The 57,671-nt window shown below is 39.3% G+C and carries 49 protein-coding genes (1 of these 49 running past the window's edge); 31 read left to right on the forward strand and 18 right to left on the reverse strand.

What is annotated here, in order from left to right; genetic code table 11:
- Nucleotides 1–204: 204 nt before the first annotated feature.
- The 4 genes from AABE15_RS08080 (at nt 205) to AABE15_RS08095 (ending at nt 3,309) form a co-directional block, all read left to right on the forward strand.
- On the forward strand, nt 205–1,017 hold the full coding sequence (locus AABE15_RS08080) for a MetQ/NlpA family ABC transporter substrate-binding protein (RefSeq protein ID WP_338330783.1): 813 nt from the start codon (nt 205–207) through the stop codon (nt 1,015–1,017).
- A gap of 37 nt (nt 1,018–1,054) precedes the next feature.
- A complete protein-coding gene (locus tag AABE15_RS08085; RefSeq protein ID WP_338330784.1) occupies nt 1,055–2,119 on the forward strand; it encodes an ATP-binding cassette domain-containing protein in 1,065 nt (354 codons plus the stop codon).
- A 40-nt stretch (nt 2,120–2,159) separates the two neighbouring features.
- Complete coding sequence (locus AABE15_RS08090) at nt 2,160–2,813, forward strand: methionine ABC transporter permease (RefSeq protein ID WP_338330838.1); 654 nt, start codon at nt 2,160–2,162, stop codon at nt 2,811–2,813.
- A gap of 88 nt (nt 2,814–2,901) precedes the next feature.
- Nucleotides 2,902–3,309 (forward strand): hypothetical protein, encoded by a 408-nt coding sequence (locus tag AABE15_RS08095; protein ID WP_338330785.1) that lies wholly within the window; start codon nt 2,902–2,904, stop codon nt 3,307–3,309.
- 7 nt (nt 3,310–3,316) lie between these two features.
- Here AABE15_RS08095 and gorA read toward each other — a convergent pair whose 3' ends face one another.
- The gene (gene gorA, locus AABE15_RS08100) at nt 3,317–4,708 is read right to left on the reverse strand and encodes a glutathione-disulfide reductase (RefSeq protein WP_338330839.1); all 1,392 of its coding nucleotides are present in this window, start codon (nt 4,706–4,708) and stop codon (nt 3,317–3,319) included.
- A gap of 5 nt (nt 4,709–4,713) precedes the next feature.
- Complete coding sequence (locus AABE15_RS08105) at nt 4,714–5,544, reverse strand: ferredoxin--NADP reductase (protein WP_338330786.1); 831 nt, start codon at nt 5,542–5,544, stop codon at nt 4,714–4,716.
- Nucleotides 5,545–5,813: 269 nt separating this feature from the next.
- Here AABE15_RS08105 and AABE15_RS08110 point away from each other — a divergent pair, with 269 nt between their 5' ends.
- The gene (locus AABE15_RS08110; protein WP_338330787.1) at nt 5,814–8,165 is read left to right on the forward strand and encodes a helicase-related protein; all 2,352 of its coding nucleotides are present in this window, start codon (nt 5,814–5,816) and stop codon (nt 8,163–8,165) included.
- A 66-nt stretch (nt 8,166–8,231) separates the two neighbouring features.
- On the opposite strand, the gene ubiM is transcribed toward AABE15_RS08110, so the two are convergent.
- The gene (gene ubiM / locus AABE15_RS08115; protein ID WP_338330788.1) at nt 8,232–9,428 is read right to left on the reverse strand and encodes a 5-demethoxyubiquinol-8 5-hydroxylase UbiM; all 1,197 of its coding nucleotides are present in this window, start codon (nt 9,426–9,428) and stop codon (nt 8,232–8,234) included.
- A gap of 751 nt (nt 9,429–10,179) precedes the next feature.
- Here ubiM and hisB point away from each other — a divergent pair.
- From hisB to nth, 9 genes are read left to right on the forward strand one after another with little or no spacing between them, the layout of a single operon-like run.
- On the forward strand, nt 10,180–10,773 hold the full coding sequence (gene hisB, locus AABE15_RS08120; protein WP_338330789.1) for an imidazoleglycerol-phosphate dehydratase HisB: 594 nt from the start codon (nt 10,180–10,182) through the stop codon (nt 10,771–10,773).
- Nucleotides 10,770–11,132, forward strand: coding sequence for a hypothetical protein (locus tag AABE15_RS08125; protein ID WP_338330790.1), 363 nt, complete (start codon nt 10,770–10,772; stop codon nt 11,130–11,132). The genes hisB and AABE15_RS08125 overlap by 4 nt, the downstream gene beginning before the upstream one ends.
- Entirely contained in the window at nt 11,129–11,785 is a 657-nt protein-coding gene (gene hisH, locus AABE15_RS08130; RefSeq protein ID WP_338330791.1) for an imidazole glycerol phosphate synthase subunit HisH, read from the forward strand. The genes AABE15_RS08125 and hisH overlap by 4 nt, the downstream gene beginning before the upstream one ends.
- 25 nt (nt 11,786–11,810) lie before the next feature.
- On the forward strand, nt 11,811–12,368 hold the full coding sequence (locus AABE15_RS08135; RefSeq protein ID WP_338330792.1) for a GNAT family N-acetyltransferase: 558 nt from the start codon (nt 11,811–11,813) through the stop codon (nt 12,366–12,368).
- A gap of 24 nt (nt 12,369–12,392) precedes the next feature.
- Complete coding sequence (gene hisA, locus AABE15_RS08140; RefSeq protein WP_338330793.1) at nt 12,393–13,154, forward strand: 1-(5-phosphoribosyl)-5-[(5-phosphoribosylamino)methylideneamino]imidazole-4-carboxamide isomerase; 762 nt, start codon at nt 12,393–12,395, stop codon at nt 13,152–13,154.
- Nucleotides 13,148–13,909 (forward strand): imidazole glycerol phosphate synthase subunit HisF, encoded by a 762-nt coding sequence (gene hisF / locus AABE15_RS08145; protein WP_338330794.1) that lies wholly within the window; start codon nt 13,148–13,150, stop codon nt 13,907–13,909. Before hisA ends, hisF begins: the two co-directional genes overlap by 7 nt.
- Nucleotides 13,910–13,944: 35 nt before the next feature.
- Nucleotides 13,945–14,271 (forward strand): phosphoribosyl-ATP diphosphatase, encoded by a 327-nt coding sequence (locus tag AABE15_RS08150; protein ID WP_338330795.1) that lies wholly within the window; start codon nt 13,945–13,947, stop codon nt 14,269–14,271.
- 33 nt (nt 14,272–14,304) lie between these two features.
- The gene (locus AABE15_RS08155) at nt 14,305–14,673 is read left to right on the forward strand and encodes a histidine triad nucleotide-binding protein (RefSeq protein WP_338330796.1); all 369 of its coding nucleotides are present in this window, start codon (nt 14,305–14,307) and stop codon (nt 14,671–14,673) included.
- A 59-nt stretch (nt 14,674–14,732) separates the two neighbouring features.
- Complete coding sequence (gene nth / locus AABE15_RS08160) at nt 14,733–15,371, forward strand: endonuclease III (RefSeq protein WP_338330797.1); 639 nt, start codon at nt 14,733–14,735, stop codon at nt 15,369–15,371.
- Here the strand turns inward: nth and AABE15_RS08165 are convergent.
- A complete protein-coding gene (locus AABE15_RS08165; RefSeq protein ID WP_338330798.1) occupies nt 15,361–17,481 on the reverse strand; it encodes a ComEC/Rec2 family competence protein in 2,121 nt (706 codons plus the stop codon). The genes nth and AABE15_RS08165 overlap by 11 nt on opposite strands.
- A 751-nt stretch (nt 17,482–18,232) precedes the next feature.
- Nucleotides 18,233–19,102 carry a sugar phosphate isomerase/epimerase gene (locus AABE15_RS08170; RefSeq protein ID WP_338330799.1) on the reverse strand — a complete coding sequence of 290 codons (870 nt, stop codon included), beginning with the start codon at nt 19,100–19,102 and terminating at the stop codon, nt 18,233–18,235.
- Between the two features lie 377 nt (nt 19,103–19,479).
- Between AABE15_RS08170 and gltX the strand changes: the two genes are divergently transcribed.
- The 8 genes from gltX to AABE15_RS08210 all read left to right on the forward strand — a co-directional run bounded on the left by gltX (nt 19,480) and on the right by AABE15_RS08210 (nt 30,739).
- Nucleotides 19,480–20,883, forward strand: a complete 1,404-nt coding sequence (gene gltX, locus AABE15_RS08175) for a glutamate--tRNA ligase (protein ID WP_338330800.1) — start codon at nt 19,480–19,482, stop codon at nt 20,881–20,883.
- Nucleotides 20,876–21,811: an aspartate carbamoyltransferase catalytic subunit gene (locus AABE15_RS08180; protein ID WP_338330801.1), complete on the forward strand. Its 936-nt coding sequence runs from the start codon at nt 20,876–20,878 to the stop codon at nt 21,809–21,811. Before gltX ends, AABE15_RS08180 begins: the two co-directional genes overlap by 8 nt.
- Nucleotides 21,808–23,100 (forward strand): dihydroorotase, encoded by a 1,293-nt coding sequence (locus AABE15_RS08185; RefSeq protein ID WP_338330802.1) that lies wholly within the window; start codon nt 21,808–21,810, stop codon nt 23,098–23,100. The genes AABE15_RS08180 and AABE15_RS08185 overlap by 4 nt, the downstream gene beginning before the upstream one ends.
- Nucleotides 23,100–23,765, forward strand: coding sequence for a glycerol-3-phosphate 1-O-acyltransferase PlsY (gene plsY, locus AABE15_RS08190; RefSeq protein ID WP_338330803.1), 666 nt, complete (start codon nt 23,100–23,102; stop codon nt 23,763–23,765). Before AABE15_RS08185 ends, plsY begins: the two co-directional genes overlap by 1 nt.
- Nucleotides 23,758–24,927 (forward strand): DNA-processing protein DprA, encoded by a 1,170-nt coding sequence (gene dprA, locus AABE15_RS08195; RefSeq protein ID WP_338330804.1) that lies wholly within the window; start codon nt 23,758–23,760, stop codon nt 24,925–24,927. Before plsY ends, dprA begins: the two co-directional genes overlap by 8 nt.
- 147 nt (nt 24,928–25,074) lie before the next feature.
- Nucleotides 25,075–27,657 carry a type I DNA topoisomerase gene (topA, locus tag AABE15_RS08200; RefSeq protein ID WP_338330805.1) on the forward strand — a complete coding sequence of 861 codons (2,583 nt, stop codon included), beginning with the start codon at nt 25,075–25,077 and terminating at the stop codon, nt 27,655–27,657.
- 255 nt (nt 27,658–27,912) lie between these two features.
- Nucleotides 27,913–29,439 carry a S41 family peptidase gene (locus tag AABE15_RS08205; RefSeq protein ID WP_338330806.1) on the forward strand — a complete coding sequence of 509 codons (1,527 nt, stop codon included), beginning with the start codon at nt 27,913–27,915 and terminating at the stop codon, nt 29,437–29,439.
- Between the two features lie 145 nt (nt 29,440–29,584).
- Nucleotides 29,585–30,739: an OmpA family protein gene (locus AABE15_RS08210; RefSeq protein ID WP_338330807.1), complete on the forward strand. Its 1,155-nt coding sequence runs from the start codon at nt 29,585–29,587 to the stop codon at nt 30,737–30,739.
- A gap of 41 nt (nt 30,740–30,780) precedes the next feature.
- On the opposite strand, the gene cysK is transcribed toward AABE15_RS08210, so the two are convergent.
- Nucleotides 30,781–31,788, reverse strand: a complete 1,008-nt coding sequence (gene cysK, locus AABE15_RS08215; RefSeq protein WP_338330808.1) for a cysteine synthase A — start codon at nt 31,786–31,788, stop codon at nt 30,781–30,783.
- A gap of 166 nt (nt 31,789–31,954) precedes the next feature.
- Here cysK and AABE15_RS08220 point away from each other — a divergent pair, with 166 nt between their 5' ends.
- Nucleotides 31,955–32,404 (forward strand): Rrf2 family transcriptional regulator, encoded by a 450-nt coding sequence (locus AABE15_RS08220; RefSeq protein WP_338330809.1) that lies wholly within the window; start codon nt 31,955–31,957, stop codon nt 32,402–32,404.
- Between the two features lie 37 nt (nt 32,405–32,441).
- Here AABE15_RS08220 and AABE15_RS08225 read toward each other — a convergent pair whose 3' ends face one another.
- The gene (locus AABE15_RS08225; RefSeq protein ID WP_338330810.1) at nt 32,442–33,002 is read right to left on the reverse strand and encodes a hypothetical protein; all 561 of its coding nucleotides are present in this window, start codon (nt 33,000–33,002) and stop codon (nt 32,442–32,444) included.
- Between the two features lie 431 nt (nt 33,003–33,433).
- Between AABE15_RS08225 and AABE15_RS08230 the strand changes: the two genes are divergently transcribed.
- Complete coding sequence (locus tag AABE15_RS08230; RefSeq protein WP_338330811.1) at nt 33,434–33,973, forward strand: hypothetical protein; 540 nt, start codon at nt 33,434–33,436, stop codon at nt 33,971–33,973.
- Between the two features lie 78 nt (nt 33,974–34,051).
- Complete coding sequence (gene parE, locus AABE15_RS08235; protein ID WP_338330812.1) at nt 34,052–36,079, forward strand: DNA topoisomerase IV subunit B; 2,028 nt, start codon at nt 34,052–34,054, stop codon at nt 36,077–36,079.
- A gap of 154 nt (nt 36,080–36,233) precedes the next feature.
- On the opposite strand, the gene fumC is transcribed toward parE, so the two are convergent.
- From fumC to AABE15_RS08285, 10 genes are all read right to left on the reverse strand, one after another.
- Nucleotides 36,234–37,685: a class II fumarate hydratase gene (fumC, locus tag AABE15_RS08240; RefSeq protein WP_338330813.1), complete on the reverse strand. Its 1,452-nt coding sequence runs from the start codon at nt 37,683–37,685 to the stop codon at nt 36,234–36,236.
- Nucleotides 37,686–37,805: 120 nt separating this feature from the next.
- Entirely contained in the window at nt 37,806–39,350 is a 1,545-nt protein-coding gene (locus AABE15_RS08245) for an NADH-quinone oxidoreductase subunit M (protein ID WP_338330814.1), read from the reverse strand.
- A gap of 119 nt (nt 39,351–39,469) precedes the next feature.
- Complete coding sequence (mutL, locus tag AABE15_RS08250; protein WP_338330815.1) at nt 39,470–41,317, reverse strand: DNA mismatch repair endonuclease MutL; 1,848 nt, start codon at nt 41,315–41,317, stop codon at nt 39,470–39,472.
- A 46-nt stretch (nt 41,318–41,363) separates the two neighbouring features.
- Nucleotides 41,364–41,888: a DUF3035 domain-containing protein gene (locus tag AABE15_RS08255; protein ID WP_338330816.1), complete on the reverse strand. Its 525-nt coding sequence runs from the start codon at nt 41,886–41,888 to the stop codon at nt 41,364–41,366.
- A gap of 43 nt (nt 41,889–41,931) precedes the next feature.
- Nucleotides 41,932–42,450: a signal peptidase II gene (gene lspA, locus AABE15_RS08260; protein WP_338330817.1), complete on the reverse strand. Its 519-nt coding sequence runs from the start codon at nt 42,448–42,450 to the stop codon at nt 41,932–41,934.
- Complete coding sequence (ileS, locus tag AABE15_RS08265; RefSeq protein ID WP_338330818.1) at nt 42,450–45,353, reverse strand: isoleucine--tRNA ligase; 2,904 nt, start codon at nt 45,351–45,353, stop codon at nt 42,450–42,452. The genes lspA and ileS overlap by 1 nt, the downstream gene beginning before the upstream one ends.
- Before the next feature lie 108 nt (nt 45,354–45,461).
- Entirely contained in the window at nt 45,462–46,403 is a 942-nt protein-coding gene (locus AABE15_RS08270) for a bifunctional riboflavin kinase/FAD synthetase (protein ID WP_338330819.1), read from the reverse strand.
- A 53-nt stretch (nt 46,404–46,456) separates the two neighbouring features.
- Nucleotides 46,457–46,732, reverse strand: a complete 276-nt coding sequence (locus AABE15_RS08275; RefSeq protein ID WP_338330820.1) for a twin-arginine translocase TatA/TatE family subunit — start codon at nt 46,730–46,732, stop codon at nt 46,457–46,459.
- Between the two features lie 155 nt (nt 46,733–46,887).
- Complete coding sequence (locus AABE15_RS08280) at nt 46,888–47,373, reverse strand: CHAP domain-containing protein (protein WP_338330821.1); 486 nt, start codon at nt 47,371–47,373, stop codon at nt 46,888–46,890.
- Complete coding sequence (locus AABE15_RS08285; protein WP_338330822.1) at nt 47,351–47,932, reverse strand: RecX family transcriptional regulator; 582 nt, start codon at nt 47,930–47,932, stop codon at nt 47,351–47,353. Before AABE15_RS08285 ends, AABE15_RS08280 begins: the two co-directional genes overlap by 23 nt.
- Before the next feature lie 156 nt (nt 47,933–48,088).
- Between AABE15_RS08285 and AABE15_RS08290 the strand changes: the two genes are divergently transcribed.
- From AABE15_RS08290 to AABE15_RS08305, 4 genes are all read left to right on the forward strand, one after another.
- Entirely contained in the window at nt 48,089–49,279 is a 1,191-nt protein-coding gene (locus AABE15_RS08290; protein WP_338330823.1) for an aspartate aminotransferase family protein, read from the forward strand.
- Nucleotides 49,276–50,274 (forward strand): ornithine carbamoyltransferase, encoded by a 999-nt coding sequence (argF, locus tag AABE15_RS08295; protein WP_338330824.1) that lies wholly within the window; start codon nt 49,276–49,278, stop codon nt 50,272–50,274. The genes AABE15_RS08290 and argF overlap by 4 nt, the downstream gene beginning before the upstream one ends.
- 62 nt (nt 50,275–50,336) lie before the next feature.
- On the forward strand, nt 50,337–51,257 hold the full coding sequence (locus tag AABE15_RS08300) for an Hsp33 family molecular chaperone HslO (RefSeq protein ID WP_338330825.1): 921 nt from the start codon (nt 50,337–50,339) through the stop codon (nt 51,255–51,257).
- A gap of 84 nt (nt 51,258–51,341) precedes the next feature.
- Entirely contained in the window at nt 51,342–52,205 is an 864-nt protein-coding gene (locus AABE15_RS08305; RefSeq protein ID WP_338330826.1) for a hypothetical protein, read from the forward strand.
- 341 nt (nt 52,206–52,546) lie between these two features.
- Here the strand turns inward: AABE15_RS08305 and AABE15_RS08310 are convergent, their stop codons facing one another.
- Nucleotides 52,547–54,694 carry a protein-disulfide reductase DsbD domain-containing protein gene (locus AABE15_RS08310; protein WP_338330827.1) on the reverse strand — a complete coding sequence of 716 codons (2,148 nt, stop codon included), beginning with the start codon at nt 54,692–54,694 and terminating at the stop codon, nt 52,547–52,549.
- A gap of 37 nt (nt 54,695–54,731) precedes the next feature.
- On the opposite strand from AABE15_RS08310, the gene hrpB reads away from it, so the two are divergent.
- Both hrpB and AABE15_RS08320 read left to right on the forward strand, forming a co-directional pair.
- Nucleotides 54,732–57,194 carry an ATP-dependent helicase HrpB gene (gene hrpB / locus AABE15_RS08315; protein WP_338330828.1) on the forward strand — a complete coding sequence of 821 codons (2,463 nt, stop codon included), beginning with the start codon at nt 54,732–54,734 and terminating at the stop codon, nt 57,192–57,194.
- Nucleotides 57,195–57,234: 40 nt separating this feature from the next.
- On the forward strand, nt 57,235–57,671 hold the 5' end (the start) of the coding sequence (locus AABE15_RS08320) for a trypsin-like peptidase domain-containing protein (protein ID WP_338330829.1). 775 nt of this gene lie beyond the right edge of the window; only the first 437 of its 1,212 coding nucleotides appear in the window; the start codon lies at nt 57,235–57,237; its stop codon lies beyond the right edge, outside the window.

Raw genomic sequence — 57,671 nt, forward strand, 5'->3', positions numbered from 1 at the left:
ATATAATCTTTTTTAAATAAAAATAAACAACTTTAACCAATTCTCTAGTAAAAGTTTATTCAAGCTTTGCTTATCATTCTTTGTGTTTTAATCGGTTAAAACTTAATTTGATTAAGAAACAAGCGTCTACGTTTTTCTCTATACAAAATACTAAAAAAATATAAACTACTAACAATTTTCATTTTCATATCAAGGATGAGTTCAATGGTTTCGAAATTTTCTCGTCGAGCACTATTCGTCAGCGCCTTTGTATTTTCATTTTGTTACTTTGGATCATCATTTTCTTATGCCGAAACGATGAAAACACTTAAGGTTGGTGTGGTATCTGGACCAGAAGAAGAACTTGCCATTATTGCCAAAAACATCGCAAAAACTAAAGGGATTGATGTTCAATTGGTTAATTTTGACGATTATAACTTACCCAACGAAGCCTTGGTAGGTAAAGATATTGACGCCAATGCTTTTCAAACCTTGCAATTTTTAAATGCACAAATCAAAGCGCGTGGATACAAGCTAGCGGTTCTAGGCAAAACATGGATTGAGCCGATGGGTTTTTATTCGAACAAAATTAAAAAAATACAGGATTTACCTAATAACGCTAAAATAGGTGTTCCTAATGATCCTTCTAATCAAGGACGCGCGCTAAACGTACTCGCTAAAAATCATTTAATCGCTTTGAATAAAAATGCACCGGCTCTACCCAGTCTGGGCGATATTATAGACAATCCTCATCATTTCCAGTTTGTAGAGCTCGATGGATCGCAATTAGCCAGAGCGTTGGATGATTTAACCATGACGGCTATTAACACTAATTATTTACTACCCGCAGGCATTGACCCTAGCAGCGTTCTTATCCAAGAAGGCAAAGAAAATAATCCTTATGCAAACATCCTCGTTGTTCGTCAAGAAGATGCCCATCTTCCCGAAATGAAATTGCTTGTAGAAAGTTTTCAATCCGATGCAGTAAAAAAAGCAATGACGGATAAATTCAAAGGTGCTATTTTGCCGGCCTGGTGATTAACCAAAGGTATTTCCAAGGAAAATTATTATCATTATGCGTCCATACACTTCTGCGGTCAAAGAACCTTCCGACCTACCTGTCGTTGAATTTGAAGAAGTTTATCGAAATTTTAGCGGTCATGTTGCGTTGTCAAACCTTTCTTTCCATGTAAAAAAAGGCGAGATCATGGGCATCATTGGCCACTCAGGCGCAGGAAAAACCACACTTTTGCGATGTTTGGCAGGTTTAGAAAAACCTGATTCTGGTAAAGTAAAAATCGAAGGGAACGATATTGCCAGTTTACCTCGCAACGAGCTTTTGCCTTTAAGACAACGGATTGGTTTAATTTTTCAGCACTTTAATTTAATCAGCTCGAAAACCATTATTGATAACATTGCCTTACCCTTGAAAATATCTGGTGTTTATAAAAGAAAAAGACTTGCAAGGGCCCAAGAACTTCTTGAACTGGTCGGGTTGCCAGACAAAGCATACGCTTATCCTGCACAACTTTCAGGGGGACAAAAGCAACGCGTAGGTATTGCACGTGCTTTGGCTGCAAATCCTGCGTTGTTGTTATGCGATGAAGCAACGTCTGCGCTTGATCCCGAAACCACACGTTCAATCGTAGATTTGCTTATTAAAATTAATAAGCAATTTAATTTGACTATTGTGCTTATTACCCATGAAATGAGTGTAATTCGACTTTTGGCGGATCGGGTGATTGTTCTTCAAAAAGGTAAAATTATTGAAGAGGGACCTGTAACGCAAATTTTTGCTAAACCCAAAAGCGAGGTTACTAAGCAACTCCTAAGCGAAGAACAGCCCACGTTGCCAGCCACTATTCTTAATCATATTCATCAAAAAGCCGAGCCAAATGATTACGCCATTATCCATGTCACCATGTTAGGGGACGTTATTCGTGAACCTCTTATTGCCAATATACAAAAAGAATTTTCCATTTCTGTTATTTTACTGGAAGGCAGAATTTCGCATATAAGGGAAACCCCCATTGGAACCATGTTCCTAGCGGTGTCGGCCCATCATCATACACAAGCTATGAAAGCTTTTATTGCCTTAGGTGTCGAAACCGTCGAAAGTTTAGGTTATGTTTCTCTCTAATATAAATCATCTCAATGCCACCCTCAGTCAAATCACGAACATCTCACCTTATCAACTGGATCAGCTTTATTGCTCTACGTGGCAAACGATTGAAATGACTGTGGCGTGTGGTATAGTCACACTACTAGGCGGATTACCCATTGCTTTATTTATTGTATTGACTTCGCCTGATGGATTATGTCCCGCACCGTTGATCAATCGATTTGTAAGTGTCATCATTAACATTTTTCGTTCTGTACCATTCATTATTCTCTTGGTGGCTTTAATCCCTGTAACACGATTTTTAGTTGGTTCTGCAATCGGAACCGAGGCAGCAATCGTTCCTTTGTCCATTGCAACTATACCGTATTTTACTCGTATTGCAGAAGTATCGCTGCGTGAAGTTGATCAAGGTTTAATTGAGGCTGTAAAAGCTATGGGGGGAGGACGTTTAACAATTATTAAAGAAGTATTACTGCCCGAGGCATTGCCTGGTCTCATTTCAGGATTTACGGTCACAATTATTCTTATCATAGGAATTTCTGCTATGGCAGGGACCATTGGTGCAGGGGGATTAGGGCATTATGCCATACAATATGGTTATCAACAGTTTCGATCTGATATTATGACGATTGTTATTGTCTTATTAGTCATTATGATTTCTGCCATTCAATGGTGTGGTGACACGTTGTCAAAACGTTTCAACCATCGTTAATAAAATGCGTCCCCTATAACCAAAAATTGCCTTCTTGATTAAATAAAAAATCATCTTCATACTATACCCTAGGGTAGAGGATAAAAAAATGAATCAATATAAACTAAGCTTATACAGCTTATGTGCACTGGCACCTTTTTTATTTGTGCACGTTTGTGCGCAAAATGTCGTAGACAATTCAAATAATTCTACAACGCTATCGTCCGGTTTTCAAAACCCATCAACACAGTTTCAACCCACACAACCCGCCCAGGGAAATGGCGAAAGCATTACCGTACGAGGTCACCGAACTCCCCCACCCGGGTATACGTATGCTCCCTCTATGAACCTAAACAAAGGGCCAGATCCAGATCACCAAAGAGGGTTATCCGAGAGCAAAGATCCTGTCAGTGGTGCTAATCTTTCGAGATACGGAACCGCTTATAGAGAGAGCGGCCCGCTAGGAAGTGGTCAAGTAGGGGATTCAACAGGTAACAGTTGGCTGACCCCTAGGTAATTTCCCCTTAAACTTTTTTAGCTACTCTGGTGATTTGTCTTAGACTAACCAATTCCTCTGCCGATGAGGGATGAATACCAATGGTTTGGTCAAAACCATATTTCGTTAAACCAGCCGCTATAGCAACCGCAAAACCTTGCATCATTTCTGGAGCGTCTATTCCCATTATATGCAAACCAATCACTTTTTGCGTTTTCTTATCTACAATCATTTTAATAAATGTTTTAAACTTAGATGAACTAAACGCGAAACGCATCGGTGTAAATTGAGTTTGATAAATTTCAATTTCGCCTTCTTTTACTGCCTCTTCTTCGGTAAGGCCCGTGCTGGATAAAGGAGGATAGAAAAACACCGCTTTTGGTGTCATGGCATACGCATTATGCCTTTGGGAACCCGCAAATAAACGTTCAGCCAACGCATGTCCTTGAGCAATAGCAACAGGAGTAAGATTAATTTTATCAATTACATCGCCAATTGCGTAAATATGAGGAACATTGGTTTCAAATTCGTTATTGACAAAAATTTGACCTTTTGAAGAAAGATTCACACCAACAGTTGAAAGGTTTAACCCCTTACTGTTAGGATGTCTGCCCGTGGCAAAAAAAACACAATCTGTTTCGATTTTTTTACCATTATCAAGGTGCACTATATATTTATCTGCTCGTTTTAACACGTTAAGGGGTTTACACTCGTTGTGTTGCGTAATGCCTCTTTGAGTGATGCCATCGTACAATGCTTGCCTTAAATCTTCGTCAAATCCACGCAGCGGTAATTTTTGTCGATAGACTAAATCGACGGTAGAACCTAACCCTTTAAAAATACCTGAAAATTCAATACCAATATAGCCAGCTCCGACAATAAGAACGCGTTTGGGACGCTCAGAAAGGTAAAAAGCTTGATCGGACGTAATGCCTAACGTGTTGCCTTCAATATCAGGTAAAGTGGGTAAGGAACCCGTTGCAATCACAATCCTTTCGGAAGAAACGCATTTTGTTTCAAAATACTCAGGAGAAAGTGAACTTTTACAAATTTGAAGCGTATGTGGATCTTTGAAAGAGGCGGAGCCTGTGTAAATATGTACGCCTGCTTTACGAAGCGTCGAAAGGTAAACTTGATTTAAACGCTCTACTTCATTATTTTTTGCTTCAATAAGCGCTTTCCAATGGTGTTCGCCTCTTTGATTAGACCAGCCAAACCCTTGACTAAGTTTTGCCTCATCGCCGAAACCACTTGCCATCATCATCAATTTTTTGGGAACACAGCCAATATTTACGCATGTTCCTCCCCAATGCTGTTTTTCAACAATAGCAACTTTGGCCCCCTGTTCAGCCGCTATTCGCGCACAACGGACGCCCCCTGAACCTGCACCAATCACTAGCAAATCATAATCATAAACCATGTTCATTATTGCTCCGCAAATGCTTTCTCAATGACAAATGATCCTGGACTGGAGCCACTGCCCTCGATAAAGCCTCGATGCTCTAAAATTGTTTTGGTATCTTTTAACATTTCAGGTGAGCCACAAATCATTGCCCTATCCAATTCTGGATCCATAACAGGCAAATGTATATCGTTAAATAATTTTTCATTTTCAATCAACGTCGTGATACGACCTTGAACGGAAAATTTCTCTCTGGTTACAGTAGGATAATAAATCAGCTTATTGGAAACGTCTTCACCTAACAATTCATTTTTGGGAAGTTCCTCAGAAATGTATCGATGATAGGCCAACTCAGGTTTGATGCGAACCGTATGGGTCAGAATTACTTTTTCATAATTTTCATAAACTTCAGGATCATGAATAAGACTCATAAAGGGGGCTAACCCTGTACCTGTTGAAAAGAAATATAAATTTCTTCCTGGTTTTAAATTGGATAGGACTAGGGTTCCTGTAGGTTTGCGACCAACCAAAACAATATCCCCTTCTCTCATATGACACAAACGAGAGGTTAAAGGCCCATCGGGTACTTTAATGGATAAAAATTCAAGATGCTCTTCATAATTGGCACTGGCAATACTGTAAGCTCGCAAAAGCGGTTTACCATCAACTTCAATGCCGATCATGCAGAATTGGCCATTTTCAAATCTTAAACTGGAAGTTCTTGTACAAGTAAATGAAAACAAACGATCCGTCCAATGATGAACCGTTAATACTTTTTCGGCATTAAGATGGCTATATTCTTTGGTTGGTGGTGTTAGACGATAAGAAGTATCAACGACTACAGGGGCTGACATTATGAATTAGTCTCCTAAAACTTTAAATTTATTCAACAATACTTGCTCAGTGATTAATTATGTAACCTATTTATTTAAAAAAACTCTATTATAAATTAAATATAATGATTATATAAGTAACATACCCAAAACCTATAACTATCCAACTATAGAATTGTCGATCGAACAAAATATATGGGTTGGTCATAGAATATAAACAAAATCAATGCATAGACGTATACAGCGTTTACATTCTATAGAATGCAGCTTTATACCACCTTTGCTTTTTAATGAAACGAATACTTTCACATCTTATGAATCTTTCTCTCGCTGAACACGCTTTGCAACAAGCCAAAATTGAGACCTCTGTTACCCTAACTGCACAAGAGGAAACTCGACTTATCACGTTACTATCCAGAAATTTATCCCCTGAATCCCCTACGATTCAATCTACACAGTTTATTCGTCTGCTTTGCACGGTGCGACGAAAACAATGGGCAAAAAGATTAAATGAAATTTCTAAAAAAACGCATAAGCCTTGGATACAATCCGAAGACATTTCGTGGGCAGTTTCTTTTATCCATCAGCCAGATCCAACGGACGAAATATTATTAAAAAACTTGCAAAAAGCTTTATCGCTCCGTTTTCACAAATTAGGTACCACCCCTCAAACATGTTACCAAAATTTATATTTTGATTTCATCGATAATAATCCAAATTCTTTATCATTAGAACAGATTAACATTTTATCTCAGGATATTGCTAGAGCCTTTGGGCTTAAAGAAACAGAGGCATCTCGTTTTATTAATGCAAATCTTTCAGAAGAAAAAAAGCAAAAAGAAAAAGATTATCGTATTCACCAAGCGGCAAAGGATCGCAAACACGCAGAAATTTTAAAGCAAAAAAAATGGGAAGCTTCTCTTATCACCTTTAAAGAGTTACCGGTTTTGTTGCGTTGTTCTCCCAAAGAAATTTTAAAGTGGATTGCCGAAAATAAAATACCTGTTGCGCAGCGTATACGAAAAAATGATAAAGATATTTGGAAATTTGATCCGCATCAAATTAAAACGCTACAACCTCAGATCAGTCAATGGCGCGAAACAACCTCCTCTAAAAAGAAAACAAACTCATATATTAATCTAGGTGATTTAAAAGTAAAAAATAAAGTGATTGCTAACGTTGCAGCAATGGATCGTTATGCCGCCCATTTTATCACAGCCCGAAGTTTAAAAAGACAAATCATACTGGTAACCGGCCCTACAAATAGTGGGAAATCTTATACAGCCCTTCAAGCCATGTCTGAAAGTGAAAGCGGTATTGCCTTAGCCCCCCTTCGCTTGCTTGCGCATGAATTTAAAGAAGCTTTAGGGGAAAGAGGTATTCAAGCAACCTTAAAGACAGGAGAAGAACGTATAATTGTTCCAAACAGCCAATTTCTAGCGGCTACTGTTGAGATGTGCCCGTTAACCTCCCCAGTGGATGTGGCGTTAATTGATGAAGCACAAATGCTTAACGATCCTGATCGTGGTGCAGCATGGACCGCTGCCATTATGGGCGTTCCTGCTAGAAAAGTTTTCGTTTTAGGGTCTCCCGACTGTGTACCGATGGTAAAAAATATTGCTAAACTTTGCGAAGATCCCTGCGAAGAAATAGTTTTAAATCGTAAAAGTAAATTACAAACCGCTAGCTCTCCCATTCCTTTATCAAAATTACACGCTGGGGATGCTCTTATTGCCTTTTCCAGAAGAGACGTCCTCGATTTACGTGCTCTTTTACACCAAAAAGGACGCAAAGTCGCGGTTATTTATGGTGCCTTAAGCCCAGAAGTCCGACGCGCCGAAGCAAAACGCTTTAACGATGGCGAGGCTGAAATTCTTGTGGCAACCGATGCCATTGGTATGGGGCTTAACCTGTCGATAAAAAAAGTAATTTTTAGTACTTTATTTAAATTTGATGGTACACAACAAAGAGCTTTGACTGCTCAAGAAATTAAACAAATTGGTGGACGAGCAGGTCGTTACGGCATACACGAAACAGGCACCGTAGGGTTACTGGCTGGTGCGGGCGATCCTAGTATTCTTCACAAACAACTTAACGCACCAGCTGAAAAACAAGACGACTTACGTCCTTTGGTACAACCCGATATTGATATTGTAGAAGCCATCGCCAGTGAAATAGACTCTGACAGCCTTTATGGTGTGTTGACCCGTTTAAAACGTGCTGTGCTAAGAAATGATGATCCAAATTATAGACTTGCCAAAATGAATGAAACGTTTGCCATAGCCTCTGCCTTAGAAGGGGTACAAGGATTAAGCTTAAGAGATCGCTGGACCTATTCCGTCTGTCCTGTTGATGACCGAGATAACGGCATACAACGTATCGTTCGTTGGGCGGCGGATCATGCGGCCGGTAAAACAATAAACGCTCTCAATCCTGGGAGGTTACCGCAACCCAGCAAAGCCTCAAGACAAGAGCTTGAACGTGCAGAAAAAAGACATAAACGTTTAATTGCTTGGAGATGGCTCTCGTTAAGATTTCCAGAGGTATATCCTGATCTTAAAGCAGCAGAAGAGGCAACTCGAAAACTTAACGAATGGATAGAGGCTGTATTAAAAGAACAACGCCGTAAAGTCGAATTGTAAAACGTATCTTAAATACTCTTAACCCGTTTAGTATTATAATCTTATAAATACGCGTTTGAACAAACACTACTTAACCGAGGAATCGGCATGCTTATCAAGCAACGCGTCAATTACTATACTTTTTAATGGCTTAATAAAATTGACTGCGTTTAACCCCGCACGTCGTAATTGCCATATTCCTTTTTCTTCTCTTGTATACAACGTTGCTATCGCATTCGTAAGCGTGAACAAGGGTAAAGTTTTTATCCTCAATTTTTTTTCAAATAAATTTAATTGTTTCGCTGCCCCTAAATTCTCACCACGTTCCAAGCCCACTTTTACTTCATCTGCCAAAATTTCTTGTGCAATCAAAGCAAAATTAAATCCATGTGCCGTGATGGGGTGCATTCCAACGGCTGTGTCACCAATCAATGCCGTATGTCGGGTTTCAAATCGATGGGCAAAAACCGTTTTTAAAGGGTATACATGCCTTGTAGAAATTAACTCTGTTTGACCCAAACGCCCCCCCAGACGCTTGGTCATCTCGCGATTGAACGACGCATTATCAAGGGCATTGACGATTGCCATTTCATCAGGAGGTAAAGACAAAACAATTGAAGAAACATTGCCATTCAGAGGTAAAATAGCAAGGGTTTGGTGTTTATCAAACCATTGCAATGCAATGTTATGATGAGGTTTTTCATGTCGCATACGGCAGACCATCATATGCCGGCGAAAATCGTGCAAATGATAGCCAATACCTAAACGTTCTCTCGTTTTAGAAAAACGACCATCACTTACAATAGCCAATCCTGCTTGCAGGGTATCCCCCTTATGTTCAACCCTAACAGAATCGATAAGACAATGTAATTTTTTACACTGATCTTGGGTCAGCACCTTAATATTTCCACGATGCTGGACTTCTTCAAAAAGAGCTTTACGGATTTGATAATTGGGGACGAAATACCCCAACATGCCTTTGCCGCGCGCATCAAACGTTAAAGGATGGCTTCCACTACCATTTTCCACTCTGGCTTCTTTTAAAATGGAAATTTCCCTAGGATCAATTCGATCCCAAACGCCCATTGCTTGCATCAATTTTACAGAATGATGCGTGAGGGCTATTTCTCTACCATCAAAGGGAGGATTTTCCAGAATTTTTTCTTGAGCAGGTTCAATAACGGTTACTTTTAATCCTAGATTTTCAAATGTTAGCGCCGCACTGAGACCTGCAGGTCCCCCACCAATAATTATTACATCGCGCATCGCAGACCACTTGAGCATTTTTTACCCATCTATACGAACTATTCTTAAGACCTATGAATTAAATACCATCACATGGTAAACCTCAATTGAATTAGCACTTTTTTACACAAAGTGACTGTTTTTTATTGAGGCTATGAGTATAAATTTGAACCTTCCAAGAAAATACCCTAAAATCCTATGAATTGGCAAAAAACTTGCAATCCAAACTTTTTTCAGTGTTATAAATTAATATTGAGTTTTTTTAATGAACGTTGTACTCAGCCTAAGCCTTACAATTTATTAGCAACAACAGCAAAAGCTAGTTACCGTAACCGGTTTTTTTATAGTTAACATTCAAACACTTTACCTTTTTTTCGCACAAAAAATAATAGTCAGCAATGTCTTAAATATTTTATTCACGACACCATCTATCATATTTTCTAGGATACAATACGGCCTAACCCGCTTGATGTATATAATTTACCATTTTGTTTTTCTTGAAGTACCGCCAACACCCCACACCTTTGTGATGTAATACACGTATTGCTCAAGATGAAAACCACATTGAACTAGTTTTCGTCAAAAAAATTCAGTAGTTTTTTAAGTTACTGCAAATATAATAAATTTGACAACAACTTTGGTTACAAAGAATCTTTACTACAATCAGACCTATTCTTTTTGCTACAGGCTATATGTGTTTAATAGATTGTTTTTTCTTTTTCTAGGCTTTATAGTTCCTCTTATAAGAATTAATGGAGTATAATACGCCTAAAATGAAGATATGTATTCTATGAATGAAAGAACTGCCTCTCTCCACAGGCAAACCTCTGAAACCGATATCCAATTAACATTAAATCTAGATGGCACTGGTCAATCTCAAATTAATACCGGTATAGGTTTCTTTGATCATATGCTCAACGCTTTTTCCAAGCACAGTCTTTTTGACATAGATTTGCACGTCAAAGGTGATTTGCACGTTGATGGACATCACAGCGTCGAAGACACGGGTATTGTTTTGGGACAAGCGTTTCATAAAGCAATTGCAAATAAACAAGGCATAACCCGGTTTGGTCAGGCAACTATACCGTTGGACGAAACACTTTGCGAAGTTGTGGTGGATATTTCTGGTCGAGCCTATTTACATTGGAATATTGCTTTCCCAGTCGCTCGGGTTGGCTCTATGGATACCCAATTGTTTGAAGAATTTTTTCGCGGGTTTGTTATGAGTGCTCAGCTAAATCTTCACGCGATTATGCATAGCGGTCGAAACGCCCATCATATCGCCGAGGCTACCTTCAAAGCAGCGGCACGAGCACTTAGAATAGCCAGTGCCTTGGATACTCGTAGGCTGCATCATATTCCCTCTACAAAAGGTGTGCTGTGAAATTTTATACCGTTTATACAAATGCCTTGTGCAGCAACTCTCTCAAACTTATTCCTAATGGGTTTTCTTGGCTTGTTTTTATTTTAGGACCTACTGGATTTTTTTTATACCGAAGCTGGATCTGCGGTTTGATTATGGTATCGCTAGAGTTACTAGCTTTTTCTTTGTTGCAACCGTCTTTTATGGTGTTTCTTTTTTTCCATTTTATTCTTGGTTGTTTTGCACACAGTTTGCAAGAATGGGAAGCAAAACTGTCTGGCTGGAACATGAGAACGCTTGTTGCCGCTGAAAATAAATCTGCGGCTATTTTGCGTCTTTTGGACCATCATCCTGAATGGAAACCAAAATTTAATCTATGAAACATCCTACTACAAAAATTGTAATTATTGATTATCATGGTGGGAACTTAGCTTCTGCTCAAATGGCTATAGCGTTTGCATGTCATCAAATAAACATAAAGGTTGATATTCTTATTAGCGACAACCCTCAAGATATTATGGAAGCAGACAAAATTATCTTACCAGGACAAGGCGCATTTAAAGATTGCATGCAAGGAATATCCCAAACGAAAAATATCCATCAGGCGTTAAATTATTCTGTTTCCAGAGGCACACCTTTTCTAGGTATCTGCGTCGGCATGCAAATTATGGCGGAAAAAGGTCTTGAACACGATGTTACTTTGGGATTGGGTTGGATAGAAGGGGAAGTCAGAAAAATGAAAACACATTTGCCCTTACCACAAATGGGCTGGAATGAACTTCATTTCAAAAAAGGATGTCATCCCATTTTAGAGGGGGTGGAACCCAATAGTCACGCCTATTTCGTACACTCATACGCATTAACCCATGAAAATAAAAAAGACGTCTTGGCAACCACCGATTACGAAATGGATATCCCCGCCATTGTTGCCAAAGACAACAAAATTGGCACCCAATTTCACGTTGAAAAAAGTCAAAGCGTCGGTCTGAAAATTATAAGTAATTTTTTATTGTGGCAACCCTCACTTTCTTAAAATCTATGTAAAGTGTAAATTTATTATGAACAAAAATGCTCGCAACATCTTACCGAAGATACAAATTGAACATATCGCTTCTTTTGATAACGAAGACGATTTGCATTCCATTTGCGAAGCGCTAGAAGCATCAATCCTTGCGGGATATCATTGCAAATGGTCCAAAGCGCCACCACGTCACCTTATTGAAAGTTATTTTACGGGACTTTTGCTCATTCCTGAAAAACGTTTATTTATTGGCCGTATGGATGGTACCATTGTTGGGCTTTGTGAAGTCACATTACCTCCCAAACAAGACGATTCGCCGTGTATTTCAGTTGAAATTAATTGTTTTGCGACGGCGCCCTATGCGACTGGATTGGGAATTGGTAGGAAGATGTTAACAAAAATGGAACAGACGGTTACGCAACTTGGTTTCCCAATTATTAACGCTTCAATTAATGAAACACAAACCAAGCTTTTACAATTCTATATCAAAAATGACTACCAGCACTGGGCGACCCATCCCTATTATCAAAAAATAAACGGTCAAATTCTTAAAGGTTATATGTTATATAAATCTTTTTTAACCCCTCCCTCGTAATTTCTCGAAAAGCTAGTAAGTATAATGATGCCCACGCCTACTCTACATCCTTTGACGCTTTATCCTGCAATTGATTTAAAAGGAGGGCAATGTGTACGATTGCAACAAGGTGTTATGGAACGTGCAACAGTCTATTCAGATGATCCTGGAACACAAGCAAAAACGTGGCAAAATTTAGGATTTAAATGGCTTCATGTCGTTGATTTAAATGGCGCTTTTGCTCAAAAACCCATCAACATTAACGCTGTGCAAAATATCGTCAATCACACCACCCTTCCTATACAGCTGGGTGGAGGAATACGGGATCTTGATACCATTGAATTCTGGTTAACGCGTGGTATAACCCGTATCATTCTTGGCAGCGTTGCTGTGTATAATCCCCAATTGGTTTATGAAGCCTGTAAAACTTTTCCAGGACAAGTGGTTATTGGCATCGATGCTAAATTAGGCTATGTGTCAACCGAAGGTTGGGCCAAAACTTCTGAAATGAAAGCACTCGACCTAGCAAAACGTTTGGAAGATAGCGGCGCTGCCGCCATTATATTTACTGAAATTAATCAAGACGGTATGTTATCTGGTCTTGATCTTGATCAAACCGCACAATTGGCACATCATCTCTCTATACCCATTATTGCGAGTGGTGGGGTAGGCCATATGGATCACCTCCGCACATTGCGTAAGATTGCTAATCAAGAGCCTGGTATCGAAGGAGTTGTTATTGGAAGAGCACTTTACGATGGTCGAATTCAAGTCAAAGAAGCGTTAGAAATTCTAGAAAAATGCTGAAAATAAGAATTATACCTTGTCTGGATGTAAAACATGGTCGTGTGGTAAAAGGCGTTAACTTTGTTTCTTTACGCGATGCGGGCGATCCCGTAGAACAAGCCATTCTCTATGACCAAGCAGGGGCCGATGAACTTACATTTTTGGATATTACCGCCAGCTATGAAAAGAGAGACACCCTTTTTGACGTGGTCCAACGTACTGCAGAAAAAATATTTTTACCCTTAACCGTTGGCGGTGGCGTACACAATATTGACAATATTAGAGCTCTTCTCCTCGCCGGTGCAGATAAATGTGCCATTAACTCAGCAGCGGTTAAAAACCCTTCTTTTATCAACGAAGCTGCAACAAAATACGGCAGTCAATGCATTGTAATCGCAGTGGATGCACGCTCAACTAAACGGGGATCTTGGGAAGTCTTTACGCATGGAGGGCGTATTCCTACAGGAATAGATGTTATCGAATGGTGCAAGCAAATAGCTGAACGAGGCGCTGGGGAAATTTTGCTAACCAGTATGGATAAAGACGGTACAGGAAAGGGATTTGATATTGAACTTTTAACAAAAGTATGTCGATCCGTTTCCATTCCCGTCATTGCCTCCGGCGGGATCGGCGAACTTCATCATTTTGTAGAAGGCGCACGAACCGGAGCCACAGGGTTACTGGCTGCCAGTGTTTTTCATTTTGGTAAATTTTCAATAGGTGATGTCAAGCAAGCGCTTTTCAACGCTAACATTCCTGTACGACTTGATAGGTAACCTTCCCATGTCAAATTTATAATGGACGTCTACTGATGAAACTTAATCCAAATGAAACAATATTAGAGACATTATACCAAACCATTTTATCCAAAAAAAATGCTGATCCAGCTATGAGTTACTCCGCGCAGCTTTTGTCCCAAGGGCCAAAGAAAATAGCACAAAAATTTGGAGAAGAGGCCATAGAATGTTTACTGGAAGCCGCTACGGAAAATAAACAAGGATTGATTGCTGAAAGTGCTGATGTGCTTTATCATCTTCTGGTAATGTGGGTTAATAGTGCGGTAAAACCAGAAGACGTTTGGAACGAACTTCGTCGACGAGAAGGAATAAGTGGTATAATGGAAAAAGCTTCTCGATAATGATAAATTTCTTCCTACATGTAAGGAATAACCATGTCTACCCTTAAAGAATACTACGACACTCAAAATGTTTTTGCAAAAATCCTCAGAAATGAAATTCCTTGTTCCAAAATTTATGAAGATGAATTCACCCTTGCCTTTCACGATATTGCCCCCAAAGCACCTGTCCACGCGTTGGTCATAACCAAAAATCCTTACATTTCGTTTGCCGATTTTTCTAAACGGGCTGCACCCGAAGAAATGGTTGCTGTTACCAAAGCGATTGGTGTGGTTGCGGCGAAATTAGGGTTAAAAGAAAATGGCTACCGAATCACCAGCAACATAGGACATAATTCTGGCCAAGAAGTTCCTCATTTTCATTTCCATATCATGGGTGGACGACCTATGGGAATTATAGGCTAAAACCATTGCCGCTAACAAAAATTTCCACAAGAAGCAATGCTACGGATACTGTAAAACCAATGAATTTACAGGAAGTTCGAGAATTTATTGAAATTTTAGCTTCCGTGCATCCTCATGCTCAAAGTGAACTTTACTTTACCTCCCCCTTTACTTTGTTAGTCGCCGTAGTGTTGTCGGCTCAAGCAACGGATGCTTCGGTGAACAAAGTTACCCCTACTCTATTTGAATTAGCCAATACACCTCAAGCTATGGTGGCGTTGGGGTTAGAGACACTCGAAAAACTTATCAGTTCAATAGGACTATGGCGTGCGAAAGCAAAACATATTCTCCAACTGTCGCAACAACTCATCGACAATTTTAACGGCATCGTGCCCAATAATAGGCAAGATTTAGAATCGCTCGCAGGTGTCGGAAGAAAAACAGCAAATGTGGTCCTAAATGTTGCTTTTCATCAAAATACCATGGCTGTTGATACACATATTTTTCGTCTTAGCAATCGCACGGGGTTAGCGCCTGGTAAAAACACTCTGGAAGTTGAAATGGCTTTGGTAAAGCGTATCCCAAAACACTATTTACGCGATTCCCACCACTGGCTTATTCTACATGGCAGGTATACGTGCAAGGCTCGTAAGCCAGAATGTTGGCGCTGTCCTACACGTGACGTATGTCACTATAATCATAAACAGCTTACTGTCTAAAGTATTCACTGCGTGCCATAGGCATATTGGGGGATCCCCGATCAATCGGTTCCATTACCCACGGTCTTTGCCCTCGTTTATGCAAATCATCTGTAGAAGAGTAAGGATTCAACCACAATATATGGGCGCCCTTCGTCCAATTTGACTTTTTATTGATAAAATGTTTTGTTTTACATTCAGAAAATTCCCATAAAAAAGAAAGCTCCGTAACAACATTGGAACATAATGTTTTCTTTTCCTCGTTTTCAGAGATGGCTTGACGCACCACTAAAATCTTTTCTTCGTAAAAATAACAGTATTTTTTTTCACAATGGTAATAGGGCGTGGAATTATCAGCCTGTATTACTGTTGTTTTTTGGACTCCTAACGCTTTACGCCATTGTTCCAAAACCATTTTGTTACATACACCTTGGCAAACAACCCACACGTCTTTTTTATGTCGAATACCAATCATACGACCGTTCGGCGTGGTAATCGCGTCTGGAAGGTTAATTAAAAAATAAGAGCACAAACTAATAAATATTAAAACAATACCCAGCCAACGCGTAAACGAAAGTACACCTACACACAACAAAAAAAGACCTAAGAAATAACACCCTAACCCCCAATGAGGCAATTGTACAATCGGTAAACTTGCATAAGGTAAATTGGCTACGGTCTGAGCAATAAAGATAATAGCGTGTATACCCCACGCCATGAGTTTTAAAAAAATAACATCGCCTCCCACAGGCATGGTCAATAATGCAATTATGCCAAAAGGCAAAACCCACAAAACGGCAATTGGCACAGCAATTAAATTTGCAACCACATAATAACTATTCAATTCATGAAAATAAAACGCAACGATGGGTAGAACCGCAGAACCTGCAATAAGACTAATCAAAGCGGGTTCGACGACAAAGCGAAAAATATAAGGGTATTTTTTTTGATCATGAAGAAAATGAGATTTTAAATAACGCAACGCATAACGATAACCCGAAGTAAGCGACAAAACTGCCGCCATCGACATTTGAAAAGATATATCCAACACGTTGACAGGGGACCACAACAGCAAAACCATTGACGCCAGCATAAGGTTATACCGTGAAAAACACGAACGATTATAAAAAAATGCCACCATCGCTGTTGAGGCCATGATCAAACTGCGCAGGGCGGGTATATGCATTCCCGTTAGCATCAAATACAAACATCCAGCAAACCAACCACATAAAACCGCAATATGCTTGATAGGCCAGCACAAGGTTGCATATTGACTCCTTAACAACAACCATCGACTGGTATAAGCAACGATAAACATAACTGTTCCAAGATGCAGTCCCGCTATAGCGAGCAAATGGGCTAATCCCGAAGCCGAAAATATATGACGATCTTGCGGAGAGAGCTGTCCACCTAACCCCGTTAACAATATCTGTGCAATGTCACCCTCGCGCCCTGGCAATACGCGATGAACTTTTTCAGCAATTTTTTCTCTTACATACCTTAAATGATAATATTTTTTGCTGTTAATAATCGTAATTTGACGTAAGGCGTAGCCATAAGCTCCAACATTTCCAAACCAAGAATGAAATTGCTGATCGTATGCGCCTATTATTTGAGGGGAGCTAGGTCGTCTCAGCATAACTTTTGCACGAATACGGTTACCAACATCAACGTTTTGCTGATCCTTTGCTCGTAACGTAAATATAATTTTGCGCGGCCAAACCATTTGATCGGACTCTGGAGGCAACAAAAATTTAACAGAAGTAACGAAAATACGTTTCTTGCCGGAAGGAGAGAAATCAACCCCTTGAACAATGCCTTCTATTTGAGTGGCGTGCAAGGGCACTTGGTAAAAAGGATAGTGACGATAAGATTGGTACCAGGATAATGAAAACCCTAGAGATATCCAAAAAACTGCCCAAAAGAGATAATACAGAACGTAAACGTCTACACGACGCCATCGCAGGTAAAAAATACAGCATATAGACCCAACGAGAGTGATAAGGCTTGGATACAAAGGAAGTTCTGTAACAGGCAGAAAATAGATTAAGCATCCTATCGAAAAAAACACAGGGGTCCACAGTCGATTGTTTTCGAATTCAGCTCGCAATTTATAAAAAAAACTAAGCAAAATTGTATCTTAGCCAGGTTTGTCGTATCGCTTACGCTATTAAAAGAAATAAATGATACTCAATAAACATTATTGATTTTTTAAAATATAGAAAATCCATTTGTACACTATACAAATAAATTTTAAACTTAATACGCTTATGACGAAATTTTATAGTTGCTAAGGGTTAATTGTCTTTAACTGAATTATTACAAAAAAACTTTTTTTGCTCTTATTTAATATAGTAAGCTTATTCCCCTATGCATTGATCCAACACTATTAACGAAAGACAAATTGTCCATCACGTCTGTGTCAGTTAAAACCTCCAACACATAATTCTTTTTTTAAAGTTTTGAATGGAACATTTTTTATAAGGAAGGATAAGTTGTTTGGTCACCTAAAAAATTATCTTAAGTAGACATACGCTTTTCCTCTAGCATACATATAATTCGATCTGAAAGATTGATCCCTCCAAAAACATTTTCTCATAATTGAAGTAGATCACTCGCAAAGAAAAACGATTGAATTTCGACAGAATATTTTCCTTTTATCCGCGATGCGTCTATGAAGCATTAAATACAAATTGTTAAATACATTAATAATTTTTATAGCCAGCTTAGAACCACATTCCGTTAAGTAATCTTATTTAAAATATTTACCTCTCCCTACTACTAATTTAATTTTTGCAAGAATACGGTTTCTTAAAAGTGTTTATCTAAAATAAACTTAATTAGGCAGACGAATTTCATATTGATTCGTAATGTTTAACCGTTCAATAATCAAGATGTAAACCCTCTTTCAGTTTGGTTAACATCACTCTTGATGATTCTTCGGGTTTATTGGACCACGCAAATACAGCATTCGTCGCAATCCCATCAAACTTCATTTCATAAAGACGTTTAAAAATAGTATTAAAATCAACCTCACCTTCCCCGATGTTAAGATGCTGATGAACCGTAACGTTAGCCTCTGGGGGATTTACAATATAGCGTAAACCGAACGCGGCTTTATGATTAAACGTGTCCGCAAAAAGAACATGGTCAATCAAGTCCCCTGCCTCATCAAATTGGGCGTTAATATCCCCTACCCCGTCATCATAATAAAAAGCATGAGCTGTAGAATACACCAATTTTATCCAGGGTTTATCCAACCCTTTTATCATATTCACCGCACCTTTATTGGTTTCGATAAAATCATACGGATGGGCTTGAAGATTAAGTTGAATGCCTTCCTTTTCAAAAATTGGTAATAACTCATCCATGGATCGAATAAACATTTCTTCACAAATAGCAGGCTTCAGCTTCGTTCCAGAAAATTCGCTATTCATAACTTCGACATCAAGCTCAACTGCAATTTCAATCGCACGTTTCCAGTTTCGAACCGCGGCTTGACGTCTTTCCTCTTCAGGGCCAGACCAAAAATAAAGGGGTAAAAGAGAAGAAAGCTGCACCCCCGTTTCCGCAAGCGTTTTTTTCATAGTCTGAAGCGTCGCTTTATTAACTTTTGGATAAGTATAAAAGGGACAAAAATCAATTCGAGGGGACATTTCTATATATTTGTAACCAAGATCGGCTACTTTATAGATCATTTCTACGAGGGTGGTATTATCTCGTAAATGACTAGGGTCATAGGCTAATTTCATTCTTTAATCTCTTTTATCAAATCATTGGCAAGGTTTAAGAACTTTCTTAGTTACATTCGTAATCAGTATTAGAGCTATTATCAATGCGTAAATAATCCTTTTGATATCAACTTATCTTGACGTAAGATTTCTTTGTTTTTGATTAGGAATTAATGTTAACCCAAGCAAATATTTAAAAATAAAATTTTTTAATTCATTGGGATAAACTCTAAATAAATCGCGTTAAAAGTGTTTTTGTCTTTTGAAAATAACAAAGGGTATTTAAAATTGATTTGGTTGGTATAAAAATAACAAATAATTTTACTAGACTTTTCAGAACCAACTTTAATAATAAAGATAGCGTTAAAGTTTAAAATTGCTTTCCAAGAAAGACGTTCATGACAGTTCGTACACGTTTCGCTCCAAGTCCAACAGGGTTACTTCATATCGGCAATGCACGAGCAGCCCTTTTTAATTATCTTTTTACCAAACATCACGGTGGAAAATTTCTTTTACGAATTGAAGACACGGATCGAGAACGCTCAACGCAACATGCCGTCGATATTATTTTAGAAGGCCTGTCTTGGTTAGGTTTAACGCCAGATGAAGCACCAATTTATCAATCAACTCGAATCAAACGGCACCAAGACATAGCTTTACACTTATTAAAAACAGGTAAAGCCTATAAGTGCTTTTGCACGCCCGAACAACTCGCGGACATGAGGGCAAACGCACAAGCCGAAGGAAAACCTCCAAGGTATAATGGCTATTGGCGTGACCGCGATCCTTCGGAAGCTAATCCCAATTCTCCTTATACCATACGAATAAAAGCCCCTAGAGAAGGCAGCACGACGATACACGACCTGGTTCAAGGAAAAGTTACCGTTAACAATAGTGAACTTGACGATATGATTATTCTGAGAGCAGACGGAACCCCAACTTACCAACACGCTGTTGTTTGTGACGATCATGACATGAATATAACCCATGTCATTCGAGGGGATGATCATTTGACCAACAGTTTTAGACAACTGGTCATTTATAGAGCAGCTGGCTGGGAACCTCCCTCTTTTGCTCATCTTCCCTTAATACACGGCCCTGATGGTGCAAAACTTTCCAAACGACACGGTGCAAGCTCTGTCGTTGATTTTAAAGAGGAGGGCTATCTTCCTGAAGCCCTATGCAACTATCTCCTCAGACTGGGTTGGGGACATGGAGATGATGAAATTTTAAATCGTGAAGAACAAATTAAACTTTTTGATTTGGATGGCGTTGGACGTTCCCCTTCCAGAATGGATTACACGAAGTTAGCGTATATTAATGGCTATTGGCTAAGACAGGCTGATAATGTTCGATTGGTTAATGAAGTTATTCATAGAATTTCACAACAAGATTCTATTGTATTTAATGAAGAAATGAAAACAAGATTAAGCGTCTTGATGCCCGCTTTGAAAGAGCGTGCTAAAAATTTGAAGGAACTTGCTGAAAATTCTAAATTTTTGTTTTCCTCAGTCCCTCTTTCGTTCACGGAAAAAGCACAAAAATTACTCACCGAAGAAAATCGTGCTTTGTTAAGAAAACTTAGTGAAAAAATCATAGCTTTACCAGAATTTTCTAAGGAAGCAATTGATACACTCCTTCGTCAATTTGCTGAACAAGAACAGATAAAATTAGGAAAAATCGCTCAACCCCTACGAGCGGCCGTTACAGGAAGTACAATATCCCCGGGTATTGACGATACGCTGGTCGCTTTAGGAAAAGATGAGGTCTTAAAACGACTAGGAGCAGCAATCAATGGATAGTCCTTTTGGACAACATTTTTTGGGAATAGAAGGGTTATCTTCTCATCATATAGGGATGTTGTTGGATCGCGCTGAGAACTATGCGCTTCTCAATCGTTCGCGCAAAACACCGCGAACGTTACTTCGAGAGCGTACGTTAATTACTCTTTTTTTCGAAAATAGTACACGAACCCGAACGTCGTTTGAACTTGCAGGAAAACGATTAGGGGCGGACGTCATCAATATGTCCGTTTCAACGTCTTCGGTCAGTAAAGGGGAAACTCTTTTAGATACTGCCTATACCTTAAACGCTATGCGGGCTGATTTATTGGTTATTCGGCATGCTCATTCTGGTGCACCTGCCCTTCTTGCTCAAAAAGTAGATGCCAGCGTTATTAACGCTGGGGACGGTACGCACGAACATCCCACCCAAGCTTTATTGGATGCTTTAACTATCCGAAGGCATTACGGCAAGTTATCTGGATTAACCGTGGCCATCTGCGGGGACATTCTCCATAGCCGTGTCGCTCGTTCCAATATTTTGCTCCTTAACACTATGGGATGTAAAGTACGCCTGATTGGTCCGCCCACCTTATTACCCAAAGCCATTGAAAAAATGGGGGCCTCTATTTACTATTCTATGGATGAAGGGGTTGAAAATGTCGACGTTATCATGATGCTGCGTATGCAAAAAGAACGTATGCGTGCTGGACTGGTTCCTAGCTCAAGAGAATATTTTCGCTTTTACGGTTTGGATAGAAGACGCCTAAACATGGCCAAACCTGGGGCATTGGTTATGCACCCTGGCCCTTTAAACCGTGGCGTCGAAATTGATAGTCATGTTGCCGATGACCCTTATCAAAGCGTTATTCAAGAACAAGTTGAAATGGGTGTGGCCGTACGAATGGCAGTGTTGGAAAAATTCTCTCACATAAAGGCACAACCATGAAACCCTTATTGTTCGAAAACGTAAGATTAATTGATCCCAAATCAAATATAGATCAACTCGGTCGTTTATTGGTTCAAGAAGGAAAGATTGTCGGTACGGATTTACCCAATGCAGAAGGTAAACCCGACGAATGCGATATTATTAACGGTCAAGAATGCGTATTATGCCCAGGTTTGGTTGACATGCGCGTTACCGTTGGTGAACCTGGCTTTGAATACCGGGAAACCATAAATACCGCTGCTTCGGCGGCAGCGGCAGGGGGAATAACTACGTTGGCAATATTGCCTAACAGTATGCCTGCCATTGATAACCCGGCGCTGGTTACTTTATTAAAAACAAAAGGCGATCATACACGGTCGGTAACTATTTTACCCTACGGTGCGCTAACCGTCGGTTGCGAGGGTAAAGAAATGGCAGAAATTGGCTTGTTGAAAGAGGCAGGCGCCATAGCCTTTACGGATGGCAACAAGGCATTGGCAGACACACGACTTATGATGCAAACCATGTCCTATGCACATGGCTACGATTGCCTTATTGTACAACATCCTGAAGATCCTGCCCTTGCTTATAAAGGAAGTGCAACACAAGGTGAATTATCCACACGATTAGGGTTACCTTCTATTCCTGCAGCCGCAGAAGCCATTATGATTGCAAGGGATCTGAAACTAGCAGAAATAACAAAATGTCGTTTGCATTTTGGTCACGTTTCAACAGCGGAAGGACTTGAGTTAATACGTCAAGCGAAAGAAAAAGGCCTTCTCATTTCATGTGATACAGCCCCTGTCTATTTTGACCTCAATGAGGATGCTATTGGAGATTTTCGAACCTACGCCAAATTGTCCCCCCCTTTACGTTCAGAAGCGGACAGAATAGCCGTTTGCCAGGCTTTAGCAGACAAAACTATTGATGCGATTGCTTCTGACCATTTTCCAAGGGATGTGGATGACAAGCGACTGCCCTTTGCAGAAGCCGCAGCAGGAGGAACAGGTTTGGTTACCCTGCTTAGCGTCACACTGACCCGAGTCAAAGATGGCACCTTATCGTTGATGGAAGCCATTTCATTCCTAACGTATAGACCCTCACATTTACTTGGACAACCTTGTGGCACCCTTGCGAAAGGAGCTGATGCTGATTTATGCTTATTTGACCCGACTGCAACGTGGCAAGTGGTTGCAGGACACCTACCAGGTTTAGCTCAAAATACACCTTTTGATAACAGGATTTTGCCTGGCGTTGTATTAGGCACATGGAAACGGGGACGCAAAACGTTTTTTAGGGAAATATTATAATGGAGCATATTTGGCAAATTCCTTCTTTTGCTTGGCCACTTATGCTTGGAATTGGCTTAATAGCTTATTTAATAGGAAGTATTCCTTTTGGCATGCTGGTAAGTCGGTTAGGAGGGATTGACGATATACGAAAAGTAGGTTCAGGAAATATAGGCGCTACCAATGTGTTAAGAACAGGAAAAAAAAAATTAGCAGCGCTAACGCTTTTTCTCGATATGTTAAAAGGGGCATTTGCTGTTGGTTTCGCTTTTATTTTTGGTATGGTTTCGCCTAAGGCAGCCATGTCCATCGCATCAATTTTCGTCGTTATTGGCCATTGCTATCCGCTTTGGTTGAGTTTTAAAGGGGGCAAAGGGGTAGCAACAGGCCTAGGGGCAAGTTTAGTCTTGACACCTCTGGCCGGTATAAGTTGTTGTTTCATTTGGCTTATCGCTGCTAAAATTTCTAAAATTTCTTCTGTAGGTGCTCTGAGCGCGTTTAGTGCGTGGCCAGTGTTGGTATTGGTTACCCATCAACTCCATTTTAAATCCACTCTTTTGTTTTCATCGCTTACGATTAGTATATTAATTGTATGGCGACACCGACAAAATATTTTTCGTTTAATTCGTGGAAGTGAACCCCACATTGGAGATGATAAAAGGAAGATACACCTTCCAAATGGATAAACGATCTACAAACGAAATCCCTGTTTCCGAACTTATTTCTTATTTAACCTTGGCAAGGACTGAAAATATAGGGGCAATACGATATCGCCAACTTTTAAACACCTACAAAAATCCTGAACAAGCATTGAGGGCACTTTCTTCTCTAAATTTAAAAAAAGATCGTTCTAAAAAATTTAACATTCCTACAACCGCTTCTATTCTTAGAGAAATTGAAAATACTTTTAACGCTAACGCGCAATTTATCCTCTATGGCTTTGACGACTATCCAAAATTACTGAGTCATATTTATGACCCACCCCCTATTCTAACCGTTTTAGGCAACAAACAGTATCTTGATAAAAAAAACATTGTTATTGTGGGGGCTAGAAATGCTTCGCTTCATGGTGTTCAAATTGCCCAAAACTTAGCCACAGAATTATCTTCCTATGGAATTGGCATCACTTCTGGATTGGCCAGAGGTATTGATCAGGCAGCCCATAAAGGCGCACTCTATACGGGATTTACAATTGCTGCGATAGCCTGTGGTATTAATATCGCCTATCCTCATGAACATACAAAGTTACAAAACAAAATTGCTGAACAGGGGGTTGTGGTTACCGAATTCCCTTTTGGCGCACAACCCCAAGCCACGCACTTTCCACGAAGAAATAGATTAATTGCGGGTCTATGTCATGGATGTGTCGTCATTGAAGCAGCACTCAACTCAGGTAGTTTAATAACCAGCAAACTGGCATTGGATTATCATAAACCCATATTTGCTGTCCCTGGCTCTCCTCTCGATCCACGCTGTAAGGGAAGCAATAATTTAATACGTTCAGGTGCTATTTTAACTGAAGAAGCATTGGATGTTTTGTCGGAAATCCCTGAATTTTCATTGAACAATAGTTTCCTCAACAGTCAGAAACTTGCACTTCAGAATAAAACCAAACCCTCTAAAGATCTTTTCAGTGCATCATCTAAACAAATTCTAAACAAGGATACACACCATTTATCTATTGAAGATTATATCTTGTCTTTGCTTTCGACAACCCCCGTTTCAATCGATACTATCCTTAGGAATGCTCCATTCCCAGCTTCAAAAATTCTTAGTTGTGTGACTTTACTTGAAATTAATAGCAAGATACTTTATCAACAAAATGGTTACGTTTTGAAGTTTATATAAATTTTCTTAAAACTGCGTATCCAACCCACTGGCCTAGCCTGTCCCAAACCTAATAATTTTTGAAATTTAGGTTGCTTCTTAATCAATAAACATTAGTATCTTTGACTTTGATTTACTTTTTATATTGTACACTCATCTGGGGAAACTATGACGGACGTCATTATTGTTGAATCTCCTGCCAAAGCCAAAACTATTAATAAATACCTTGGCAATAAATACACTGTCGTCGCTTCATTGGGGCACGTAAGAGATCTTCCTCCGAAAGATGGAAGCGTTCGTCCCGATGAAAATTTTGCCATGGACTGGCAAGCCGACGAGCGAGGTAATAAGCAAATAAAACTCATCGCTAAGGCTTTGAAAGGTGCACAAACGCTTTATCTTGCAACCGATCCCGATCGCGAAGGAGAAGCCATTTCATGGCACGTTCGATCCATGCTGGAAGAAAAAAATCTTCTTAGAAATATTAATGTCGAGCGTATCACGTTTAATGAAATAACAAGACAAGCCGTACAACACGCAATTAAACATCCTAGAGATTTGGACCAACCTCTTATTGAAGCCTATTTGGCAAGGCGTGCCCTGGATTACTTAGTAGGATTTACGCTTTCCCCAATTTTATGGCGTAAACTACCCGGTTCCAGAAGCGCTGGACGCGTTCAATCGGTAGCTTTAAGATTGATTTGCGAACGTGAAGCGGAAATTGAAGTATTTCAATCTAAAGAATATTGGACCATTACGGGACAGTTTAAAACCTTACGTAATATTGATTTTTCTGCAAGGTTGACTCACTTTGAAGGGAAAAAACTTGAACAATTTGATTTAGCCAATGAATCCATTACACAAAATATTTGCCAAGAGATTATTAAGACATCCTATGCCGTTCAATCGATCGAACGTAAACAAACGAAAAGAAATCCTTCCCCTCCTTTTACTACGTCCACGTTACAGCAAGAAGCTTCAAGAAAACTTCATATGAGTGCTCAAACCACCATGAGGACGGCTCAACAATTGTATGAAGGGATTGATCTCCAAGGAGAAACGGTTGGACTTATTACTTATATGCGTACGGATGGTGTCCAATTAGCAAACGAAGCCATTGAGTCCATTCGAACCCATATAGGGAAAAACTTTGGCAAAAATTATCTACCGGGCACAGCGCGTAAATACGTCAGTAAAGCAAAAAATGCCCAAGAAGCGCACGAAGCCATTAGGCCAACCTCTATAGACAATACCCCTGATCACGTTGCGGCTTTTTTGACCCCTGAACAAAAAAAATTATATGAACTAATTTGGAAAAGGGCTGTTGCCAGTCAAATGCAATCGGCAGTTATTGATCAAGTTGCCGCTGTTCTTAGCAATCCTAACCAAACCGCATTATTTCGGGCAACGGGTTCTGTGATCGCTTTTGATGGTTTTTTAAAACTTTACAAAGAAAGCTCCGACGACACAGATAAAGATAAGCATTCGAGTGATGCTTCAACCCTATTACCTACAATGAAAGAAGGGGAAGAGGTTAGCCTGAACAAGTTAAATCCAGAGCAGCATTTTACCCAACCTCCTGCGCGATACAGCGAGGCTTCTCTTGTCAAAAAAATGGAAGAACTTGGGATTGGAAGACCTTCAACTTATGCGTCTATATTGGGGGTATTAAGAGATAGAGATTACGTTGCTCTCGAAAATCGTTACTTTATTCCTCAAAACAGAGGTCGATTGGTTACAGCTTTTTTAACTTCCTTTTTCAAACGCTATGTAGATGTCGATTTTACCGCTAATCTTGAAGAACGGCTTGATAATATCTCCAACAGCAAATTAAACTGGAAAACGGTTTTACAAGAATTTTGGCAAGATTTTTCCAAGGCTATTGAACAAACTAAAGACTTAAAAATATCTGACGTTATTGATGCATTGGATAAGGATTTAGAAGCGCATTTTTTTGCTCCGAGCCCCGATAATCCTAACCCAAGGAAGTGTCCCGCTTGTACAGACGGTATCCTTCACCTTAAACTTGGTCGTTATGGATCTTTTATAGGCTGTGTAAACTATCCAGAATGCCAATATACTCGCAAATTAATTGCTGAAGAATCAAACGATAACGACGAAAAAGAACTAATCGAAGGCACAAAACTATTAGGAAAAGATCCACAAACCGATAAAAATGTCTATTTAAAAAAAGGACCCTGGGGGCTTTATCTTCAACTCGGCGACACGGATTCCGAAGATAAAAACAAAAAACCCAAACGATCCACAATACCCTTTGGGACAAATGCCCTTAACCTCTCTTTGGAGGATGCGCTTGCACTTTTATCGCTCCCGAAACAGCTTGGACCCCATCCTAAAACGCAAGAAACAATTCAAGCCGGCCTAGGGCGGTTTGGACCTTATCTTAAAATGGGAGGGATTTTTGCATCTTTAAAAAAGGGAGAAAATATTTTAGACATTACTCTTAATCAAGCCGTTGAGGTTATTGATCAAAAGCTTGCCACTATACGAACCCTTGGTTTACATACCAAAGACAACAATCCTATTTTACTTCGCAAGGGACGTTTTGGTTTTTATTTGCAACATAATAAAACAATTGCCAATCTTCCAAAAGATAAAGACGAAACGACTTTATCGTTAGAAGAGGCAATGCAACTTTTAAAAGACAAAGGTAAAACTCCAAGCGGAGGCAAGAAAAAACCATCAACCACTAAAAATAAAGTGACAGTAAAAAAAACTAAAAAAGTATAAGTAAATTGTTAAATTTTTAGAAAGCATGTATAGTTTAAGTCATAATTTGCTTTTTTTATGACGGAAATAACTACCCACTCTGCTTTGTTATTAATTTTTCACTCATTTTGACTTGTTAATAGCATCGTTAGATTTTGTCTTCGGAGAATTCCTATTCCCTCCCTTATGCGGCAATCTTTCCATGTATTTACACATACAAAGCCATTTTTCCGTGATATCATTTCTAATGATTACAGACGGCTATTAAAATGCATTGTGTTTACACTTTTTTTTCTAGCTGCAAGTTCTATAAGGGCTTTTTCTCAACCCCTCACGTCTACAACTTCCGTAAATACGTTTAATAAAGAAACATATTATAACGTTCTTACTACCGCGTTAACGTTCTTACAACCTCGTAGTTTAGAAGAACATACCATTCAACGCCTATGTATGTGGGGTTTGAATGGAATAAATGCCTTGGATCCTTCATTTACGCTCAAAGTGGCCGAAAACAAGCTCTATCTTTTCAGAGCTCAAAAATTAATTTATTCTGCTGAATTACCATCCTCAAAAAACGATATTCAACAATGGGTTCAATTCATTCTTGATTTTTGGTTCCAAGCTTGGAACAATTCCCCTGATATTAAAACTGGCGATAATCAAAATTTAATACAAGCTTTTTTTGACGAACTTTTTGATCATCTTGATCCCTATTCACGTTATGTTGCGCCTGCTTCTGCTGATTCCGATCGTTCCTTTAGAGATGGGGGCGAGGCTAACGTCGGCATAACCTTAACCAAACACGGTAAATATACCTTAATTAACACTATTAACACTAATAGCCCGGCTTGGGAGGCCGGCATCGATGTGGGTCAATATCTTTTCAAGGTTGACGATAAAACTACATTTGATCAACCCCTTAACACCATAAACCATTGGCTCGAAGGACCTGAGAATACCTATGTAATTTTAACCTGGGGTCATAAAAATTCAAAAAAAACACATACAGCTAAAATAAAACGAGAGTTAATTCCCCCTGCAACGGTTTTTGCTTTTTCAAGTGACGATATTGTTATCTTAAAAATTACTTTATTTTCAACAACGACTGCAGAAGAAATGAGTCAATACTTGGATCAAGCAATGCAAGAAATAAATATAAAAGGGTTGATTATTGATCTAAGGGGAAATCGTGGTGGTGTTTTGCAACAAGCAGTAACGAGCATAGCGCTGCTTTTGGATAATGGTATTGCTGTAACTACGCAAGGAAGAAATCCAGAAGCAAACCATGTATGGGTCGTACAAGGAGGAGATCTTATTAAAGGGGCGCCTATTGTTATTTTAGTGGATGGACGCACAGCAAGCGCCGCTGAAATACTAGCCGCCTCACTTTCAGATCATAGAAGGGCTGTTGTCGTTGGAAGTGTGACGCTAGGAAAAGGACTTGTGCAAACCATTGCACAACTTCCGGATAATGGGGAATTATTTGTTACCTGGAGCCGCGTAATCGCACCTTTAGGTTGGCCTCTACAGGGTCTAGGAGTCATACCTCAAATATGTACCAGCAGAGGCAACGCTTTTGTACAAAAACAATTAAAAAACTTGGGAACGCACACGTCCAATTATGAAACAATAATTTCTCTCTCACGAAAAACCCGATTGCCTTTATCTTCCAAAACCATTACCTTATTACGCAACTCCTGTCCCGCAGCGGTAGGGACAGATAATGATCTTGATATTGCTATTAAATTAATACTCGATCAAAATCTCTATACCCAAGCACTGAAACTTATTCCTGCAGAGTAAAAGAATATTGATCTCTTATTGATCATTTACTAAACTCTTAAATTTGCATGTCTAAGACGTTTAAAAACAAAATTCTTACTGTTTAATGCATCAAAATTAGTCTAATAACCACGTATAGAAAAATCAGTTACCATAAGGGTTTACGATGAAATTACGACTTCGTCTAATTGCGTCTTCAGTTTTCAGTCTTTCCGCTTCTTTGTATAGTGCTTTGGTCGTTTCATCATCTGCACAGGCACAGCCAGTACGGGGTTTGTATGTTACAGGTTCAGGAGGCGCCAGCTTTAATCAAGACCAAGTCGTGCGATTAAACTCTATTATGCCAGCTGGACGTGATGTATATCGTATAGGGGAAACAGGAATTGGTAGTATTGGATATGGGCTAGGAAACGGATTCCGTGTCGAAATTGAAGGAAACTACCGTAATAATTCTTTAAAATATCAAAATTTAGGTACCTACAAAGCATACGGTCACGGGAGCCAGCAAACCTATGGTTTTATGGCCAATGCACTGTTCGATATGGATATAGGCAATCATTATATTTTCCCTTATTTTGGCGCCGGTATAGGATATGGATGGTCGACCATGAATGGGGTGAATTTATATACGAATGATAACAGACTTACTGAAAAACTTGGAGGCACTTTTGGTAATTTTTCATACCAAGCTATTGGCGGGCTTTCGTTTCCTACCCCTTGGATTGTAGGACTTTCTTTCGTTACTGAATATCGTTTTTGGACTATGCTTGCACCCCAAAGCCATACAGCAGACGTTTGGGGTACTCAAGGAGGATATAATTCAACACACGAAGATAGATATGGTCGCGGCAACCGGGATACGACAACGTATTTTAATCATTCCCTTCTATTAGGCTTAAGGTACGAATTTAATCCTGCGCCCCCTCCGGAAACACCCGTATCTAATCCAACCCCCGAAGTGCCACATTCGAGAAATTCACAAACTTATTTAATCTTTTTCAATTGGAATAGCGCCGATTTGGATGACCGTGCCAGAGCTATTGTACGAGAGGCTGCCTTAGGATATAGTAGCGTTCAACACACGCGCATTGAGGTCAATGGCTATACAGACAATTCTGGCTCTCAAAATGAAAAAGGCAAACGGTATAATATTGAACTTTCGTTAAAACGAGCCAAAGCGATACGAGCAGAGCTTATTAAAAATGGTATTGCAGCTTCTGAAGTTGATATTCACGGCTTTGGCTCAGAAAATCCACTCAAAAAAACCTCAGAAAATACAAGAGAAGCGCAAAATCGTCGCGTAGAAATTATAATACATTAGCGTTTAAAATAGAATTTACATTTTAAATCTCAAAACAAGTGTTAGTTTAAACCCGCAAATAATGGCGTTGACAAATACCGTTCTGCAAAGGAAGGGGCTATTACTACGATCGTCTTTCCTTTGTTCTTTGTATCCGATGCCAGTTTAAGACCGGCATGCAAAGCTGCTCCAGATGAAATCCCCACAGCTATACCATCAAGGCGTGCCAACCTCCGTGCTGCACCAATGGCTTCGTTCTCAGAAACTACAAGTATTTTTTTAATCACACTTGTATCAAGAATTTTAGGTTTGAACCCAGCACCAATTCCTTGAATGCCATGAGGGCCCGGTTCTTCACCATTTAAAACCGCACTCTCAGCAGGCTCTACGCCATACATTTCGATGTTCAGATTATGTTGTTTTAAAATTTTTGCTATACCCGTAATAGTGCCGCCTGTTCCTATCCCTGCGACAACAATATCTACCTTACCTTTGGTGTCTTCCCAAATTTCTCTTCCCGTTGTTTTCTCGTGAACCAAACTATTCATTTTATTTTCAAACTGTTCTGGCATCCAACTGTGAGGAGTTGTTTTAACAATTTCTTTTGCCCTTGCTATTGCCCCCGCCATGCCTAGACTTCCCGGAGTCAGCTCCACTTCTCCATCAAGAAAGCGTATCATTCTCCTTCGCTCAATTGATGCTTTTTCAGGCATGGTAACAATTAACCGATATCCCCTAGAAGCAGCCACAAATGCCAAACCTATTCCAGTATTTCCAGAAGTGGGTTCAACAATAACGCTTTTATGAGGGATCAATTTCCCCTCTTTTTCAGCCTGCAAAACCATTGAAGCCGCAATACGATCTTTTACGGAAGCCAAAGGATTAAAACATTCCATTTTAAGAAGAATATCGGCTTGAATTTTATCAATGGCAAGCAAATTTCTTGGACGCACTAGTGGGGTTCCACCAATCGTTTCAAGGATGGAATCGTAAATTTTTCCTCTAGGTTCAGCAAAACTAAAATGATTATCATCATCTAAAAATGTTTGGGAAATTTCTTTACGCGACATTTCGGCTCGTCTCCTATAATGCAATTAGGATTCAATTTATAGTACTACTCTAGTTTGTAAATAAAATTATCTACATTATTTTATGTTATTATTAAGAATACAATAAGTAAAATTATGATAATCGTTTGCTGTTGTCAGGATTAATTTAAAGGTGGAATTATAGTATATGGTATTAAGACAAGACCGCGCCATCATCGCTGTTTTAATTATGACAGATGTCGCCTTTTATTCGAATCGGAATCATGCAATAAACGCGGCAGATATCTCGCAACGAACGAATTTACCTAAAAGAAGTATCGAGCCCATTTTACAACTTTTATCTAAAGCAAAAATTCTTACCAGTATTCGCGGCCCCCATGGGGGGTATCATCTTTCAAGGCCAAAACGATTAATTACCGTAGCAGACATTATTCAAGCCATCACTTTAGAAGAAAAAGAGAAATACCAAGAAATTTCTTCTGTATTGCACCTGCAGGTTATTAAACCTTTCTGGGAAAAAATTGATCAAAAAATTCTGACGGAATTTTCTAAAACAACCTTACAAGATTTAACAAAAACAGCAGAACAAAAAGGGATTAAAAAACCCAAACCTACCGCAATACATTTTTTCATTTAGTATCTTAAAACTCTTTAAATTTTAAGATACACAAAAACTAGTTCATATTCTTTTTCTTGGTTCTAGAAACAGCTCTTTTTCTATGGTTTCTGTTTGTTTTAGCTTTGGACGTTGATGTATCGGGTTTTGTTTCTACCACGGGTTTTGGTAAGGGAACCCCAGTGTTATCTACGGTTACACTAACACTAAGCGGCGTTTTTACTGTGTCGTCTTTGCTTATAAGTACAGCCACAAACTGGTCTGTTCCTGCATAAGCAGTCGTTGGCGTATAGCGTATATAGGTACGATTATCATAATTATAAATAAACGTTTTTCCGTGTTCTGGTAACGTGGTCACACCAAAAGATTGATAGGCCCCTTTTGGATTAGGTGTCTCTACTGTAAATTCGCACTGCCCCTCGTCACTGCGTACTTTCATTTCAGTTTTCAAACTACCATCTTGATTTTTAACAATAGGCGTTACAGTGCATACAGCGGACCGTTTATCGTATTTAAAAGGATTATTAATTTCACGATCGGGCGCTATTACTGCTGGATGCTGACAAGCTACCAAAACAAATCCGAATGTAACCGTAACTAAAGAGAATTGAAATCTCACGAATGGACCCCCATTAACTTAAACAAAATGATAAATACGATGCATAAGCATACAATTACCGCAAGCCGTTGAACACAACTTTAATACTTATCTATGATAAAATAAATAGATTTTAAAACGAACCGCAATTTATATAATTTTAAAAAATCTAATTTACGAATCGAGAATTAAAAAAACTTTTAAATAGAATTTAATAGTGTTTTTGTAATAAAATTGGCTATTTAGGTTATGACTTAAGGATAATAAGAATTAAAATTTTAAATATTGCATAATATGATATATTTGCTATACCCAAAATCTAATTACTTTATAAGTCATAAGCTTAAAGTACTATAGAGAACAAAGATTAATGTAAACGCATCTTGGTAAACAAATTTGTTTTTTGTTTTCGACCTCTATACCTTTTACCCATATCCGATTTGGAGAATTCGATGTCTCTTTTAACAAAACATGCTTTATGTGGATTAATTTTTGCTGGTCTTTTTTTTAGCAGTTCAAGTTTTGCTAGTTCAACCTGCAAGATCTCTCCTACACATCAATCGTTTAATGTTGAAGGATTGAAAAGCGAGTTAATGGTAACTGCGTTATCCTGCCAAGCCCAAGATAAATATAATGGGTTTATTGGACAGTTTAGATCCGTAATTAACGAAGAACAAGATAAACTCAAAATACTTTTTCGAAAAAATTACGGAAGAAGGGCACAAAAAGAACAAGATGACTATATAACTCAACTTGCCAACGTACAATCTTCTGAAGGGTTAAAAGCAGGAACTATATTTTGTCGCCAACGTGTTAATATGTTTGATGAAATTAAACCTCTAAAGACCGCAGAAGAATTATCTGAATACGCTGATGCTAAAAATATTATGCAACCCGCTTCGGTTGAAGTTTGCGAAGCCCCTTCGGTCGTCAAATCAAAAACAGGTCGCAAAAGACATATTACCCGACACAAGGTTGCGAAAAAACATTAAAAAATAAACAATTAGAAGTCATCGTTTTAAAGAAAATGAATGTCATCACACCGTTTTTTTATGGAATACTTTTAAATAATGAATGATTTATTTTCTTTAACTCAACAAGGCAAACCAAAAACAAACAAACAAAAAGCGCACCCATCGCAGCCTGAGGCATATAAAAAAGACAGCTATGATGCTAAGGACATTGAGGTTTTAGAAGGATTAGAACCTGTCCGTCGCAGGCCTGGCATGTATATTGGCGGAACCAACGAAACGGCTTACCATCACCTTGCAGCAGAAGTTTTGGACAACGCGATGGATGAGGCAGTAGAAGGCTTTGCGAATAAAATTGAAGTCAAACTCGAAGCGGGTAATAAACTTACTGTCCGAGACAATGGTAGAGGCATCCCCGTTGATCTTCACCCAAAATATAAAAATAAGTCCGCATTAGAAGTTATTATGACCACGCTACATGCGGGAGGAAAATTTTCGAACAAAGTTTACAATACGGCTGGAGGCCTACATGGCGTTGGTTCTTCTGTTGTTAATGCATTATCCTCTTGGATGGAGGTTGAGGTTGCACGTGATCGAACTGTATGGAAACAAACTTACTCCAAAGGGTTGCCGACTTCATCTCTTGAAAAAATGGGGGTTGTGCTTAATCGAAGAGGAACTCAAATAAGTTTTATTCCCGATAATCAAATATTTGGCGATATACATTTTGATCCTCAACGACTTTACACCCTATGCCGTTCCAAAGCCTTTTTGTTTAAAGGGGTTACAATTCTCTGGTCTTGTGAAAAACAGCTCATTGCAAACAACGCTACGCCTACAGAGGCAGTTTTGCATTTTCCAAATGGCCTAGAAGACAGTCTAAAGGAAGAAATTGAAACCGATTTTCTCATCTGTCCTATATGGTCTGAAGATGTACAGCTCCCTACTGATGCCCTAGGAAATCCTACAGGACGCATCGAATGGTCTATTGCCTGGCTTGAAAAAAGCGTACCTTCGCTTTCTTCATTTTGTAATACGATCCCGACTCCTTTAGGGGGCACGCATGAACAAGGATTAAAAAATGCTTTACTAAAAGGCATACGATCGTGGGGAGAGCAACGTTCAATTAAACGTATAGGAATTATCACTTCGGAAGACATCCTTAACTCTATTTGTGCCAAACTCTCTATTTTTATCCACACGCCTGAATTCCAAGGGCAAACAAAAGAAAAATTGAGCTCGAAAGAAACCGTTAAATTAGTTGAAACCGCTATCGGGGATAGACTTGACCATTGGTTTGCGGCCGATCCCAGTCAAGCCGATACGTTATTGTCCGCCATTCTTGAAAAAGCAGAAGAGCGATTAAAACGTAAAGAAAACAGAGATATACAAAGAAAAAGTGCAACCAAACGTTTAAGGTTACCTGGGAAACTCACAGATTGCACCCAAGAAAATTCCACTTCAACGGAAATATTTCTTGTAGAAGGAGACTCAGCAGGAGGATCCGCTAAACAAGCCAGAAACAGGGAAACGCAAGCCATTTTACCCTTAAGAGGTAAAATATTAAATGTGGCCAGTGCTTCAAACCAAAAACTTAACAATAATCAAGAATTAAAAGACCTAATCGAAGCATTAGGTTGCGGAACGGGTACGCATTTTAATATTTCCAAATTAAGATATGGTCGCATCATCATTATGACGGATGCGGATGTCGACGGAGCGCACATCGCTTCATTGCTCATGACATTTTTTTATCAAGAACTTCCTGAACTTGTAAACCAAGGTAAAATTTTTCTTGCTCAGCCTCCCCTTTATCGATTAACACAAAGCGGAAAAAATATTTACGCAATGAACGATAAGGATAAAGAGGTTAAATTAAAAAAACTTAGTCGTAATCAAGCTAAAATAGAGGTTTCACGTTTTAAAGGTCTGGGGGAAATGCCACCAAAAGATTTAAAAGAAACCACAATGGATCCAAACCATCGTATATTATTAAGAGTACTGATTGCTCAAGAAGACAGAAAAAATACAGAGTTATGCGTTTCCAATCTAATGGGGCGCCGATCAGAAATGAGGTTTCAATTTATACAACAACACGCTGAATCATTTGAAAATATAGACATTTAATTATCAATATATTCTTTAAAATCAAGGGATTAAATATATTAACATATCAAATGTTCGCTCATGTTCTTTTATTACTAACAACAATGTATGCATAAAACCTTTCCTTACCACATTGGATGAACTTACTTTATTTTAAAGCTTCTTTTAAACACGTTTAAGCACCTTTAACACCATGACCGGCCATCAATGTTGGGTTAATCAATTGATCAAATTGATTTTCCGTTAGCAATCCTGACTGAAGGGCTGCTTGTTTTAAATTTAAATTTTTGTCCCTTCCAAGGCGCGCAATTTCAGCAGCGCCATCGTAACCCACTACAGGAGCCAAAGCCGTAACCAACATCAAGGAGTGATCCACATAATATTGAATTTTCTTTTCATTTAATGTTGTTCCTTCAATTAAAAATTTTCGAAAAGATTTGCTCATATCCGCTAGCAAACGGCAAGCATGTAGAACATTTGTAACCACCATAGGTCGAGTCACGTTAAGTTGAAAATTACCTTGCAGGCCAGCCATAGCCACCGCAACGTCTAAACCGATGACATGCGTGCAAACCATAATCATAGCTTCGCATTGCGTAGGGTTGACTTTTCCAGGCATAATAGAGGATCCTGGCTCGTTATCAGGTAGATGCAATTCACCAAGGCCACAGCAAGGTCCAGAAGCTAGCCAGCGAATATCATTCGCAATTTTTATAAGAACAGTGGCAAGACCTCTGAGTGAAGCCATAATGGAAACCATTGCATCGACGCTCGATAACGCAGCAAATTTGTTGGGTGCCGTAACGAATGGGTACGAGGTCAATTTTGCAATTTTATTTGCAATGGCGTTAGAAAATCCTTTAGGTGCATTTAGGCCAGTGCCAACCGCTGTGCCACCTGCGGCTAACTTAAACAACCCCTTTTCAGCTTTTTTAATGCCACGAATACTGCATTTCAACTGATATGCCCAACCAGACCATTCTTGACCAACCGTTAAAGGTACCGCGTCTTGCAAGTGCGTTCTGCCAATTTTAACAACCTTGGACCACACTTCAGCTTTGCCTTCAATGCAGGCCACCAGTTGATTAAGTTCCGGGAAAAGATGCTTTTCCAACGCTAAGACGGTAGACACATGCATAACGGTAGGAAAACTATCATTGGACGATTGCCCCATATTCACGTGATCATTAGGATGAACTGGAATTTTACTTCCTATTTTCCCTCCAAGCAGCTGAATCGCTCTATTGGCAATCACTTCATTTACATTCATATTGGTTTGTGTGCCAGACCCCGTTTGCCAAACACATAGAGGAAAATTCTCGTCCAACCACCCTTTTTCTACTTCGAGAGAAGCCTGAATAATGGCCTTTGCTTTTGTATTATCTAAACGGCCAGCTTCCTTATTTACGCGTGCAGCAGCATTTTTGATAATACCGTATGTGTGATAAACATTTTTGGGCATTTTATCGTCGGCAATATTGAAATGATAAAGCGAACGTTGCGTTTGCGCGCCCCAGTAACGGTCAGCGGGGACTTTAATTTTACCCAGGCTATCGCTTTCTGTTCGAAAACCTCTTCTGTTAAGTCCGAGTGGAATAGAACCCTTAAAGAGTGAACGATTGACCATAAGCAATCCTTACGCAATGAGAGTTAAACCGCATTCATTATACGAAGAAAACCCTCTCAATCCAACGATTAAGAATAAAAAGCGTAAAGAGGTAAAGAGAATTAGAGAGACGATAAATTTTTAGCGAAGAGGAATTCCATCGCCTAATTCAACATGTGAAACAACAATAGGTTTCGTTGAGGAGGTCAAAAGCGGCATAGGTTGTGACCCTATAAATGAGTGCACTACAGGATTAAATACAGATAAAAAACTGATTGGATAAATACCCATCCATAAGGTAATTAAAGCTAAAGGAACTAAGATGGATAATTCTCTTAAACTAAGATCACGCATTTGAACAACTGCTGGTTTCAATACACGACCAAAAAGAATTTTTCGATAAAAGATCAGGGTATAAATCGCCCCTAAGACCATTGTCGATCCACCCAGTATAGCTATCCAAAATGAAACTTTTAAGGCGCCTATCATGATAAGCAATTCACCAACAAAAGCTCCCGTTCCAGGCAAGCCAATGTTAGCCATGATAAACACCATTGCAAGTAAAGCCAAATTGGGCATTTGCTTGGCTATACCACCAAAATCATCAATTGAGCGCGTTTTAGCCCTGTACGTTATGGCAGCAACGCATAAAAATAAAGCCGCAATAACAATACCATGGGAAATCATCTGCATTAAAGCACCGCTCATACCCTCAGCAGTAAAGGAAAATAGACCAATAGCGATTAATCCCATATGTGAAAACGAGGCATAGGCAATTGTTTTTTTTACGTCATGTTGTGAAAATGCAATAATGGCTCCATAAATAACAGCAACCACACCCAAACTCATAATGAAAATTGAAAATCGATGAGACGCTTGAGGTAGAAGAAAAATACAAAATCTTAACAAACCATAGGCACCTGCCTTAGACATAACTCCAGCCACCAAAAGAGTGGTCGGAGCAGGGCCTTCAACATACGTTCGAGGCAGCCATGCGTGCAAAGGAAACAAAGGTAATTTTACACCAAATGCTACAATAAATCCTAGCAATAGCCAGCCTTGTGCAATCGGCGAAAAATTTTGTTGCATTAAGACAGGAAGATCCGTTGTGCCGGTATACGCCCACATCCACAGAATTCCTATCAGAAGAAAAAGTGAACCGGTGAACGTAAAAAGAAAAAATTGTAACGAAGCAAAAATTCGTTTTGGTCCCCCCCAAATCCCAATCAAAAACGTGCTCGGAATCAGCGTTGTTTCGTAAAAACAATAAAAAACCACCATGTCTAACGCAGAAAATAACCCAACTAATGCCGTTTCGAGTAGTAAAACTGCAATCATATATTCGCGTATGCGATCGGTTATCATCTGCCAAGCCGCTAAAACAGCAATAAGGGTAAGCAACGTCGATAAGATAATGAAAAATAAACTAATACCATCCACACCAACGTGATAGGAAACTCCATAACCCGACAACCAAACACTTTGATAAGCAAATTGATAGCCAAGATGGGAAGGATTGAACCTATTCCAAAGTATCATGGATAGCCCGAAGACAATCACACTTGTCCATAAACCTATCCAACGGGACGCACGTGCAACCTCTTCGTAAGATCCACGCATAAGAAATATAACGAATGCTCCCAACAAGGGTAAATACGTTATCGAGGTGAGTAATACAGAATGCACGGTGTTCTCACTTTTTTAATTGAACAAGCGCTACAATAACAGATTATATACAACGTTCTAAAACAATTGCCCAGAACTGATTTCGAACTACATGAGTAAAGCTTGGGCAAGATTATGGATTAAGATCGCCCGAAAAGTTTCTCAAGATCTTGTTTGGACCATTTTAACCATGTTGGCCTTCCATGAGAACATGTCCCAGCCTTTGGGGTTAGCTCCATTTGTCTTAATAAAGAATTCATTTCTTCCGCTTTTAAGACACGACCTGCTCTCACACTGTGATGACAAGCTATGCGTGCCAATATGGCGTCTAAACGGTTATGCAGCGCGTCAGTTTCGTGGGGGCTTGCTTGTTCATCCACTTCCAATTCCTCAGCCAAATCTTTAAGTAAAAGATAGGCAGAAATTGATCCTAAGACTTGTGGCAGGGCACGGACAATAAGGGATTGACCCCCAAAAAACTCTATTTCTATCCCCAAATCCAACAAGCTTTCTTTAAAAGCTAACAAACGCGAAAGCTGACTTTCTGTAAATTCTAAAACTTCTGGTATTAAAAGCGCTTGAGAAGCTATACCATTTTCTAAATACTGCTTCCTCAAAATTTCGTGAGTTAATCTTTCATGGGCAGCATGCTGATCCACAATAACAAACTCGTTTTTTTCAGTCACGGACAAAATATATGTTTTGAAAATTTGAGCAACCGCTATCCCCAAAGTAAATCCATTTGGTGTTTGTTCAACAGATTTTATATTCATAACAGAGGAACTGCTGAGCGATTGAGCATCCCGAAATGATAGTGATTCGCCTAGATTGGATAATTGTTCTTTGGTTTCGCTATTTGCAACAGAAGATTCGTTGACACCCATAGATTGAAAAGAGGGATATTGTATAGATGCCGATTTATGTTGAAACGAATGAGGGATAACGTGCAGCGATTCTGGATGAACCCCAGCATGACCCGCCCCTATAGCAAGGCTTTTTTGTATACTTGCAATAATTAAAGAACGAACCGCTGCCTCATTAGCAAATCGCAATTCCATTTTAGCCGGATGAACATTCACGTCTATCTTATCCAAAGGAACTGACAAGAAGAGTGTAACCACAGGATGTCTTCCTCGTTCAAGAACATCTCTGTACCCCACCCTTACTGCGTTTTGCATCACAAGATCAATAACAGGGCGTTGATTAACCACAAGGACTTGCCCTGTTGTTGTAGAACGATTGACCGATGATGCCCCAATATAACCAGTTAGACGCAAGTCGTCTCTGACAAAATCTAAGGGAATAAGCTCTTCGCGTCGAACATCGGAAAAGAGTGCTAATATTCGCTCATGTTGCGATTGCATAGGTAAATTAAATATTGTTTTATCGTTCCGAATATAACAAAAAGAAACTTCGGGTCGCGCAACGGCTAATCTTTGTATCACCCCTTCACATCTTGATGTTTCGGCTCTCGAAGTTTTCAAAAATTTTCTTCGTGCAGGCGTTGAATAAAATAAATCTTTTACTGTGACTTCTGTCCCTTTTATTCCTGCAGCAGGCATGGGTTCGCCCACTTTTCCACCATTGACGCATATCTGCCAAGCTTGTGAAGCGCCTTCACATCTGGATATAATGGATAAACGCGCTACGGAACCAATAGAAGGAAGTGCTTCCCCCCGAAACCCTAACGTCGCTATATGAATTAAATCATCCTCTATTATCTTAGAAGTACAATGACGTCCAACTGCTAATTTTAACTCTTCCGGTGACATACCATACCCATCATCGGTTACTTGCACACAATCGATACCCCCATTATCCAAACGAACACAAATTCTACGCGCTCGGGCATCCAAAGCGTTTTCAATCAATTCTTTAACAACAGCAGAAGGCCGTTCAACCACCTCTCCCGCAGCGATGAGGTTAATGGTGTGTTCCGATAACTGACGTATTTTTGTAGGGGTACGGATAGATCTTTCTTGTGTCATAACAGACATCGTTGACTAATTATTTTATGTATTAAAATAAATTACTTTATTTTTTTAATGAGGTTGGCGTTGCACCTTTTTTAGGGTTGTTTCCTAAACTTAAATTGCTGTGTATACGTTCGTTTTCAGCATATCCATCCACAGCCAAATCGGAAGGCTTATTATTTTTCCAAAACATAACTTGATCAACAAAACTGTTGTCAGTTAGCATTTCATCTTGCTGAATGGGCTTTTGAGCAGATTGCGTCACTTGATCAACCAGATTGCTTTGTCCTGTGGATCCGCTGTTCTTTGACGATTCTAGAGCAACATCAGGCGACAATATTTCCAAAGTTTGTTGTCTAATCGATTCCTGTTGAGGATGGGCATTGTTATTGTCAGGGATTAATAAACTATCCGTCGGTGGCATGGACAAAGGCGAACGCGTGGTAACCGTGTATTCATCGGGCATCGAACGTTTTAATCCAATAGCACGCGACACATCATCACCAGAACAAGCGGATAAAAAAAACAATACTCCTAATAGACATCCCACTGGCTTTAAGGAATTTAGGCGTAAACGTTGTTCCATAATTCTGCCTCTTTACTCATAAATTTAATCTTGGAATACAAAGTTATTCTTGTGCGTTTTTATTTTCTTTTAGAAACAAAGCATCAAAAAGAAGAATAGCTACACCGCAAACAATAGCACTATCTGCAACATTGAAAACATACCATGACCACTGACCAATGTGGAAATGAATGAAATCAATCACTGCTCCTAAACGTATACGATCCATTACGTTACCTATTGCCCCACCAATAATCGCGCCTAAAGCTAGGGTAATCCACCATTTTTTTGTTCTTACTAACCAAAGAAATAAAAAAAATACAATACATAAAGCAAGCAAGGTAAAAAGAATAGGCGCAACGTTACCAAGCTGACTGAATAATCCAAACGTAATAGCTTTATTCCAAACCATAGTAAAATTAAGGGTTGGCATAATGGCTATTGTTCCTTTTTCTGGCAACTGGATAATGTTGATTATCCAGTATTTACTAAGTTGATCAAGAAATAAAACGATCAAGGAAATCATTAATCCTATACACGTATGTTTTACTATATAGGATTTCGCCTTAAAAAAATTCATCATCACACTTGGGGCTTAAGCGATTGTGCATGAATAACATCTGCACACCGCACACAAAGTTCGGAATGTTCTGTATCGTGGCCAACTTCCTCCAATACTTTCCAACATCGAACACATTTACGTCCCAAAGCTAAGGAAACTTTTGGAATGGCATGGGCTTTACCAGATTGTATCCCTTCGTTGGAATACATTGAACCCGTTCCAGGGTCAATAATAATATCCACATGCGACACAATTGTAAGCTCTGCCCAATCGTATTGTCCAAAAACAGCTGCCTCTGCTTCTGAGAAAGAAAGCTCTACAGAAGCTTGAAGCGACGACTTAATCAAACCAGATCTCCTAGATTCTTCGATTTCTGTTGTAATAATTCGACGTATAGCCCGCAATTGCGCCCAGCGTTCCGCCAAAGTAGAATTATACCATGATTTTGGTACGAGCGGAAATTCTTGTAAATGAACACTATTTTCCTCACCGAAACGAGCCATCCAAGCTTCTTCAGCCGTAAAACATAAAACTGGTGCCAGCCAAGTACACAAAAAACGATGAAGAATATCTAGTACTGTCCGAACAGACCGTCTTTTCAAACTCTCGGGACCATCACAATATAAAGCATCTTTGCGAATATCGAAATAAAAAGCCGATAAGTCATTCGTACAAAAATAATGTAGTGTTGGATACAACCCAACCCACTCATGGGTTTCTATTGCCTTTTGCACAGCGTGATTTAACTCTGCTAAACGATGCAATACCCATTGCTCAAGTTCTGGCAACTCTTGGTATGGAACTTTTTCTTGTTCCTTAAAACCATTTAATCCCCCAAGTATCCAACGTAACGTATTGCGTAAGCGTCTATACAACTCGCCTTGCTGTTTAAGAATTTCTTTACCAATTCTCAAATCGTCATTGGTGTCTGAATTCATTACCCACAAACGCAAGATATCGGCACCCAGTGAATCATTGACGTCTTGAGGCGCCACCACATTCCCTAAAGACTTCGACATTTTACGGCCTTGCTCATCCATAACAAAACCGTTGGTTACAATTGCCTTATAAGGAGCTATACCCCTCGTTCCAATGCATTCAAGCAAAGAAGATTGAAACCATCCTCGATGTTGATCGGAACCTTCTAAATACAAGTCGGCTGGAAAATTAAGATTGTGTTGCCCTAAAACAAAAGCATGGGTCGATCCACTCTCAAACCAAACATCAACAATATCAAAAATTTGCTCGTACTCTTCGGGATTATACGCCTCACCTAAAAACCGTGAAGCGGGTGAACTATACCATGCGTCCGCTCCTTCAACTTTGAAGGCTTCGACAATGCGGTCCATCACCTGTGCATCTCTTAAGACTTGCTTAGTCGTTTTATGAATAAATACAGCAATCGGTACTCCCCAGGCACGTTGTCTACTGATGCACCAATCTGGACGAGAGGCAACCATGCTGGTTAAGCGATTGCGAACTTGGGCCGGTACGAACACAACAGTTTTTAGAGCTTCCAACGCATGTTTTCGGATAGACCGTTGATCATCCATGGCGATAAACCACTGAGGGGTAGCACGAAAAATAACAGGGGCACGAGAACGCCAGGAATGAGGGTAAGAATGAACAAGCGAAGAGCGTGCCACTAATCCTACAAAGGCTTTACGCTCTGCATGTGCTTGATCTCTGACCAAACTTAACTGCTCGCAAACGGGATCCGCCGCTTTAAAAACATGTATCCCGGCAAATAAAGGCACATGGGATCCGTACCGACCATCGTCTTCGACCAGTTCATCAACCCCTATATGGTGCTCTTGACAAAGATAGAAATCATCTTCACCGTGAGCCGGCGCACAATGAACCAGACCCGTGCCAGCTTCCGTCGTAACAAAATCGCCTGCCAACAAGGGGACATCGTAATCATACCCTTTCCCCCTTAAAGGATGGGAAAGTAATTTACCCTTTAATTCTTCACCCTTTACGGTATGTAAGACATGATGCTTTAAAATACCCACTTGCTGGCAAAAATGTTCAATTAATTCTTTGGCGATCAAAAATTTCGCTGAGCTATAAACATGGGAATCTTCGGAAACCCTATCAACTTCTATTATTTCGTAAGTAATTTTAGGGTTGTATGCAACGGCTTTATTCGCCGGGATGGTCCAAGGCGTCGTTGTCCAAATAACTGCAGAAACCCCTTGTAGATAGTTATCGTTTTCATTTATTCCTGTGATAAAAGGAAACGCAACAAAGATCGTAACCGACGTATGATCATAATATTCGATTTCTGCTTCGGCCAACGCTGTTTTTTCAACAGGGCTCCACATAACGGGACGTAAACCGCGATACAAACTACCATTCAATAAAAACTTGCCAATTTCTCCTACGATAACGGATTCAGAAGTATAATCCATCGTGGCATAACGGTTATCCCATTCGCCTTGTACCCCTAATCGTTGAAATTCAGAAGATTGAGTGGTAAGCCATTCCTGTGCGTACTGTCGACATTCTGCACGAAATTGAAGAATAGGAACATCGTCTTTATTTTTCCCCGACTTACGGTATTTTTCCTCAATTTTCCATTCAATAGGCAGTCCGTGACAATCCCAACCGGGTATATAACGAACGATTTGACCCTGCATACGATGCGCACGATTAACCACATCCTTAATAATTTTATTTAAAGCATGACCGATATGCAAATGTCCATTGGCGTAAGGGGGGCCGTCGTGTAAAGTAAAGACCTTGCCATTTTTTGCTGAACGCTCATCCGATATTCTTTTAATCGATTCATCCAAACCTATTTTTTTCCAATGCTCCAAGATTTCGGGTTCTTTTCTTGGCAAATTCCCCCGCATGGGAAAAGAAGTTGTAGGTAAAAAAACTGTATCACGATACAGATCATTTGATTTGGATTCAGTCATAATGCCATTCTAACGGTAACAATGATAAACAAATGCGTATTTATTTCTCGTACAAAAAATTCAATGCAACGCGAAATAAATACCACAATTATAGCCAGTGAAAATAGATTATTTCTTCACATTCATCGTATCAAGAAAATATTTGCTTTGTTGAGCATCTTTCTCAATTTGCATTTTCAACGCAGCTATAGAGTTATATTTTTTTTCTTCTCGAATAAAATGATGAAAAGTGATTTTTAATAATTTCCCATAAAGATCCGCATCGAAGTCAAAAATATGCACTTCTAAGCTGCACACTGGTTGCACCCCAATAGTAGGCCGATACCCGATATTGGCCACCCCATTATAGATTGTAGCGTTGGGCAACTGAACGGTTACGGCATAAACGCCACATTTAGGTTCCAAATGATTACCAAGCGACAAATTGGCAGTTGGAAAACCAAGTGTCCTACCCCTTTGCTCCCCATGTTGAACTATATTTTCTATTGCCCATGCCCTGCCCAATAAATTTTGAGCTTCATGAGGATGACCCGTTTTTAGTAAATGACGAATACGACTAGAAGAAATTATACCGGACGAATCCGTTAAAGGCTTAACCGCAGAAAAGCCAATTTTCAGTTTCTTTAATTCAAAACCAAGGTAACGAACAGAACCTACTCTATTATTTCCAAAGGCGAATTGCTCTCCGCATACCACGTGTTTTGTATCAAGCTGATTGTGTAAAATCTTATGGATAAAATCATAACCACTTAAAGCCGCAAACTGCGCATCAAATGTATATTGAAAAATATAATCAATGCCTAAATCGGACAAAGCTTTGTTACGTTCATCAGCATTCGTTAAACGAAATTTTTTCTGATCCCTTGAAAAAAACTCTCTAGGATGCGGTTCGAATGTAACAACAGATAGACGCTTACCCTTACTATGTTGCCTTAATTGCTTAATTAAATACGCATGTCCTCGATGGACACCATCAAAATTACCTAATGCAGTAACCGAACCGTAAGCTTCGGGGGGTATGTTTTGCCCGTCCTTTAAAATAATAGTCATAAACGGTAATCGTTCTCAATTCTCAACTTGACGTCGCTCTTAAATTCAAACCGTTACTGAGGATCATTTGAGACAGGTGTTTTTTCTTTGGCTTCGTGAAACGGTTGAGGCTCTTCGTTAAAAGGAACAGAGGTTTCAGAAGGAGGAAGGGGTTTGGGTTGCGATGGGCGCACCGTAGTAGTATCCGATTCATCCTCAGCCATATTTTTTTTAAACGCTTTTATACCTTTAGCAACATCCCCCATTAAAGAGGATACTTTTGATGTACCGAAGAGAAGAAGAATAACAATCAACACAATTAGCCAATGCCAAATGCTCATAGTACCCATAATACCCTCATAACTTAACTTTTTTGATCTATCCCATGATGGATCAATTATCGCCTAAATGCAAAATTTTGATTATCAAAACAAAACGAATGAAATTATAGTCGTTTTAACACATTAGTTCCATACTTTATTTAATACTGCTAAAGTTCCAAGTGCTAGCGTGGAAGAATAAAACCATATGTTGAATATTTTCTTGAACCCATTTTATCTGTCGGTGGCCACCACACTTTCACCAAAGACCAATCGTTTTTAGAAGAGACGTCAAAAATCGGTGCTGCATGGTTGATATGCCTAGGCTGCCAATTTGCATGATCAACAAGAATACGACGTGAGTTTTCTACTTTTTCTACTACAGAAACGTGCCCTAAAGGCAGATGATGAGTTCTTCGAAACACAAGAATAGCACCCGCTTGGGGTCTTTTAGTATGAATATATTTTCCAAAGGATTGATACCACCAACTATAGGCATAACCTCTTAGATTAACCCCTGTAAGTTTTCTTGCATAAGGCGCACATTCTATCGAACTGCGTTCGTTGTTACTGCTACACGCTGAAAAAAAAAGAAATAAAATTAAACTATAAAAAATACAATGGATTGACCCGCATTGCTTACGTTTTTTAAACAGAGGCCTGCAATTCATTCATCTTCTCCTCTGCTTCCCCAAGATCCATACCCATTACTTGTTTTACTATCTCAAAGGAAAACCCTCCCCTGGACATTACATGCCAGGCTTTATGACTATTTTCCGCCATTAATGCTGTGTCGTCACGACGAAATGGACCTATTCTCCGTTTTTTAGCAAAGACTAAAGCTGCCCATAATTCTGTATCCTTTTCTCGAAAGGATAAAGTTACCTCCTCAATAATAGAAGAAGGGACACCCCTTTGAGCTAATTTTCCTTTAATTTTCTGGATAGAGTTACCAGATCGCGTTAAAGTACGCACCCTATTCATCGCAAATTGAGCATCATCAATAGCACCAACACTCTTCATCGAAAAAACAATTTGAGAAATTAAAAACGGTACTCGAGCAAGATAATCTTCAATTTCTTTATCGCTTAGACCTTCTTTTTTTACAACAAACACCCAGCGTTTCACTTTGTTATTCAAAATTCGAATTAAGTGATTTTCAGTACTACTATATTTTGCAAGATAATTAAGTGCGTATTCTTTTAGATCTGGAAAACGAGTAAAAGACATTATCTTACCTATCTTAAGTTTTCTAAAGCATTAAATGATGTTTTTGACTTTAATGAGGTTATACACTAGCCTAACAGGAAAAAATTGACTTTCACAAGACAATAGATAAATATAACTGTTTTTTCTACCCACCATATCTAATAATGAAAAGTTGCCATGATTCCCGTATTGATGCCTACGTATAACCGGACTGATCTCGCTTTTAAGCAAGGCAATGGTGTTTGGCTTTATACAGAAGACCATCGACGATTTTTAGATTTTGGTGCTGGAATTGCAACCTCTTCTTTGGGTCACAATCACCCCCATTTAACGTCTGTGATCGCCCAACAAGCCCAGGCCGTTATACATACCTCCAATATCTACCGTATTCCACAAGCAGAAAAATTAGCCAAACGATTGACCGATATCAGTTTCGCGGACAGTGTTTTCTTTTGTAATTCTGGTGCAGAGGCAAATGAAGGTTTAATAAAATTAATACGTCGTACGCAATTTAAAAATGGACACCCCGAACGTACAGATATTATATGCTTCGACCATGCGTTCCATGGTCGTACATTAACAACATTAACCGCGACCAATAATCCTAAATATCTTGAAGGGTTTGGCCCAAAAGTACCTGGCATCAAGCACGTCCCCGTCGGCGATATTGAACAATTAACGCAAGCGATTGACAGCCATACTGCAGGTTTTCTTATAGAACCTATACAAGGCGAGAGTGGTGTCAACGTTATCCCCAATGAATTTTTAAAAACGCTTCGGAAAATTTGCGAAGAAAAAGAATTGTATCTAGGATTTGATGAAATTCAATGTGGCATGGGCCGAACCGGTAAGATGTTTGCTTATCAATGGACCGATGTCGAACCCGATGTCATGTCCTTAGCAAAAGGAATAGCAGGTGGAGTTCCCATGGGAGCTTTTTTAGCTAGGGAATCTATGGCTAAACATTTAACCGCAGGAACGCATGGCTCTACCTTTGGAGGGAATGCTTTGGCGTGCGCAGCAGCCAATGCGGTCCTGGACGTAATGCTGGAACCTCCATTTCTTGAAAATGTCATTGAAGTCGGGAATTTTTTAAACACGGAGCTTCAACAATTATTGTATAAATTTCCTAATCTTTTTGAAGAGGTACGTGGTAGAGGATTAATTATCGGTTTAAAGTGCAAAATACCCCCTGTTGAACTGCAAAAAGCTGCGTTGCAACAAAATCTTTTAACCGTCTCAGCTGGAAACTATGTTCTTCGTATTGTCCCCCCCTTGATTATCACTAAAGAGGAATGCCAAGAAGGGATCAATCGTTTATCCAAAGCGGCCGAGCAACTCCTCAACACCATGGAGTTAACACAATGAGTGCTCTGCCTAATTTTGCAAACCAAAGCTCTCAACTGAACAGTTTAAAGCATTTTCTTGATCTTAAAGATTTAAGTCATAGTACACTGCGGGGAATACTCACGCTTGCCAAACAAATGAAGGCGATGCAAAAAAATCGTAAGTATCCACTGCATCCTGCCAAACCTCTGGAAGGTAAAACAGTAGCCTTAATTTTTTCAAAACCTTCAACGCGTACTAGGGTATCTTTTGAAGTTGGCACCTTCCAATTAGGGGGAAATCCCATTGTTCTGTCTACAGATTCAATGCAAATCGGTCGTGGGGAAACAATTGCGGATACGGCACGTGTTTTGTCGCGGTTCGTGGATGGTATGGTTTTACGTACAGGGTGCACCGAAGATCTTTTGGAATTAGCAAAATTTGCTTCAGTCCCTGTGATTAACGGCCTAACCCCTGCATCGCATCCCTGCCAAGTGCTTGCAGACGTCATGACCTTTGAAGAACATAAAGGCCCCATCAAAAATTGTACCATTGCCTGGCTAGGAGACGGAAACAATGTTGCCAATTCATTTATAGAAGCCGCGGCTCAGTTCGAATTTAGAATTAATTTGGCTACACCTCCGGATTTTATGCCTTCCAAAACTGTTTTAGAGTGGGCAAAGAAAAAAGGGGCAAATATTCATTTAACAACCAGCCCTTATGAGGCCGTTAAAAATGCAGATGCTGTGTTAACGGATACCTGGATCAGTATGTCCGATAGCAAAGACGGTAAACAAGCAAGATTAAAAAATTTTTCCCCTTATCAGGTTAACGAAGACTTGATGAAATTAGCAAAACCCAATGCACTTTTTATGCATTGCTTGCCTGCACATACAGGCGAAGAGGTTACCCAAGCCGTGTTTGAAGGACCCCAGTCGGTTGTCTTTGATGAGGCAGAAAATAGGCTTCATGCTCAAAAAGCTATTTTAATGTGGTCATTGTTGTCTGACGATTGGCAAACTTACGGAAATCCTTAAGCGCTATTTTTTAATCTTTCAGTCATTCTTTTCATATATTCCAAAACTGAAGGAGTAACGCTATGAACGAGCATTCTTTGTCCCCAGACAGACCTGATGTACCGAATCTTGTAGTAGCTTCGGGAATTACCCCTTTTTATTTTTCTTCAACCCGGGGGCGACTGGTAACCCTTGGTCCTCTGGCTAATGTATTAATACAACGCCATAATTATCCCTACTCTATTTCCATTTTAGGAGGCGAAGCATTAGCCCTAGTAGCAGCCTTAGCGTCTGCGTTGAAATTTCAAGGATCGTTTTCTTTACAAATAAAAGGAGAAGGTGCTTTATCTCTACTCGTTGCAGATTGTACTGAAAAAGGTGAATTACGGTTTTACGCTCGCTTTGACGAAGAAAAACTTTCATCCTTGCCTCACCATGCCACGGCTTTGCAATTATTACAAAAAGGCCTTTTTGCTTTAACCGTCGACCAAAAAAATGATAAAAAAACTTACCAAGGTATGGTGGAAATAAAAGGTAATTCTCTTTCCGAAATGGCAACGCATTATTTTGAAACCAGTGAACAATACCCTTGCTGGATACGATTGGTTTGCCAATATCATGACCACGAATGGCGTGCAAGCGCTCTGATCTTAGAAAAAATTGCTGTTGATGCGACCCCTTCTCCCTTACCTGAAAAAGACAAAGAAGAGGAATGGAACACCGCACTCATCCTAGCTCAAACAGTTACTGAAAAAGAATTACTTGAAAAAAAATTAAACAGCCAAGAACTCATTCTTCATCTATTTGGCAGTATGTCCCCCAAAATTGCAAAAGCACGGCCTGTTTCTTACGGGTGTCGCTGTTCTCGCTCTCGTTTAATGACGGTCTTACAATCCTTTAGCGAAGCGGATTTGAATAGTATGAGTGTTAAAGGGAATATTACCGTAACCTGCGAATTTTGCCATTATGATTTTGTGTTTAATAGAAAAGACCCTCATGCATAAAAAGTTTTTTTGTACTATATTTGGATTATACTTCGATAAGAGTAGTATTCTTAAATAAATTGGTGTTCAGCAAAGGGAAATAAGATGCATATTCATTCCAAACGAATTTCGTCTCGGTTAAAACTTTACGCATCGGCTTTTGTAATCGTTTGTCCTCTTGTGACCTTAACCGCTTGCTCTCATCAGCAAGAAGTGCACTTTGCACCTTTGACGTATGAGTATCTCACCCCTATCTTTTTCAACGTTGCCCAAATCTCTATTCAAAATTTTTCTGACAGTGTACATTATCCTAGAGAAGTAACTCACTTAAGCCCTGTCTTGCCTGCGTCTGCATTGGTATCTATGGCAAATACCCGTTTTAAAGCAAAAGGCTCATCAAATTTTGCAATATTCACCATTAACCGCGCTTCTCTACAAGAAGTAGGTAAAAATAGCCTTTACGGACAAATGGATGTAACGTTTGATATTTATAATTCTACCAATCAAAAAATTGCTTCAGTACAAGCGTCGGTAAACCACACCTACGATATTGATCCATCTAAAGGAAAAGCCGATAGCAGACAAAATTTGTATGAAACGACTCGACAGTTAATGCAAGATATGAACGTTGAGCTTGAATACCAAATACGCCAACATTTGGAAAATTGGCTTGTTGATGCCAGTGGGGCTCCCCTCATTGGAGCAATTAAAACTGAAAATTTAAACACACCCTCCCTTACACCAGACACCCTTCAAGACACCACCGTCAACGTGCCCAAAACACCTCCCTTGTCAAACGATGATCTAAGTGCAGTATTTCCTGCTGGCATTCCTAGCAACATTACCCCCTCCTCGTCTCAAACCCACAAGGACACCCGCGCATCGTCCTCTCAGAGCTCAAAACAAAGCAAATACCCCGTAGGTACGCTAGGGACTTTACCTCAATCTGCGTTGCCCAATGGTTATTAAATTTTATGTTAATAGGATAAATCGTATTTCTATTTAAATCCTAAATAAAGTATTGTTTATTTGCATTAATTTTTGCTGTTTTTTTTTGTGGCTAGCAAAGTCACGCACAGCAAATCATTGTCCTGTTTTGACAACTCAGAATGGCTTATATATTTTATACATTCTAAACAAAACATTTTAATAAATACGAAAATTATCGGCGAAACAAACATATTATCAACATAATATTGTAACAGAAGCTGACATCAAAAAATATTTCCGATCCTGTTACAAAATTTTTGACTGTATATTAAATTAAAAAGAATTTTTATCCTTTATGTTACCGTATGCAATGTTAAGATTTACTTTTTTGAAGGGGTAGCAAGATATTTTTTAATCAATTCAGGGGTTAAGATCTGTGGCAACACGACCGGATTGCCATTGGATGGATAGTATACATAAAATGGAACCCCTTCACGACCATGTTCTTTTAAAAAAGCACCTATATTTTCATCATAACTCGTCCAATCACCAACCATGTACGTAATGTGCTTGTCAGCAAACAGTTGGGTAACCCGTGATGAAGATAAAGCAATTTTATCGTTCATTAAACACGTCAAACACCATGTTGCCGTCAAATTGACAAATACAGGCTGATGATGGCTAAGCAATTGATTTAATTTTTCCTTTGAAAACGCTATTTTATTTTCGGCAGTTTGTATGTTTGAGGATGAAGGGTGTCGATCAAAACTGAGGTAAACGGTAAAAATCAGCATAACACCAATAAATAAGGCGAAAAGAGCCGCTGTAATCCTAAATGCGGGATAGAGCCCTTTCATTTTTAATGCTTGAATTATACCAAGAAGCCAACAAACAAAGGCCCATCCTATAAAACCACACCATAAAAGCAAAAGAGCAACAGGGTTATTATGCTGATAAACAACCCAGGAAAGCCATACGCAGCTTAGGAATAACGGAAATGCTAAAAATTGCTTCAAAAGCACCATCCACATTCCTGGACGAGGTAAAAACCGAGTTAATGGAGGGTTGCACGCTATGACAACATAGGGCAAAGCCAATCCAAGTCCCAATGCCATAAAGATTATTATACTTGCCCATAATGAGGAATTCAAAGCCCCTGCAATCGCGATTCCCATGAAGGGCGCCGTGCAAGGAGAGGCCACCACCACGGCTAATAGTCCGGAAAAAAAATCACTTATATACGTTGATGCAGAGGAATGAGTTGTATCCAACTGATAGGTAATTTGAACGTCAAAAACACCCATAAAATTCAAAGCAATAACGAACAACAGCCAAGCAGTCATTAATAAAAACGGCAACGATTGAAATTGAAATCCCCATCCCAATTGACTACCGAACGAGCGTATCAACACAAAACCGCACGCCATAATAAAAAAGCTAACTAAGATACCCAACGTATACGAAATACTGCTTTTAAAACGATTAGAAAATGGAGAGCGTTGCAATCGACTTAAAGACAAAAGTTTCATAGCAATAATAGGAAAGACACAGGGCATGAGATTAAGAATCATACCTGCTAGAAAAGCGCTTGCAACCAAAAGTAATAAACTGTTTTGTCCAGCTGCATCAGGCAATTTAGAGACATGCGCTTGGATTGCAAAGACGGAAACTTTTTTTTGCTTATGTTGCAAAAAAAGAAGCCCAGCTAACGATTCCCCTTTAGAAAAGGTTTTTGTCAATTTTAATTGCAGGGTTAAAAGATTTTTTTGTATAGAACTAGGTTGATTAGCAGCCTGATCTATTACCCCAGGGGTTTCAGGAATAAACCAAGCTTTATTAATATCCTTAATGTCTAATGGAGTTCGTTGTAACCACAACATTCCTGTTGGGGTGATATAAACTGGCCACGTAGGATGATGAGGTCTGTTCGCAAGGGCCTGTAAAATGGAATCCCTCTGGCTGGAAGCACTAAATTTTCCTTTTGGAAGGGATAAAGTAAACATTCCTTCCTGAGGAATACAAATATCATCGCAGACTAACCATTTTGCCCTTATGTTAATATCAAGTTTTGGTGATATATTCTGTAATCGAACCTTGACATAAAACGGTAAAATAACATCATTTTCATAAATATAAGACATTACTCCGTTTTCAAGTTTTTGCTGAGGTATAGGCCATTCGATAGGAGTTTTTTGAATAATATCCTCACCTTTTATTTGGACGTATAATTGGGCTGGTTCACCCGCATCCCCTGGATTTTTCCAATAGGTATGCCAGTTAGGCTGCAAATTAATCCTGAGCGCCAGCAACAATTGCCCACTACCATCGTACGTATCGCTAGCCGTAATAATACTTACCCCATCGTGGGCAGAATAGATTGTATTAGATTCTTTAGCATAGGCATTCTTTGGTAAAATGTACCCACTAACAAAGATCAGACCCACCAATAATGCTGTTGAAAGATACTTAAATTGCTGACCGCATAGAAAAATATTTCTAATTATAAAAGCCTTTAACCTGTATACCATTGTTTTACACACTCTTTAAAATGAACGCTTAGAATACATGGCTAATAACAACCTCAACACTTATTTACCTATTCAACGTATTATTCCCGATTGCCTTAAACATTTGAAAAAACAAAATAATATAATTATTGTTGCTCCACCCGGTACGGGTAAAACAAGCATCATCCCGCTTAGTTTACTCAATACCTCTTGGCGAAAAAACAGAAAAATTATTTTATTAGAGCCAAGACGTATTGCTACCCGTGCTGCAGCCTATCGTATGTCAAATTTACACCATGAAGCGGTCGGGAAATCTATCGGGTATCGAACGCGTTTTGATAAAAAAATCTGTGCATCGACAATCATAGAAGTGGTCACACACGGTTTATTTCTAAGACAGCTTATAAACGATCCTTTTTTAGAGGACGTAGCCGTAATTATTTTTGATGAAGTACATGAACGTTCCCTTAATGGTGATCTTTGTTTAACTCTATGTCGTAGCTTACAAACGCATTTAAGAGCCGATCTAAAACTTATTGCCATGTCTGCGACACCCGCATTAGATCCTTTACAAAAAATTCTAGCATGTGACGTCTTGACGTGCCACGAAACACTTCATCCCATTAACACGTACTTTAGTAGCTATGATTTGAAAAATGTTCACGAAATACCCAATGCAACAAGCCAAAAAATTTCGGAAGCCTTTATAAAAAAAGAAGGAAACCTCCTTGCTTTTCTACCCGGCGTTAGAGAAATTCAACAGACAATGCGTTTGCTCTCTCTTGACCAAGCAGAAATTATACCCCTTTATGGCGATCTTCCCACCTCAGCACAAGATATTGCATTAAGGAACATGGAAACTGACTCGCCCAGACGTGTTATTTTAGCGACCTCTATTGCTGAAACGTCTCTTACTGTACCAGGAGTACGAATTGTAATAGACAGTGGGTTCCATCGAACGCCTTTTCTAAACCCGAGTACAGGATTAAAACATTTACAAACAAAACGAATTTCGAAGGCGACGGCAAATCAACGTGCTGGACGTGCTGGACGTGAGGGAAAAGGAAACGTTTATAAACTATGGACCAAAGCAATGGATCATAGCCTTGTCCCTGAACCCACTCCTGAAATATTAAGCTCAGAATTAAGCGAGTTTATAAATCTTTGCTATACATGGACGAATAATTTAGGCATAAAATTTGAGGAGTTAATTTTTCCTGACTCGCCGTTAAAGGGCGTCATTGCATCAGCCAAATCCCTTTTAAAAATCCTTGGCGCACTTGACGACAAGGAAACAATCACCCCTTTTGGAAAAAAAATAGCTTATTTTGGTTCTCATCCACGTCTAGCGGCCATGATGCTGAGTGCATGTTCACCGCAAGAAAAACAAATGGCTGCTTCGATAGCAGCTATCCTTGAAGAACCTGATCCTTTAGAAAAGGAGGATCATTATAGCGACATAAAAGCAAGAATAGAGTGGTTATTTTCCCAATGTAAAAATCCTAGCCAACGTTCATCTTGGTTAACATTACAAACAATTTACAAAACCTATTGTCATAAAATGAACGTATCCCCTGTATCCAATCGATCGTTACAAAATGTGGATTTGGCCTATCTTATTTGCTCTGCCTTTCCGGATCGCCTAGCGCAACAACAAGTTAAGCCAGGATTTTACCGTTTGTCCGGAGGAGGGGCGGCAAGATTATCCCTTCAAGATCCTTTTACAAGTGAGAATTTACTGGCGGTTGCGAGTATATACATTCATCGTCATGCCCAAATCAAACTTGCTTATCCTATTCATGCACATACCTTAACGCGATTACTAAAAGAAAAAGCTACAACAACCACTGAATTAACCTTAGATGGAACAAAAGGAAGGGTGATAAAACATAGCACGCAGTCCATTGATCATCTTATTTTAAAAGATACAAATGAAATTGCATGTCCTGAAGAAGCATATCCTATTTTAACACGCACGGTTCAAACTCATCCAGATCACACTTTACATTGGAATGAGGACTCAAAACAATTGTTAGCACGGTGTCAAATTGCCTATAAAGACCTTAAGGAAACCGAATTTTTGATTGGCCAAAAAAGGGCTCTTATTAATACAATTGAACGTTGGTTATTCCCTTGGATGGTGGGAATAACAGCTGTTGAAGAAATCAAAAAACTTGATTTAAAAAAAATATTAGAAAGTTATTTTGGATATGATCTTTGTCGAAAACTTGATAGTTTATTACCAACACTAATCAAACTGCAACATAAAGAATTTAAAATTGATTATCTACAACCCCGCCCTACAATTTCTGCTCAGGCCAAATATTTTTATGGTATAAACAAAACGCTAGCTATCGCCAACGGTCGATTAAAATTACAATGCAATTTGCTATCGCCTGCTCATCGAACACAAGCAATTACTGATGATTTATCACGGTTTTGGAAGGATGGATGGAAAGATATGAGAAAAGATATGAAAGGCCGCTATCCCAAACATAATTGGCCAGAAGACCCCTCTTAATTCAATCATTCACTTTCACAATTAGCGTTAATTTTATAAAATGAAATTTATAAACTTTTTTTATACATCTACTGTATTTACGCTCTTCTTAAATTTAAGCTGTTTTCTCTTTATTTCCCACGCTATGGCTGCCCCTCTTACAGACAACAACGGTAAAATTGAAACCCATAGCGCAGACAAAGCCTTTGGAGAATCCAGCTCAAATGTAAAGAATCAAATTGTTATTCCTACAGCGTTGCCGATAACGGACTCAGCGCCACTCGTCCAATCTGGCCCTTTAACCTTTCATCCTTTGGTTAAAAAAGTTGTTCCAGCAGTCGTTAATATTGCAGTAAACCAAACCTTGTCTACTGACCAACAAAACAATATGAAAATTCCGCCTTCTTTAAAAGGAACCCCTTTTGAAAAAGAATTTAGAAAAAAACAACTTGAGTTAAACCAAAAGATTACCGACGCTGGCTCAGGTTTTATTATCGA

Source organism: Commensalibacter sp. Nvir (assembly GCF_963921845.1).
Classification (GTDB): domain Bacteria; phylum Pseudomonadota; class Alphaproteobacteria; order Acetobacterales; family Acetobacteraceae; genus Commensalibacter.

What these genes read in the sequence shown, in the direction of transcription:
- AABE15_RS08255 (WP_338330816.1), bottom strand. Translation starts at nt 41,888, where the DNA reads ATGGAACAACGTTTACGCCTAAATTCCTTAAAGCCAGTGGGATGTCTA.
- ubiM (WP_338330788.1), bottom strand. Translation starts at nt 9,428, where the DNA reads ATGCTCAAGTGGTCTGCGATGCGCGATGTAATAATTATTGGTGGGGGA.
- hisB (WP_338330789.1), top strand. Translation starts at nt 10,180, where the DNA reads ATGAATGAAAGAACTGCCTCTCTCCACAGGCAAACCTCTGAAACCGAT.
- AABE15_RS08110 (WP_338330787.1), top strand. Translation starts at nt 5,814, where the DNA reads ATGAAACGAATACTTTCACATCTTATGAATCTTTCTCTCGCTGAACAC.
- AABE15_RS08305 (WP_338330826.1), top strand. Translation starts at nt 51,342, where the DNA reads ATGCATATTCATTCCAAACGAATTTCGTCTCGGTTAAAACTTTACGCA.
- AABE15_RS08300 (WP_338330825.1), top strand. Translation starts at nt 50,337, where the DNA reads ATGAACGAGCATTCTTTGTCCCCAGACAGACCTGATGTACCGAATCTT.
- argF (WP_338330824.1), top strand. Translation starts at nt 49,276, where the DNA reads ATGAGTGCTCTGCCTAATTTTGCAAACCAAAGCTCTCAACTGAACAGT.
- AABE15_RS08095 (WP_338330785.1), top strand. Translation starts at nt 2,902, where the DNA reads ATGAATCAATATAAACTAAGCTTATACAGCTTATGTGCACTGGCACCT.
- AABE15_RS08080 (WP_338330783.1), top strand. Translation starts at nt 205, where the DNA reads ATGGTTTCGAAATTTTCTCGTCGAGCACTATTCGTCAGCGCCTTTGTA.
- hisA (WP_338330793.1), top strand. Translation starts at nt 12,393, where the DNA reads ATGATGCCCACGCCTACTCTACATCCTTTGACGCTTTATCCTGCAATT.
- AABE15_RS08290 (WP_338330823.1), top strand. Translation starts at nt 48,089, where the DNA reads ATGATTCCCGTATTGATGCCTACGTATAACCGGACTGATCTCGCTTTT.
- AABE15_RS08180 (WP_338330801.1), top strand. Translation starts at nt 20,876, where the DNA reads ATGGATAGTCCTTTTGGACAACATTTTTTGGGAATAGAAGGGTTATCT.
- plsY (WP_338330803.1), top strand. Translation starts at nt 23,100, where the DNA reads ATGGAGCATATTTGGCAAATTCCTTCTTTTGCTTGGCCACTTATGCTT.
- mutL (WP_338330815.1), bottom strand. Translation starts at nt 41,317, where the DNA reads ATGACACAAGAAAGATCTATCCGTACCCCTACAAAAATACGTCAGTTA.
- AABE15_RS08105 (WP_338330786.1), bottom strand. Translation starts at nt 5,544, where the DNA reads ATGTCAGCCCCTGTAGTCGTTGATACTTCTTATCGTCTAACACCACCA.
- gltX (WP_338330800.1), top strand. Translation starts at nt 19,480, where the DNA reads ATGACAGTTCGTACACGTTTCGCTCCAAGTCCAACAGGGTTACTTCAT.
- AABE15_RS08150 (WP_338330795.1), top strand. Translation starts at nt 13,945, where the DNA reads ATGAAACTTAATCCAAATGAAACAATATTAGAGACATTATACCAAACC.
- ileS (WP_338330818.1), bottom strand. Translation starts at nt 45,353, where the DNA reads ATGACTGAATCCAAATCAAATGATCTGTATCGTGATACAGTTTTTTTA.
- AABE15_RS08285 (WP_338330822.1), bottom strand. Translation starts at nt 47,932, where the DNA reads ATGTCTTTTACTCGTTTTCCAGATCTAAAAGAATACGCACTTAATTAT.
- AABE15_RS08135 (WP_338330792.1), top strand. Translation starts at nt 11,811, where the DNA reads ATGAACAAAAATGCTCGCAACATCTTACCGAAGATACAAATTGAACAT.
- AABE15_RS08185 (WP_338330802.1), top strand. Translation starts at nt 21,808, where the DNA reads ATGAAACCCTTATTGTTCGAAAACGTAAGATTAATTGATCCCAAATCA.
- nth (WP_338330797.1), top strand. Translation starts at nt 14,733, where the DNA reads ATGAATTTACAGGAAGTTCGAGAATTTATTGAAATTTTAGCTTCCGTG.
- AABE15_RS08170 (WP_338330799.1), bottom strand. Translation starts at nt 19,102, where the DNA reads ATGAAATTAGCCTATGACCCTAGTCATTTACGAGATAATACCACCCTC.
- AABE15_RS08230 (WP_338330811.1), top strand. Translation starts at nt 33,434, where the DNA reads ATGTCTCTTTTAACAAAACATGCTTTATGTGGATTAATTTTTGCTGGT.
- AABE15_RS08210 (WP_338330807.1), top strand. Translation starts at nt 29,585, where the DNA reads ATGAAATTACGACTTCGTCTAATTGCGTCTTCAGTTTTCAGTCTTTCC.
- dprA (WP_338330804.1), top strand. Translation starts at nt 23,758, where the DNA reads ATGGATAAACGATCTACAAACGAAATCCCTGTTTCCGAACTTATTTCT.
- lspA (WP_338330817.1), bottom strand. Translation starts at nt 42,450, where the DNA reads ATGATGAATTTTTTTAAGGCGAAATCCTATATAGTAAAACATACGTGT.
- hisF (WP_338330794.1), top strand. Translation starts at nt 13,148, where the DNA reads ATGCTGAAAATAAGAATTATACCTTGTCTGGATGTAAAACATGGTCGT.
- AABE15_RS08275 (WP_338330820.1), bottom strand. Translation starts at nt 46,732, where the DNA reads ATGGGTACTATGAGCATTTGGCATTGGCTAATTGTGTTGATTGTTATT.
- AABE15_RS08155 (WP_338330796.1), top strand. Translation starts at nt 14,305, where the DNA reads ATGTCTACCCTTAAAGAATACTACGACACTCAAAATGTTTTTGCAAAA.
- hrpB (WP_338330828.1), top strand. Translation starts at nt 54,732, where the DNA reads ATGGCTAATAACAACCTCAACACTTATTTACCTATTCAACGTATTATT.
- AABE15_RS08280 (WP_338330821.1), bottom strand. Translation starts at nt 47,373, where the DNA reads ATGAATTGCAGGCCTCTGTTTAAAAAACGTAAGCAATGCGGGTCAATC.
- gorA (WP_338330839.1), bottom strand. Translation starts at nt 4,708, where the DNA reads ATGGTTTATGATTATGATTTGCTAGTGATTGGTGCAGGTTCAGGGGGC.
- parE (WP_338330812.1), top strand. Translation starts at nt 34,052, where the DNA reads ATGAATGATTTATTTTCTTTAACTCAACAAGGCAAACCAAAAACAAAC.
- cysK (WP_338330808.1), bottom strand. Translation starts at nt 31,788, where the DNA reads ATGTCGCGTAAAGAAATTTCCCAAACATTTTTAGATGATGATAATCAT.
- hisH (WP_338330791.1), top strand. Translation starts at nt 11,129, where the DNA reads ATGAAACATCCTACTACAAAAATTGTAATTATTGATTATCATGGTGGG.
- AABE15_RS08085 (WP_338330784.1), top strand. Translation starts at nt 1,055, where the DNA reads ATGCGTCCATACACTTCTGCGGTCAAAGAACCTTCCGACCTACCTGTC.
- fumC (WP_338330813.1), bottom strand. Translation starts at nt 37,685, where the DNA reads ATGGTCAATCGTTCACTCTTTAAGGGTTCTATTCCACTCGGACTTAAC.
- topA (WP_338330805.1), top strand. Translation starts at nt 25,075, where the DNA reads ATGACGGACGTCATTATTGTTGAATCTCCTGCCAAAGCCAAAACTATT.
- AABE15_RS08270 (WP_338330819.1), bottom strand. Translation starts at nt 46,403, where the DNA reads ATGACTATTATTTTAAAGGACGGGCAAAACATACCCCCCGAAGCTTAC.
- AABE15_RS08220 (WP_338330809.1), top strand. Translation starts at nt 31,955, where the DNA reads ATGGTATTAAGACAAGACCGCGCCATCATCGCTGTTTTAATTATGACA.
- AABE15_RS08310 (WP_338330827.1), bottom strand. Translation starts at nt 54,694, where the DNA reads ATGGTATACAGGTTAAAGGCTTTTATAATTAGAAATATTTTTCTATGC.